48 protein-coding genes and 1 riboswitch (1 of these 49 running past the window's edge) are annotated in these 57671 nt (G+C 59.8%); of the genes, 35 read left to right on the forward strand and 13 right to left on the reverse strand.

Going from position 1 to position 57671, the window contains the following annotated elements; all coding sequences use genetic code 11:
• A partial coding sequence (locus F8N12_RS18805; RefSeq protein WP_318189652.1) for a biotin/lipoyl-containing protein occupies nt 1-271 on the reverse strand: 271 nt, incomplete at its 3' end.
• A gap of 11 nt (nt 272-282) precedes the next feature.
• Entirely contained in the window at nt 283-2928 is a 2646-nt protein-coding gene (gene aceE / locus F8N12_RS18810) for a pyruvate dehydrogenase (acetyl-transferring), homodimeric type (protein WP_150581816.1), read from the reverse strand.
• A gap of 383 nt (nt 2929-3311) precedes the next feature.
• Here aceE and glnE point away from each other — a divergent pair, with 383 nt between their 5' ends.
• The 15 genes from glnE (at nt 3312) to F8N12_RS18885 (ending at nt 21773) form a co-directional block, all read left to right on the forward strand.
• Nucleotides 3312-6251, forward strand: a complete 2940-nt coding sequence (gene glnE / locus F8N12_RS18815; protein ID WP_150581817.1) for a bifunctional [glutamate--ammonia ligase]-adenylyl-L-tyrosine phosphorylase/[glutamate--ammonia-ligase] adenylyltransferase — start codon at nt 3312-3314, stop codon at nt 6249-6251.
• A gap of 194 nt (nt 6252-6445) precedes the next feature.
• Nucleotides 6446-7480, forward strand: a complete 1035-nt coding sequence (gene waaF / locus F8N12_RS18820; RefSeq protein WP_150581818.1) for a lipopolysaccharide heptosyltransferase II — start codon at nt 6446-6448, stop codon at nt 7478-7480.
• A 1-nt stretch (nt 7481) separates the two neighbouring features.
• Nucleotides 7482-8543, forward strand: coding sequence for a lipopolysaccharide heptosyltransferase I (gene waaC, locus F8N12_RS18825; RefSeq protein ID WP_150581819.1), 1062 nt, complete (start codon nt 7482-7484; stop codon nt 8541-8543).
• Entirely contained in the window at nt 8543-9664 is a 1122-nt protein-coding gene (locus F8N12_RS18830; protein ID WP_150581820.1) for a glycosyltransferase family 4 protein, read from the forward strand. Before waaC ends, F8N12_RS18830 begins: the two co-directional genes overlap by 1 nt.
• The gene (gene rfaP, locus F8N12_RS18835; protein ID WP_150581821.1) at nt 9664-10470 is read left to right on the forward strand and encodes a lipopolysaccharide core heptose(I) kinase RfaP; all 807 of its coding nucleotides are present in this window, start codon (nt 9664-9666) and stop codon (nt 10468-10470) included. Before F8N12_RS18830 ends, rfaP begins: the two co-directional genes overlap by 1 nt.
• A complete protein-coding gene (locus F8N12_RS18840) occupies nt 10470-11204 on the forward strand; it encodes a lipopolysaccharide kinase InaA family protein (RefSeq protein WP_150581822.1) in 735 nt (244 codons plus the stop codon). Before rfaP ends, F8N12_RS18840 begins: the two co-directional genes overlap by 1 nt.
• Nucleotides 11201-11953, forward strand: coding sequence for a lipopolysaccharide kinase InaA family protein (locus F8N12_RS18845; RefSeq protein WP_150581823.1), 753 nt, complete (start codon nt 11201-11203; stop codon nt 11951-11953). Before F8N12_RS18840 ends, F8N12_RS18845 begins: the two co-directional genes overlap by 4 nt.
• Nucleotides 11953-13404 carry a lipopolysaccharide kinase InaA family protein gene (locus tag F8N12_RS18850; RefSeq protein WP_150581824.1) on the forward strand — a complete coding sequence of 484 codons (1452 nt, stop codon included), beginning with the start codon at nt 11953-11955 and terminating at the stop codon, nt 13402-13404. The genes F8N12_RS18845 and F8N12_RS18850 overlap by 1 nt, the downstream gene beginning before the upstream one ends.
• A gap of 190 nt (nt 13405-13594) precedes the next feature.
• Nucleotides 13595-15352 carry a carbamoyltransferase gene (locus F8N12_RS18855; RefSeq protein ID WP_150581825.1) on the forward strand — a complete coding sequence of 586 codons (1758 nt, stop codon included), beginning with the start codon at nt 13595-13597 and terminating at the stop codon, nt 15350-15352.
• The gene (locus F8N12_RS18860; protein ID WP_150581826.1) at nt 15336-16466 is read left to right on the forward strand and encodes a glycosyltransferase; all 1131 of its coding nucleotides are present in this window, start codon (nt 15336-15338) and stop codon (nt 16464-16466) included. The genes F8N12_RS18855 and F8N12_RS18860 overlap by 17 nt, the downstream gene beginning before the upstream one ends.
• Nucleotides 16466-17362, forward strand: a complete 897-nt coding sequence (locus F8N12_RS18865; protein WP_150581827.1) for an antimicrobial resistance protein Mig-14 — start codon at nt 16466-16468, stop codon at nt 17360-17362. Before F8N12_RS18860 ends, F8N12_RS18865 begins: the two co-directional genes overlap by 1 nt.
• Before the next feature lie 8 nt (nt 17363-17370).
• Complete coding sequence (locus F8N12_RS18870; RefSeq protein ID WP_150581828.1) at nt 17371-18804, forward strand: PIG-L deacetylase family protein; 1434 nt, start codon at nt 17371-17373, stop codon at nt 18802-18804.
• A 52-nt stretch (nt 18805-18856) separates the two neighbouring features.
• Nucleotides 18857-19741: a DUF6625 family protein gene (locus F8N12_RS18875; RefSeq protein ID WP_150581829.1), complete on the forward strand. Its 885-nt coding sequence runs from the start codon at nt 18857-18859 to the stop codon at nt 19739-19741.
• Nucleotides 19738-20892 carry a glycosyltransferase gene (locus F8N12_RS18880; RefSeq protein WP_150581830.1) on the forward strand — a complete coding sequence of 385 codons (1155 nt, stop codon included), beginning with the start codon at nt 19738-19740 and terminating at the stop codon, nt 20890-20892. Before F8N12_RS18875 ends, F8N12_RS18880 begins: the two co-directional genes overlap by 4 nt.
• Nucleotides 20889-21773: a glycosyltransferase gene (locus tag F8N12_RS18885; protein WP_150581831.1), complete on the forward strand. Its 885-nt coding sequence runs from the start codon at nt 20889-20891 to the stop codon at nt 21771-21773. The genes F8N12_RS18880 and F8N12_RS18885 overlap by 4 nt, the downstream gene beginning before the upstream one ends.
• Nucleotides 21774-21839: 66 nt before the next feature.
• On the opposite strand, the gene F8N12_RS18890 is transcribed toward F8N12_RS18885, so the two are convergent.
• Nucleotides 21840-23702: a bifunctional O-antigen ligase/aminoglycoside phosphotransferase family protein gene (locus F8N12_RS18890; protein ID WP_150581832.1), complete on the reverse strand. Its 1863-nt coding sequence runs from the start codon at nt 23700-23702 to the stop codon at nt 21840-21842.
• A 154-nt stretch (nt 23703-23856) separates the two neighbouring features.
• On the opposite strand from F8N12_RS18890, the gene msbA reads away from it, so the two are divergent.
• The 5 genes from msbA to F8N12_RS18915 all read left to right on the forward strand — a co-directional run bounded on the left by msbA (nt 23857) and on the right by F8N12_RS18915 (nt 29940).
• Nucleotides 23857-25659 (forward strand): lipid A export permease/ATP-binding protein MsbA, encoded by a 1803-nt coding sequence (gene msbA, locus F8N12_RS18895; RefSeq protein WP_150581833.1) that lies wholly within the window; start codon nt 23857-23859, stop codon nt 25657-25659.
• A 171-nt stretch (nt 25660-25830) separates the two neighbouring features.
• A complete protein-coding gene (hldE, locus tag F8N12_RS18900; RefSeq protein WP_150581834.1) occupies nt 25831-27252 on the forward strand; it encodes a bifunctional D-glycero-beta-D-manno-heptose-7-phosphate kinase/D-glycero-beta-D-manno-heptose 1-phosphate adenylyltransferase HldE in 1422 nt (473 codons plus the stop codon).
• Nucleotides 27253-27381: 129 nt separating this feature from the next.
• A complete protein-coding gene (locus tag F8N12_RS18905) occupies nt 27382-28356 on the forward strand; it encodes a glycosyltransferase (protein WP_150581835.1) in 975 nt (324 codons plus the stop codon).
• Nucleotides 28357-28358: 2 nt separating this feature from the next.
• On the forward strand, nt 28359-29063 hold the full coding sequence (locus F8N12_RS18910) for a hypothetical protein (RefSeq protein WP_150581836.1): 705 nt from the start codon (nt 28359-28361) through the stop codon (nt 29061-29063).
• Between the two features lie 70 nt (nt 29064-29133).
• Nucleotides 29134-29940 carry a hypothetical protein gene (locus F8N12_RS18915; protein WP_150581837.1) on the forward strand — a complete coding sequence of 269 codons (807 nt, stop codon included), beginning with the start codon at nt 29134-29136 and terminating at the stop codon, nt 29938-29940.
• Between the two features lies 1 nt (nt 29941).
• Here the strand turns inward: F8N12_RS18915 and F8N12_RS18920 are convergent, their stop codons facing one another.
• From F8N12_RS18920 to F8N12_RS18935, 4 genes are all read right to left on the reverse strand, one after another.
• The gene (locus tag F8N12_RS18920) at nt 29942-30910 is read right to left on the reverse strand and encodes a metal ABC transporter ATPase (protein ID WP_150581838.1); all 969 of its coding nucleotides are present in this window, start codon (nt 30908-30910) and stop codon (nt 29942-29944) included.
• A gap of 32 nt (nt 30911-30942) precedes the next feature.
• Nucleotides 30943-31755 (reverse strand): aldo/keto reductase, encoded by an 813-nt coding sequence (locus F8N12_RS18925; protein WP_150581839.1) that lies wholly within the window; start codon nt 31753-31755, stop codon nt 30943-30945.
• Entirely contained in the window at nt 31752-32927 is a 1176-nt protein-coding gene (locus F8N12_RS18930) for an NAD(P)/FAD-dependent oxidoreductase (RefSeq protein WP_150581840.1), read from the reverse strand. Before F8N12_RS18930 ends, F8N12_RS18925 begins: the two co-directional genes overlap by 4 nt.
• A 176-nt stretch (nt 32928-33103) precedes the next feature.
• Nucleotides 33104-33436 (reverse strand): DMT family transporter, encoded by a 333-nt coding sequence (locus tag F8N12_RS18935; RefSeq protein ID WP_150581841.1) that lies wholly within the window; start codon nt 33434-33436, stop codon nt 33104-33106.
• A gap of 103 nt (nt 33437-33539) precedes the next feature.
• Between F8N12_RS18935 and F8N12_RS18940 the strand changes: the two genes are divergently transcribed.
• The gene (locus F8N12_RS18940; RefSeq protein WP_150581842.1) at nt 33540-34436 is read left to right on the forward strand and encodes a LysR family transcriptional regulator; all 897 of its coding nucleotides are present in this window, start codon (nt 33540-33542) and stop codon (nt 34434-34436) included.
• 11 nt (nt 34437-34447) lie between these two features.
• Nucleotides 34448-35725, forward strand: a complete 1278-nt coding sequence (gene waaA, locus F8N12_RS18945) for a lipid IV(A) 3-deoxy-D-manno-octulosonic acid transferase (protein WP_150581843.1) — start codon at nt 34448-34450, stop codon at nt 35723-35725.
• A 141-nt stretch (nt 35726-35866) separates the two neighbouring features.
• On the opposite strand, the gene F8N12_RS18950 is transcribed toward waaA, so the two are convergent.
• Nucleotides 35867-37300 carry a TolC family outer membrane protein gene (locus tag F8N12_RS18950; protein ID WP_150581844.1) on the reverse strand — a complete coding sequence of 478 codons (1434 nt, stop codon included), beginning with the start codon at nt 37298-37300 and terminating at the stop codon, nt 35867-35869.
• Between the two features lie 65 nt (nt 37301-37365).
• Between F8N12_RS18950 and F8N12_RS28045 the strand changes: the two genes are divergently transcribed.
• From F8N12_RS28045 to cytX, 3 genes are all read left to right on the forward strand, one after another.
• Entirely contained in the window at nt 37366-37494 is a 129-nt protein-coding gene (locus tag F8N12_RS28045) for a hypothetical protein (protein WP_263596523.1), read from the forward strand.
• A 7-nt stretch (nt 37495-37501) separates the two neighbouring features.
• A riboswitch (TPP riboswitch) is annotated at nt 37502-37607 on the forward strand.
• Between the two features lie 184 nt (nt 37608-37791).
• Complete coding sequence (thiC, locus tag F8N12_RS18955) at nt 37792-39681, forward strand: phosphomethylpyrimidine synthase ThiC (RefSeq protein ID WP_150581845.1); 1890 nt, start codon at nt 37792-37794, stop codon at nt 39679-39681.
• A gap of 200 nt (nt 39682-39881) precedes the next feature.
• Nucleotides 39882-41174 (forward strand): putative hydroxymethylpyrimidine transporter CytX, encoded by a 1293-nt coding sequence (gene cytX / locus F8N12_RS18960; RefSeq protein ID WP_150581846.1) that lies wholly within the window; start codon nt 39882-39884, stop codon nt 41172-41174.
• Here the strand turns inward: cytX and F8N12_RS18965 are convergent.
• Nucleotides 41143-41889: an RsiV family protein gene (locus F8N12_RS18965; RefSeq protein WP_150581847.1), complete on the reverse strand. Its 747-nt coding sequence runs from the start codon at nt 41887-41889 to the stop codon at nt 41143-41145. The two genes, cytX and F8N12_RS18965, sit on opposite strands and share 32 nt — an antisense overlap.
• 214 nt (nt 41890-42103) lie before the next feature.
• Between F8N12_RS18965 and F8N12_RS18970 the strand changes: the two genes are divergently transcribed.
• The 9 genes from F8N12_RS18970 (at nt 42104) to F8N12_RS19010 (ending at nt 51532) form a co-directional block, all read left to right on the forward strand.
• Nucleotides 42104-42721 (forward strand): NUDIX domain-containing protein, encoded by a 618-nt coding sequence (locus tag F8N12_RS18970; protein ID WP_150581848.1) that lies wholly within the window; start codon nt 42104-42106, stop codon nt 42719-42721.
• Nucleotides 42712-43164, forward strand: coding sequence for a DUF1249 domain-containing protein (locus F8N12_RS18975; protein ID WP_028621977.1), 453 nt, complete (start codon nt 42712-42714; stop codon nt 43162-43164). Before F8N12_RS18970 ends, F8N12_RS18975 begins: the two co-directional genes overlap by 10 nt.
• A 96-nt stretch (nt 43165-43260) precedes the next feature.
• Nucleotides 43261-44076, forward strand: coding sequence for a 3',5'-cyclic-AMP phosphodiesterase (gene cpdA / locus F8N12_RS18980; protein ID WP_150581849.1), 816 nt, complete (start codon nt 43261-43263; stop codon nt 44074-44076).
• A gap of 205 nt (nt 44077-44281) precedes the next feature.
• Nucleotides 44282-44890 carry a YqiA/YcfP family alpha/beta fold hydrolase gene (locus F8N12_RS18985; protein WP_150581850.1) on the forward strand — a complete coding sequence of 203 codons (609 nt, stop codon included), beginning with the start codon at nt 44282-44284 and terminating at the stop codon, nt 44888-44890.
• A 53-nt stretch (nt 44891-44943) separates the two neighbouring features.
• On the forward strand, nt 44944-46851 hold the full coding sequence (gene parE, locus F8N12_RS18990; protein WP_150581851.1) for a DNA topoisomerase IV subunit B: 1908 nt from the start codon (nt 44944-44946) through the stop codon (nt 46849-46851).
• Nucleotides 46851-47840, forward strand: a complete 990-nt coding sequence (locus tag F8N12_RS18995) for an esterase-like activity of phytase family protein (protein WP_150581852.1) — start codon at nt 46851-46853, stop codon at nt 47838-47840. Before parE ends, F8N12_RS18995 begins: the two co-directional genes overlap by 1 nt.
• A complete protein-coding gene (locus F8N12_RS19000) occupies nt 47837-48361 on the forward strand; it encodes a TIGR02281 family clan AA aspartic protease (RefSeq protein WP_150581853.1) in 525 nt (174 codons plus the stop codon). The genes F8N12_RS18995 and F8N12_RS19000 overlap by 4 nt, the downstream gene beginning before the upstream one ends.
• Nucleotides 48362-48368: 7 nt before the next feature.
• The gene (gene parC, locus F8N12_RS19005; RefSeq protein WP_150581854.1) at nt 48369-50636 is read left to right on the forward strand and encodes a DNA topoisomerase IV subunit A; all 2268 of its coding nucleotides are present in this window, start codon (nt 48369-48371) and stop codon (nt 50634-50636) included.
• Between the two features lie 185 nt (nt 50637-50821).
• Nucleotides 50822-51532 carry a membrane integrity-associated transporter subunit PqiC gene (locus tag F8N12_RS19010; protein ID WP_150581855.1) on the forward strand — a complete coding sequence of 237 codons (711 nt, stop codon included), beginning with the start codon at nt 50822-50824 and terminating at the stop codon, nt 51530-51532.
• A gap of 246 nt (nt 51533-51778) precedes the next feature.
• On the opposite strand, the gene F8N12_RS19015 is transcribed toward F8N12_RS19010, so the two are convergent.
• Complete coding sequence (locus F8N12_RS19015) at nt 51779-53317, reverse strand: AhpA/YtjB family protein (RefSeq protein WP_150581856.1); 1539 nt, start codon at nt 53315-53317, stop codon at nt 51779-51781.
• A gap of 134 nt (nt 53318-53451) precedes the next feature.
• Between F8N12_RS19015 and serB the strand changes: the two genes are divergently transcribed.
• Nucleotides 53452-54666: a phosphoserine phosphatase SerB gene (gene serB / locus F8N12_RS19020; protein ID WP_150581857.1), complete on the forward strand. Its 1215-nt coding sequence runs from the start codon at nt 53452-53454 to the stop codon at nt 54664-54666.
• 157 nt (nt 54667-54823) lie between these two features.
• Here serB and F8N12_RS19025 read toward each other — a convergent pair whose 3' ends face one another.
• From F8N12_RS19025 to F8N12_RS19035, 3 genes are all read right to left on the reverse strand, one after another.
• Complete coding sequence (locus F8N12_RS19025; RefSeq protein WP_150581858.1) at nt 54824-56611, reverse strand: molecular chaperone; 1788 nt, start codon at nt 56609-56611, stop codon at nt 54824-54826.
• A gap of 90 nt (nt 56612-56701) precedes the next feature.
• On the reverse strand, nt 56702-57568 hold the full coding sequence (gene asd, locus F8N12_RS19030; protein ID WP_191623189.1) for an archaetidylserine decarboxylase: 867 nt from the start codon (nt 57566-57568) through the stop codon (nt 56702-56704).
• Between the two features lie 13 nt (nt 57569-57581).
• Nucleotides 57582-57671, reverse strand: partial view of a rhodanese-like domain-containing protein gene (locus tag F8N12_RS19035; protein WP_150581860.1) — the 3' portion only. It continues 726 nt past the right edge of the window; the window shows 90 of its 816 coding nt (coding positions 727-816); its start codon lies off the right edge, out of view; its stop codon occupies nt 57582-57584.

The following is a 57671-nucleotide window of genomic DNA, read 5'->3' on the forward strand; positions in this document are numbered from 1 at the left end:
GCGCAGCGGCAGCCGCAGGGGCCGCTTCAGCAGCGCCACCTTCGACTTCCAGCTCCAGCAATTCATCGCCCTCTTTCAGACGGTCGCCCAGTTTCACCTTCAGGCTTTTGACAATGCCGGCTTTCGGCGCCGGCACTTCCATGCTCGCCTTGTCCGACTCAAGCGTCAGGATGCTCTGTTCGGCTTCGATACGGTCGCCGACCTTCACAAACAGTTCAATTACTTCACCTTCACCGCTGCCGATGTCAGGTACGCGAATGAGTTCGCTCACAGAGTGTCTCCTCAGCAGTCCAGTGGGTTGCGTTTATCCGGGTCGATGCCGAACCTGGCGATGGCTTCAGCCACCACTTTAGGTTCGATGTCGCCACGGTCAGCCAAGGCTTCCAGGGCTGCCAACACCACGAAATGACGATCGACTTCGAAGAAGTGACGCAGCTTCTTGCGGCTGTCACTGCGGCCGAAACCGTCGGTGCCCAGGACTTTGAATTCCTTGGACGGGACCCACTGACGGATTTGCTCAGCGAACATCTTCATGTAGTCGGTAGATGCAATGACCGGACCTTTACGGCCGTTCAGGCACTCTTCGACGTAGCTCAGCTGCGGCTTCTGACCCGGGTGCAGGCGGTTGCTGCGCTCGACGGCCAGGCCATCGCGACGCAGTTCGTTGAAGCTGGTAACGCTCCACACGTCAGCGCCAATGTTGAACTCTTCACGCAGGATTTTCGCCGCCTCACGCACTTCACGCAGGATGGTGCCGGAGCCCATCAGCTGAACGTGGTGCGCCGCTTCGCGGGTGTCTTCCTCGAGCAGGTACATGCCTTTCTTGATGCCTTCTTCGGCTCCGGCCGGCATGGCTGGCTGCTGGTACGACTCGTTCATGACGGTGATGTAGTAGAAAACGTCCTGTTGCTCTTCGGTCATTTTCTTCATGCCGTCCTGAATGATCACCGCCAGCTCGTAGCCGTAGGTTGGATCATAGGTGCGGCAGTTCGGGATGGTCGCGGCCAGGATGTGGCTGTGTCCGTCTTCGTGCTGCAGGCCTTCACCGTTCAGCGTGGTCCGGCCGGCGGTGCCGCCGATCAGGAAGCCACGGGTGCGGCTGTCGCCAGCGGCCCAGGCGAGGTCGCCGATACGCTGGAAGCCGAACATCGAGTAGAAGATGTAGAACGGCAGCATGGGCTGGTTGTGGCTGGAGTACGAAGTACCGGCAGCGATGAACGAACTCATGGCGCCCGCTTCGTTGATGCCTTCTTCGAGAATCTGGCCCTTCTTGTCTTCCTTGTAGAACATCACCTGGTCTTTATCGACCGGATCGTAGAGCTGGCCGACGGAGGAGTAGATGCCCAACTGACGGAACATGCCTTCCATACCAAAGGTACGAGCTTCGTCCGGGATGATCGGGACGATGCGCGAGCCGATTTCCTTGTCCTTGACCAGCTGCGCGAGGATCCGCACGAAGGCCATGGTGGTGGAGATTTCACGGTCACCCGAGCCGTCCAGGATGGCTTTGAGGGTATCGAGTGGTGGCGTCGGGATGTCGAAGCTCTTGGCGCGGCGCTGTGGCACGAAACCGCCCAGTGCGGTGCGGCGCTCGCTCAGGTAGCGGGCTTCTGCGCTGTTTGGCTCCGGCTTGAAGAACGGCAGGTTTTCCAGCTCTTCGTCCTTGACCGGGATGTCGAAACGATCACGGAACAACTTCAGACTGTCGACATCGACTTTCTTGGTGTTGTGCGCCGTGTTTTTCGCTTCGCCGGCACCGGTGCCATAACCTTTGATGGTCTTGGCCAGGATGACAGTCGGTTGTTCTTTGTGGTTGACCGCTTCGTGGTACGCCGCGTAGACCTTGTACGGGTCGTGGCCGCCACGGTTGAGCTTCCAGATCTCGTCGTCGGACAGATCAGCAACCATCGCCTTGAGTTCTGGCGAGTTGAAGAAGTGTTCACGTACGAACGCGCCGTCTTTGGCTTTGTAGTTCTGGTACTCGCCGTCGATGACTTCGTCCATGCGACGTTGCAGGATGCCGTCGACGTCTTTGGCCAGCAGTGGGTCCCAGAAACGGCCCCAGATGACTTTGGTCACGTTCCACTGAGCACCGCGGAACACGCCTTCGAGTTCCTGGATGATCTTGCCGTTGCCGCGAACCGGGCCGTCGAGGCGCTGCAGGTTGCAGTTGATGACGAAGATCAGGTTGTCGAGCTTCTCGCGGCCAGCCAGCGAGATCGCGCCCAGGGATTCCGGCTCGTCGCACTCGCCGTCGCCCAGGAAGCACCAGACTTTCTGCTTGCCTTCAGGGATGAAGCCACGGGCTTCCAGGTACTTCATGAAGCGTGCCTGGTAGATCGCCTGGATCGGGCCCAGACCCATGGATACGGTCGGGAACTGCCAGAAGTCTGGCATCAGCCAAGGGTGCGGATAGGACGACAAGCCCTGGCCGTCGACTTCCTGACGGAAGTTGTTCATCTGGTCTTCGGTGATGCGGCCTTCCATGAACGCACGGGCGTAGACGCCTGGCGAGGTGTGGCCCTGGAAGTAGATCAGGTCGCCGCCGTGTTCTTCGGTCGGGGCCTGGAAGAAGTAGTTGAAGCCGATGTCATACAGGGTCGCACTGGAGGCGAAGCTGGAGATGTGACCGCCGAGGTCAGAATCTTTCAGGTTCGTACGCATTACCATGGCCATCGCGTTCCAGCGAACCAACGAGCGAATGCGGCGTTCCATGAACAGGTCGCCAGGCATGCGTGCTTCGTGGGTCACAGGAATCGTGTTGCGGTAAGGCGTGGTGATGGCGTATGGCAGCTGCGAGCCACTACGGGTCGCCAGTTCGCCCATACGGGTCATCAGATAGTGAGCGCGGTCTTCGCCTTCTTTGTCGAGAACCGATTCCAGGGCGTCCAGCCATTCCTGGGTTTCGACGGGATCGAGGTCTTGCATGGCTTGCTCCAGGGCGGAAAGGCTTCCAGAATCGGTTGCCTGAGTTTGCGACTGGCCTTGTGGGCAGACGATATAAATTCTTGGATTGCCGAGAGGTTGTTCCGGCGGCGTGTAGTTTTACTACAAATCTTCGGGCATTTCAGCCTTTCGAATGTATAGACGAGTAGTAAAACTACAGATGAGCGGCTTGTGGCCTCCAGCTGCGTTGTGAGAATAATCGTTAAGGTTGGTCTTTTGCCAACCAAAAAAGGTGAAAGCTTGATGCTGTCTGCCAAAATAGAAGAATTTTCAGCTATTTCTAACCTTTGTTCGACAGTCGATCAGGTAGTGCGTTTTGCAAATTCACTACAAGCAGCCCTCTACACGCCGATCAAGGATAGACCATGAGCCTCCCTGCGCTTGCCGAACTGCCTGGCATTCTCCTGCCGTTTGTCACCCGCGCCGAGCAGTCGTTCCGCACGGCCGTCGGTGAGCTGGATGACGATCATGGATTGTCCATGTGGACGCCCGAACGCTGGGCGCAGTTCTCCCGCGTCGTCGCCGCCAGTGATTTCGTCATTGAACAGAGTGTGCGTGACCCTTTGATGTTGCTGACGCTGGTGCAGTCCGGCGAACTGGATCGCAGCTTCGCTCCCGGCGAGTTGTGTGCGCAGATTGCCGCGGCGGTGACCGCCGCCGAGAGCGAAGACGAACTCGGCCGCGCCCTGCGTCGCCAGCGCGCGCGTCATCAGGTGCGGATCATCTGGCGTGACCTCAACCGGCAGGCCGATCTGATCCAGACCTGTCGCGATCTTTCGGACATGGCCGATGCCAGCATCGATCAGGCCTATCAGTGGCTGTACTCGCGCCATTGCCAGCAATTCGGCGTCCCCACCGGCCGCCGTAGTGGCGAGCCGCAGCAGATGGTCATCCTCGGCATGGGCAAGCTTGGCGCTGTCGAGCTGAACCTGTCGTCCGATATCGATTTGATCTTTGCTTACCCCGAGGGCGGCGAAACCGTCGGGGTGAAGCGCTCGCTGGATAACCAGGAATTTTTCATCCGCCTCGGCCAGCGCCTGATCAAGGCGCTGGATCCGATGACCGTCGACGGTTTTGTCTTTCGTGTCGACATGCGCCTGCGCCCGTACGGCTCATCCGGCTCGCTGGTGCTCAGCTTCAACGCACTGGAGCAGTACTATCAGGATCAGGGCCGCGACTGGGAACGTTACGCGATGATCAAGTCGCGGGTGGTCGCCGGCGATCAGGTCGCTGGTGCGCAACTTCAAGAGATGCTGCGTCCGTTCGTTTATCGGCGTTACCTGGATTTCTCCGCCATCGAAGCGCTGCGCACCATGAAGCAGCTGATCCAGCAGGAAGTGCGGCGCAAGGGCATGGCTGACAATATCAAACTCGGCTCGGGCGGCATTCGCGAGGTCGAGTTCATCGCCCAGGCGTTTCAGTTGATCCACGGTGGCCGCGACTTGAGCCTGCAGCAACGGCCTTTATTGAAAGTGTTGAGCACGCTGGAAGGTCAGGGTTATCTGCCGACCGCGGTGGTCGGCGAACTGCGTGAGGCCTACGAATTCCTGCGGTACACCGAGCATGCCATCCAGGCGATTGCCGATCGCCAGACGCAGATGCTGCCGGACAGTGAGCAGGACCAGGCACGTATTGCCTTCATGCTGGGCTTCGATGACTGGGCGGCTTTCCATGCGCAATTGATGCATTGGCGCGGACGGGTGGCCTGGCACTTCGGCCAGGTGATTGCCGACCCGGACGAAGAGCAGGGCAGCGAGAGCGAAGTGGTGGTCGGTGGCGAGTGGTTACCATTGTGGGAAGAAGCGCAGGATGAGGAAGCCGCGTGCCGCCAGTTAGGCGAGGGCGGTTTCGTCGATGCGACCAAAGCGTTGAAGGCTTTGGCCAGTCTGCGCGCCAGTCCGCAATTGCGTGCGATGCAACGCCTGGGACGCGAGCGTTTGGATGCCTTTATTCCACGCCTGCTGGCGCAGGCAGTTGAACACGCCAACCCTGACCTGGTACTGGAGCGGGTCTTGCCGCTGGTTGAAGCGGTCGCCCGGCGCTCCGCGTATCTGGTGTTGCTGACCGAGAACCCCGGCGCGCTGCGGCGCTTGCTGACCCTGTGCGCCGCGAGCCCGTGGATCGCCGAACAGATCACGCGTTTCCCGCTGCTGCTCGATGAATTGCTCAACGAGGGCCGGTTGTTCAAGCCGCCGCTGGCGCCGGAACTGGCGGCGGAATTGCGCGAGCGCCTGACGCGAATCCCCGAGGACGACCTGGAACAACAGATGGAAGCCCTGCGCCATTTCAAGCTGGCGCACCGTTTGCGGGTGGCCGCCTCGGAAATTGCCGGCAGTTTGCCGTTAATGAAAGTCAGCGATTACCTGACCTGGCTGGCCGAAGCGATTCTTGCCCAGGTGCTGGCGCTGGCCTGGCGGCAGACGGTGGCCAAGTACGGCACGCCGCTGCGCACCGACGGCACCTTGTGCGATCCGGGGTTCATCATCGTCGGTTATGGCAAAGTGGGTGGCCTGGAGCTGGGGCATGGTTCCGACCTGGACCTGGTATTCATCCACGATGGCGATCCGCAGGCGGAAACCGACGGACCGAAACCTATCGATGGTGCGCAATTTTTCACCCGGCTCGGACAGCGCATCATCCATCTGATCACGACCCAGACCAACTCCGGTCAGCTGTATGAAGTGGACATGCGCCTGCGGCCGTCCGGTGCGTCAGGATTGTTGGTGAGTTCGCTCGGAGCCTTCGCCCGCTACCAGGAAAATGAAGCCTGGACCTGGGAGCATCAGGCGCTGGTGCGCGCGCGGGTGCTGGTCGGCAGTCAGGATGTGGGGCAGGCGTTCGAGAATGTTCGCGCTCAGGTATTGGGCAATGCTCGCGACCTGGCAAAATTGCAGCAGGAAGTCAGCGAGATGCGCGCCAAGATGCGTGACAACCTCGGCAGCAGAAGCACCGCGGCCGGTACGGCGGCCAATGCTTTTGAAGCCACGGCGCCGTTCGACCTCAAGCAGGACGCCGGAGGTATCGTCGATATTGAATTTATGGTGCAATACGCGGCTTTGGCGTGGTCGCACAGCCATCCGCCGCTACTGCGCTGGACCGATAACATCCGCATTCTGGAAGAGCTGGAGCACGAAGGGCTGATGCCTGCCGAAGATGCCACCTTGTTGCGCGAGGCCTATAAAGCCTACCGCTCCGCAGCACACCGGCAGGCCCTGCAGAAGGACCCTGGGGTGATTACGGGTGACCAGTTTGCGCATGAGCGCCGGCAGGTCATGCGGGTTTGGCGTGAACTGGGACTGAGTTGAAACCGGATATTCTAAGCAATACATAATTGCTGTGGGAGCGGGTTTGCTCGCGATGAGGCCGTTACAGCCAGCATCTATACTGGTGGTCATGCCGCTTTCGCGAGCAGGCTCGCTCCCACAGTAGATTTGCAGTGTTTTGTAGAATTTTCGAGGCGGGGAGGCGTATGCCTCCCCGGTTCGTTTTTGGAAGCCACATGAAAATTCTGATCGTTGGGCCCAGTTGGGTCGGTGACATGGTGATGGCGCAGACACTGTTTCAGTGTCTCAAGCAGCGCCACCCGCAGTGCCAAATCGACGTGCTGGCGCCCGAGTGGAGCCGGCCGATTCTCGAGCGCATGCCTGAAGTGCGTCAGGCCTTGAGTTTTCCGCTCGGTCACGGCGTGCTGGAGCTGGCGACGCGTCGACGCATCGGCAAATCCCTGGCCGGTCAGTACGATCAGGCGATTCTGCTGCCCAATTCCTTGAAGTCGGCGCTGGTGCCGTTCTTCGCCGGCATCCCCAAGCGCACCGGTTGGCGTGGCGAGTTTCGCTACGGCCTGCTCAATGACGTGCGCACGCTGGATAAAGAACGTTACCCGCTGATGATCGAGCGCTTTATGGCGCTCGCTTACGAGCCCGGCTTCGAGCTGCCGAAACCTTACCCGCGCCCGACCTTGCAGATTGATTCGGTGACCCGCGAAGCGGCATTGGCGAAATTCGGCCTGAGTCTGGATCGTCCGGTCCTGGCCCTGTGCCCTGGCGCAGAATTTGGCGAGTCCAAACGCTGGCCGTCCGAGCACTACGCCAAGGTCGCCGAAGCGAAGATTCGCGAAGGCTGGCAAGTCTGGCTGTTCGGTTCAAAAAATGATCACGCTGTAGGTGAAGACATCCGTGCCCGGTTGATTCCGGGTCTGCGCGAAGAGTCGGTCAATCTTAGCGGTGGTACTGCGTTGGCCGAGGCGATCGATTTGCTGTCCTGCGCCGACTCGGTGGTCTCCAACGACTCCGGCCTGATGCACGTCGCCGCCGCATTGAACCGACCGTTGGTGGCGGTGTATGGCTCGACCTCGCCGGGGTTCACTCCACCGTTGGCCGAGCACGTCGAGATTGTCCGCCTGGGCATCGAATGCAGCCCGTGCTTCGACCGCACCTGCCGCTTCGGTCATTACAATTGCCTGCGCCAGCTCATGCCGGAGGCGGTGAACGACGCCCTGCAGCGGTTGCAAGGCTCTGTGGTCGAGGTCCAATAGTTTGCGGGTTCTGCTGATCAAGACCTCATCGCTGGGCGACGTGATTCACGCGTTGCCGGCGCTTACCGACGCGGCCCGGGCCATCCCCGGGATCAAATTCGACTGGGTCGTGGAGGAAGGTTTCGCCGAAATCCCGACCTGGCACCCCGCCGTGGACAAAGTGATTCCGGTGGCGATCCGGCGCTGGCGGAAAAATCTTTGGCAAACCCTCAAAAGCGGCGAATGGAAACGTTTCAAACAAAGCGTCCGCGCCAGTCGATATGACCTGGTGATCGACGCTCAGGGCCTGCTGAAAAGTGCCTGGCTGACCCGCTACGTCAAAGCGCCGGTTGCCGGCCTCGACAAGAGCTCGGCGCGGGAACCGATTGCTGCCCGCTTCTACAACAGGCGCCTGGCCGTGGCCCGGGGTCAGCACGCAGTCGAACGGGTCCGTCAGCTGTTCGCCATCGCATTGGGCTACGACTTGCCCAAAGGCCTCGGCGATTACGGTCTGAACGTCGAACGGCTGGTGGAATTGCCGCGCAAGAACCCGTATGTGTTGTTCCTGCACGGCACCACCTGGGACACCAAACACTGGCCGGAAGCCTATTGGCGCGAGTTGGCCGAGCGCGTCGGTTACTTGGGTGTCGGGGTGAAGCTGGCATGGGGCAACCCGGCGGAAAAGGCCCGCGCCGAGCGCATCGCCCAGGGCATGCGCCACGTCGAAGTGCTGCCGAAGCTGAACCTGGCCGGCGTTGGCAAAGTCCTCGCCGACGCGCAAGCCTGTGTGGCGGTCGATACCGGTCTCGGTCACCTGGCTGCGGCGCTCGACGTGCCGACCCTCTCACTGTTCGGCCCGACCAATCCGGGCCTGACCGGCGCTTACGGCAAGGCGCAGATCCATCTCGCCAGCGATTGGCCGTGTGCGCCCTGTCTGCAAAAGCAATGCACCTATCAACCGACGGCCGAAGATGCCCGCCGGTTTGACCTGAAACGCGAGTGGCCGCTGTGCTTCACGCGCCTGAATCCCGAGCGTGTCGCGACCCGACTGAGCACGATGTTACTGGCTGAGGAGCTGCGCTGATGCAATTGGCATTCGTCCTGTACAAATACTTTCCGTTCGGAGGCTTGCAGCGTGATTTCATGCGCATCGCCCTGGAGTGTCAGCAGCGCGGCCATCAAATTCGTGTCTACACCCTGATCTGGGAAGGTGAGGTGCCGCCCGGTTTCGAAGTGCTTGTGGCACCGGTCAAAGCCTTCTTCAACCACCGCCGCAACGAAAAACTCAGCAAGTGGATGGCGGCCGATCTGGCCAGGCGCCCGGTGGACCGCTTGATCGGTTTCAACAAGATGCCCGGCCTCGACGTTTACTACGCCGCCGATGGCTGCTTTGAGGACAAGGCGCAGAACCTGCGCAATTCGCTCTATCGGCGTTGGGGCCGTTACCGCCATTTCGCCGAGTATGAGCGCGCGGTCTTCGCCAGGGACGCCAGGACCGAAGTGCTGATGATTTCCGAAGTGCAACAGCCATTGTTCATCAAGCATTACGGCACGCCGCTGGAGCGTTTCCATCTGTTGCCGCCCGGGATCTCCCAGGATCGCCGCGCACCGGCGAATGCCGATGAAATTCGTGCCGATTTCCGTCGTGAATTCAACCTCAAGGACGATGACCTGCTGCTGGTGCAGATCGGCTCCGGTTTCAAGACCAAGGGCGTCGATCGCAGCCTCAAGGCGCTGGCCGCATTGCCCGCTGATCTGAAGAAACGCACCCGGCTGTTTGTAATTGGCCAGGATGACCCCAAATTGTTCCAGATGCAGAGCGCGACGTTGGGCCTGGGTGACAATGTGACGTTCCTCAAGGGCCGCAGCGACATCCCGCGTTTCCTGCTCGGTGCCGATCTGCTGATTCACCCGGCGTACAACGAAAACACCGGCACCGTTTTGCTTGAAGCTCTAGTGGCCGGACTGCCGGTGCTGGTCAGTGCGGTCTGCGGTTACGCTCATTACATCGCCGAGGCCGATGCCGGGCTGGTGCTGGATGAGCCTTTCGATCAGATGCAATTGACGCACTACCTGACCGGCATGTTGAACGACAAAACTGCACGCGCGGCCTGGCGCCGCAACGGTCTGGCCTATGCCGACACGGCCGATCTCTACAGCATGCCGCAACACGCGGCCGATGTGATTCTGGCGGAGCACGCTTAATGAAGTTGATGCTGGCTGAACCGTTCAAAAGCCTTTGGGCCGGACGCGATCCGTTCGCCGAAGTCGAAGGCCTGGAGGGCGAGGTTTACCGGGAACTGGAAGCGCGCCGCACCCTGCGTACTGAAGTGAACGGCGATGGTTACTTTGTGAAGATCCACCGCGGCATCGGCTGGGGCGAGATCTTCAAAAACCTGCTGACCGCCAAGTTGCCGGTGCTCGGTGCCGGCCAGGAGTGGAAAGCGATCCAGCGCCTGCAAGAAGTTGGCGTGCCGAGTATGACGGCGGTCGCTTATGGCGAAAAAGGCAGCAACCCGGCGGACCAGCATTCGTTCATCGTCACTGAAGAACTGGCGCCAACGGTCAGCCTCGAAGATTTCAGTATCGACTGGGTCAAGAACCCGCCCGAGCCAAAGCTCAAGCGCGCACTGATCGCCGAAGTGGCGCGCATGACCGGCATGATGCATCGCGCCGGCGTCAACCATCGCGACTGCTACATCTGCCACTTCCTGCTGCACACCGACAAACCGGTGACGGCCGCCGACTTCAAGCTTTCGGTCATTGACCTGCACCGCGCCCAGACACGCTCGACGATTACCAGGCGCTGGCGCAACAAGGATCTGGCGGCACTGTATTTTTCGGCGTTGGACATCGGCCTGACCAGACGCGACAAAATGCGTTTTCTCAAAGGTTATTTTCAGCGACCGCTGCGCCAGATTCTGGACGAGGAAGCGCGGTTGCTCGCCTGGCTCGACGGCAAGGCCAACAAGCTCTACGACCGCAAACAGCGATACGGAGACGCGCTCTGATGTCGGGCTGGAAACTGGAGCCGGCCTACGACCATCTGGCTGAAGATTTCGGTAGCCTGGACGCGGTGTTTGCCCTGCAGGGCGAGCGTTTGACGTGGGACCCTTTGTCAGAGGTCATTCGTGTCGAGCGCAACGGCGTCAACTTTTACGTCAAACGCTACGTCGGCGCCGGTAAAGGCCTGCGCCGCTATCTGGGCAAGCCGCGGGTCAAGGCCGAATGGCAGAACCTCAAGCGTTTCGCCAAGTGGGGAATCCCGACCGCCGAAGTGATCGCCTGGGGCCTGGAGCGTCGGGGTGCTGCCTATGATCGTGGGGCGTTGATCACCCGGGAACTGCCGCACACAGAAGACCTGTCCGCGCTGGCCGACCGGCATGACCCGAAGCTTGCGGATCGCGCCTGGGTCGATACCGTCAGTCGGCAGCTGGCCGGTTACACCCGGACCATGCACGACCATCGTTTCACCCACAACGATTTGAAGTGGCGCAACCTCTTGATCGACGATCAGGCGCGGCTGTTCCTGATCGACTGCCCGAATGGCGATTTCTGGCGCGGGTTCTGGCTCCGGTACCGCATCACCAAAGATCTGGCGTGCCTGGACAAGGTCGCCAAATATCAACTGTCGGCTACCCAGCGCCTGCGCTTTTACCTGCAATACAGCCAGCGACCACGGCTCGATGCCGCCGATAAAAAGCGGATCCGGCACGTGGTGAGATTTTTTGAGGGGCGCGAATGACTGATTTTCTGGCGGCTGAAGAACGTGCGCTACTGGAGCGTCACGGCCTCGGCACCTTTGACGCGCTGTGGGCCAAAGAGCTCGACGCCGTCGATGAGCCCAACACGTTGCACGATGGCTGGAGCAGTGTGTTTCGGCTGGACCTGGAAGGGCGTGGTTTTTACCTCAAGCGCCAAAGCAACTATCAGATGTACACCCTGCACGCACCGTTCGGCGAGCCGAGTTTCGCTCGCGAATTTCGCAATATCACGCGCTATGAAAAGCTCGGTATTCCAGCGCTTAAGGCGGTGTTCTTCGGCCAGCGCAAGGTCGCTGGCGAAGTGCGCGCCCTGCTGCTGACGCGCGCGCTGGACGGTTGGGATGACCTCGATTCATTGTTGCAATGCTGGTCGGATCTTAGTGCGGCGCAGCATTCGGCCATTCTGCAGGCCTGTGGGCAACTGGCCCGACGTCTGCACGCAGCGCGTCAGGTGCATGGCTGCTTCTATCCCAAACATATTTTTCTTCAGGCGAGCGGCGATGGCTACATTGCGCAATTGATCGACCTGGAAAAAACCCGGCCGCTGCTGTTCGGCCAGCGTGATCGGGTCAAGGATCTCGAACCGCTGACGCGCCGGGCGAAGGTGTGGAGCGAGGCGCAATTGCGTGAGTTGCTTGGCGCCTATCTGGACCAGCCGCAGAACAGTTCGCTGGTCGATAGCTGGCTGTCGCGTCTGACCGAGCGTCGCAGTTACAAGGGAGCCCGCTGATGCGTTTGTCCGAACTGAAAGGCGCAGGCCGCGATCCTGGCCTGCCACTGAGTATTTCCCTGGCCGATGCGGCGGGGCCTGCCGAACTGCAGCTGTTGAGCCTGTTGCGCGTGTTGCCAGGGCAGCGCTATGTCGGTGCCGGCGTCTGGCGCGGCCGGCCGGTGCTGGCCAAGCTGCTGGTGGGCAGCAAGTCGGCTCGGCATTTTCAGCGTGAACTGACCGGCGTGCGCCTGCTCGCTGCGCAGGGGCTGACCACGCCGCAGTTACTAGCCGACGGCCTGAAGGAAGGCGAGGGCGGCTGGCTGTTGTTCGATTTTCTTGAAGGCGCCGAGAGCCTTGGCGATGCCTGGCAGCATGTCGAGCATTTGCCGATGCTCGCCGATGAGCAATCGGCGGTGCTGGCTGATGCGCTGGGGGCAATCGGCCAATTGCACCGCAAAGGGTTGTGGCAGGAGGACCTGCACCTGGACAACCTGCTGCGCCAGCGTGGCCGCCTGTACCTGATCGATGGCGCTGGTATTTGCACCGAAACCCCGGGTCAACCGTTGTCGAGGCAGAAAGTCCTGGAAAACCTCGGGGTCTTTTTCGCCCAGTTGCCTAAATCGCTCGAACCTTTTGCTGAAGAACTGTTGGTGTATTACCTGCTGAGCAATGGCGAACACGCCTTGCCGATGGAGGCATTACAGAAACAGATCGACAAAGTCCGTACCTGGCGCCTCAAGGATTTTCTGATCAAGGTCGGTCGCGAATGTACGCTGTTCAGTGTGCAGCGCGGACCCTTCGCTTTGCGCGCGATGCGTCGCGAGGAAGCGCCGGCAATGCTGTCGGTGCTGGAGCAGGCCGACGAATTGCTTGATCGTGGCCACCTGTACAAAACCGGCGGTGCCGCCAGTGTCGGCAAAGTCGAGGTGGGCGGGCGCACGCTTGTGATCAAACGCTACAACATCAAAGGATTCGCTCACTGGCTCAAACGCTTCTGGCGCCCGAGCCGTGCCTGGCATTCCTGGCGCGAAGGCAATCGCCTGGCGTTTCTCGGCATCGCTACGCCAAAACCGCTGGCCGTGCTGGAAAAACGCTTTCTGTGGCTGCGCAGTCAGGCTTATCTGGTGACCGAGTATTTACCGGGGCCGGACATCATCGAGCGCTTCGCGCCGTATGTGGAGAGCGGCGAGGCGCCGGAGTCCGAGCTGGTCGCTCTGGATCATCTGTTTGCCGAGCTGATAAGCGAGCGGATCAGCCACGGCGATTTCAAGGGGCATAACCTGTTCTGGCAGGAGGGTCGCTGGGCACTGATTGATCTGGATTCGATGCGTCAGCACGGTTCTGTCGGCAGTTTTGCTCCGGCCTATGCGCGAGATCGCGCGCGATTCATGCGTAACTGGCCACGAGACAGTGCGTTGTATCAGCTGATAGATCAGCGGTTGCCCCGCGATATTGCCAGCGCAGGCTGAATGGCCATCGCTTCGTGCAGTTGGCGGCATGACAACAAATGACATCTATTGAGCGCTTATAACCTAGGGTCATTTTAGCCCCTATTAAGCTATAATCCCGCCCTTTAGCTGCCAGTCGCCCCTTCGCGAAGGCACATTAATTTTTTGAGGCGCGTTGCGCCTGTATGCAGACTTAAGAGGCTAGACCCCTGTGGCATTGACGATTCTTGGCCTGTCCGGCGCCCTTAGCCATGATCCTTCAGCAGCGTTGTACATCGACGGCAAGCTGGTCGCTGCAGCTGAAGAAGAGCGTTTCGTGCGCGATAAACATGCAAAGAACCGCATGCCATACGAATCAGCGAAGTTCTGCCTTGAGCAGGCCGGCATCAAACCGTCGGATGTGGACGTGGTGGCGATTCCGTTCGCACCGATCAGTCTGTTCGGCAAGGCGCGCTGGCACTATGCGAAGCGTTACTGGTATGCCCCGGACCGCGCGCTCGACGCGATCCTGATGGGCAACCGCCGCTACAAGCGCTATCGCAACAAGATCGTCTGGTGCCTCGAGCAACTGGGCTTCGATCCGAAGAAAATCAAGATCGAGCCGGTCGAACACCACCTGGCCCACGCTTCCAGCGCTTACCACTGCTCAGGTTTCAAGGAAAAAACCGCAATCCTGGGGATCGACGGCAAAGGTGAGTACGCCACGACGTTCTTCGGTTACGGCGAAAACGGCAAGATTCACAAGATCAAGGAATTCTTCGATCCGGATTCCCTTGGCGGCCTCTACGGCGCGATCACCGAGTTCCTCGGTTTCGAGATGCTCGACGGCGAGTTCAAGGTCATGGGCATGGCGCCGTACGGCGATGCTGGCAAATATGATTTCTCGCGCCTGGCCTCGTTTGAAAACGGCGAACTGGTGATCAACACCGACTACGCCAACGTGATCGGCCTGCGTCGCTATAAAGAGAAGGGCAAGGGTTTTTACTTCTCGCCGAAACTGATCGAGTGGCTGGGGCCAAAGCGCGAAGGCGACATCGCCGACGAGCCGTACATCCATTACGCCGCAAGCATGCAAGCGCTGTTCGAGAAACTGGCGTTGCAGATGATCGACCATTATCTGGGCGACGTGCTCAAGGAAACCGGCAAGCTCGCCTTCGCTGGCGGCTGCGCGCTGAACGTCAAGCTGAACCAGAAAATCATCGCCCGTGATGACGTCAAGGAGTTGTTCGTTCAGCCTGCCTCCGGCGACGCCGGCACGGCAGTCGGAGCGGCAGCTTACGTGTCTCACGCCCGTGGCGTGCCGGTCGAGAAGATGGAACACGTCTACCTCGGCCCCTCGTACAGCAACGAAGACGTACTCGCCGCTTGCGCTCGCCACCCGAGCAAACCTGTCTGGCGCAAGCTTGAGAACATGCCGGAAAACATCGCAAAAATCATGGTCGATGGCAACCCGGTCGCGTGGTTCCAGGGGCGCATGGAGTTTGGCCCGCGTGCGTTGGGCGGTCGTTCGATCATCGGTTGCCCGAGTGCAACCGGCGTTGCCGACCGCATTAACCACCAGATCAAGTTCCGCGAGCGTTGGAGGCCTTTCTGCCCGTCGATGCTCGACACCGTTGCTCCGCAGATGATCAAGATCGATCATCCGGCGCCCTTCATGACCTTTACCTTCGAAGTGGCTGAAGAGTGGAAGACCCGCGTGCCGGAAGTCGTTCACGAAGACGGCACTTCCCGGGCGCAGGTGCTCAAGCGCGAATACAACCCGCGCTACTACGACATGATGAAGGCGCTCGAAGTACTGACCGGCAACGGAGTGTCGCTTAACACTTCGCTGAACCGTCGTGGCGAGCCCATGATCTGTTCACCGACCGATGCCCTGAACATGTTCTTCGGATCCGACCTACAGTATCTGATTATGGAAGACATTCTGGTGGTCAAAGAGGGCGCAGACGCATATGACACGCTCGGCTGAACGCCATGTGCTGCAGTTCTGTCACGGCTATGACGGGCCGTTTCTGGACTGCGCGCGGCAGTACGCCAGCCTGTTCGCGGGGACCGGCTATCGCGTGACCACGGTGTTTCTGACCGGGGCCGCCGATGCCGAGGTCGCCGCAGCGTGCGCCTCTGACGAAGTGCTGTTCATGGAATACAGCTCCAAGGCCATTCGTGGCCTTAAGCTGGGCGCCATCATCGACTTGCGCAAGATCGTCGCTTCGCGCAATTTCAGTTTTTGCATCGCCCATCGTTTCAAGCCGATCTACATCGCCTTGCTCGGTACTTCGTTGCCGGTGATTGGAGTGCATCACGCCTTTGACGATTACAAGCGCAGCACTCGCAAGCTGTTCGCCAACGCATTCCGCAAACGATTGAGCCTGCTCGGCGTTTCCGACGCCGTGCGCGACGACCTGCGCAGTTGCCTGACGCAATGGCCAGCGGAGCGCATTCAGTCGCTGCACAACCGCGTCGATGTGCAGGCCTTGCGTGATAGCCAGGTTTCACCCCGCGAAGCTCGGGAAGCGTTGGGCCTGTCGATGGATGCATGGGTCATCGGCAACGTCGGGCGCCTGCATCCTGACAAGGATCAGGCGACGTTGCTGCAGGGCTTTGCCGCTGCGTCAGCCCATCTGCCAACGAACAGCCAGTTGGTGATTCTCGGCATCGGCAAGCTTGAATCGGACCTCAAGGCGCAGGCTCGCGAGCTTGGCATTGGCGACCGGGTATTTTTCCTCGGCCAGGTGCCGGAGGCTCGACGGTATTTCCGCGCATTCGATGTCTTTGCCTTGAGCTCCAATCGTGAACCGTTCGGCATGGTGCTGCTGGAAGCCATGGCGGCCGGCTTGCCCATCATCGCTACCGCCTGTGGCGGGGGGCGTGAAGTGGTTGAGGGTGTCGGAATACTCTTCCCCCTTGGCGATGTCGAGCACTTGGCACAAGGGCTGCAACATCTGGCGGCGATGGATGAAACACAGCGTGATCAGTGCGCCGAACTGATGCTTGACCGCTTGCATGAGCGCTTTTCCGATCAGGCCGTACGCGATGCGTTCTGGCGCTTGCCACAGGTTACCGACATGGCGTCGCGGAGTTGATGCTCAACCGATTTCAATCTTGGCGCGAACGTGGCTGGACGGTGGTCGACGCTGCTACCTATGCCGAGGCCTGGCATCTATACGGCGGCAGCGTCGCGACCCATCCTCTGGTTATTGAGCGGTTGGCCCAACTGGCTGACATCCCGGTGCGTTACCTGGCCTGGATGGAGGATGCACAGATGAGAGCGGCGATCCCCACCTGGGGGCGTGATCTTGCGTTGTCCAAAGACGTGCTGAAACGCAGTGGCAAAAAAGGGCTGTTCGACCTTGGCAATGCCGAGATCATTTTGCCCGCCGCCGCCGATGCCAGCGCGCCTCTGCGTCATCGTGGCCGATACCTGTCAGCGCTCAATGAAGGCCGTTTCTCCGGCCTGCGCCTGCAGACCGAGCAACTGGCCATGGCCCGCACGCCTGAAGAACTGTCGAAGAAATTTCGTTACAACCAGCGCCGCGAATTGCGCTTGCTGGAAGAGGCGGGCGGCGTGGTCCGCCCGGTCAGTGAGTTTTCCAGTGACGAACTGGCAGCCATCTATTGCGATCTGTTCCAGCGTCGCTGGGGCTTCGCCGCGACCGGTGCGGCGCGCATGGGCGAAGTCATCGGGCTGTTGCGTGAGCTGTTGATCGGCTCGGTCATTTTTCTTAACGATGCGCCCATCGCGATTCAGTTGGTGTATCGCGTCGAGGCGCCAGAGTGGATCAGTGTCGAATACATCAATGGCGGCGTAGACCCTGAAACCCGCGAGTTCAGCCCCGGCAGTGTGTTGAGTTTCATTAACACGCAAAGTGCCTGGGAGCACGCGCGGGCGTTGGACAAACCATTGCGCTTTTCTTTCGGGCGCGCCGACCGTGAATATAAGGACCGCTGGTGCAACCCGGTGCCAGTCTTCACCGTATGAGTCAGCCCATGAGTCGCAAACAGCAATTGCTCAAGCGCCACCGGCGCAACAAACGTATCGCCCTGTTGATTGCACTGCTGCTGTTGATCGCCGTCGGTGTGTTCATCGTATGGTGGCTGCCGCTGGTGCTGGCCGTCATCGGCTGGATCGTCCACGAGGCGTGGTTTGCCGATCATTTGTTCTATTCGCCTCAGGATGATTACGAATACAGCTTTCCGCCTTTCACCCAGCAGCCCAGGGTTCATCTGGACGGCGAGCGTTTGCGCCTGGATGAGGGCGTGATGCTGGACGGCGACGTGACGCTGGTATTAGCCCTGCGGATCAAAAGCACCTGGCTGGGACGCTTTTTCGATCCGGCAGTGGATGTGTCGGGGGGTGGTGATCCTGATCGGCAAACCTTCGAACGAGGCGTCAACGGGCTGCGCTATCTCAACCTCAGCGGTCAGACTGCGGCCTTGTCCGCGGGCGAATTGCGTTTGCATGGCCGATTTTGTCGGTTGCTGGGCGAGCCGGTTTTGTGGGCATTCGAGCAACCGGATTATCGCCGTCAGCGGGTCATGGTTATCGCGCCTCATGCAGACGATGCCGAACTGGCGGCTTACGGGCTTTACAGTCAGGCGGATGAAGCCTGGATCGTCACCCTGACTGCCGGTGAAATCGAAGCAGACCATTATCAGCAGATGGGCATCAACAGGGTTGAAGCCGCTCGCCTCAAGGGCCGATTGCGCGCATGGGACAGCATCGCCGTGCCACGCTGGGCCGGTGTGCCTGAAGCCCATTGCGTGCAGTTGGGTTATTTTTGCCTGCAACTGGCTACGATGCAGGCAGCGCCGACCCGAGCAGTCGGTTCGCGTGAGGCCGAGTTGGAGGACATCCGGGTATTCCGGCAAATGAACCCGTTTGCCTTGCCGGGTGATCTCGACGGCGCGCCGACCTGGAATAATCTGCTGGCTGATCTGCGTGCATTGCTGCTGCGTGCACGTCCCGAAGTCATCGTGCTGCCGCATCCGACGCTTGATCCTCATCCCGATCACATCTGTGCGCGGCAAGCGGTGATTGAGGCGTTGAACGGGCTGGAATGGCAGCCGAGCACCGTGCTCGGTTACGCTAATCACCTGCACGATAATGACCGCTGGCCCATGGGTGACACCGGGCATGGCATCGCGCTGCCGCCGGTTTTTGACTCGTCCATTGCGATGCACCCTTACTGCCTGTCGATACCGCCGGCGCTGCAGCGTGACAAAGCGATGGCGCTCGGAATGATGCACGATCTGCAACCCCTGATGCCTTTCAAGCGGCGCTTGCGCAGAACGATTCAGCGGCTGCTGGCCGGCAGAGCGCGTCCGCGCTACGGCGAAAACGAGTTCTTTCGCAAAGCGGTCAGACGCCAGGAACTGTTCTGGATTTTGAAGCAGGGTGAGAAATCTTCGCAGCACAGTTGAAGGTAACGTTGCCTGGTATGGCGGCGTATCAAGCATTTACAGTGAGTCGCCCGTGATCAATTCGTGTCCCCGTATCCTTTTTCTGATTCCATATTTCGGCCACTGGCCATTCTGGATGCCGTTTTTTCTAGAAAGTTGCCGACGCAACCCTGATATCGATTGGTTGCTGTTCAGCGACTGCGGAGTGCCCGAAAATCTACCGCCCAACGTAATCATCGAGAGCATGACTTTCAGCGACTACTGCGGGATCGTATCGAGCCGGCTGGATATCGATTTCGCCCCGCAGGCCGATTACAAACTGTGCGATATCAAACCGGCCCTGGGGCATATTCACGCTGATCGCTTGCGAGGTTATGATTTCTGGGGATTCGGCGACATCGATCTCGTCTATGGTGATCTGCGGCATTATTTCACCGCTGAACGACTCGCCGCCTATGACCTGTTCTCGACGCACGAGCGGCGGGTGGCCGGGCACCTGTGTCTGCTGCGCAACACGGCGCGCAAGCGGGAACTGTTCATGCAGATGAACGACTGGCGGTCACGTTTCACAGATCAGGTACATCACGCACTGGACGAAGGTGCCTTCAGCCGGATTTTCCTGTGGCGCAAGAATTTCCCCGAGCCCTTGTTCAAACTGGTGGGCAAGTTCAATCCGTGGCGACGCCGCAGCGAATTTACCGAGGCGTTCAGCACCCCTGGCGGCTGCATCAAGTGGCATGACGGCAGCGACGATTTTCCGCATCGCTGGAATTGGCGCAGCGGTGTTCTGACCAATGATCGAGACGGCGATCGTCAATTTCCGTATTTCCATTTCGTCTGCTGGAAACGCAACGAATGGCCCGATTTGCCGCAACCCGATCCGGCAGAGCTCAGGCGCATTGCCGCCAATCCTGATTGGTTCATCGATGCAACAGGTTTTCACCAGGGAGCGTTATGAGTCAGCGGACCAAGGTTCTGCAGCTGCAGCCTGACTACAATGTAAAAGCCCATGACTTTGCCGATCTTGCGGAACAGATCGTCAAGGCGCTGCCGCGTGATCGCTATGAAGTGACAGCTGCATTTTTGCGCGGCAAGCCTGGCCCGGGTGAGGCCGTGAGTCGTGCCGACCGCTCGGTGTATTTCGAGTTTTCCGACAAGTCGCTCAAGGGTATGCGTCTGCGGGCCATGTGGCAGCTGTACAAGTTCTGCCGCGCGGAAAAGTATGACGTGGTGGTCTGTAACCGTTTCAAACCGGTGAACATGATGTTGACGCTCAACCGCTGGTTGAAAGTGCCACTGTGCATCGGCATTTCCCACGGGTTTGGTGAGTACGACCGGTTCTACCGTCGCCGTCAGACCCAGGGTCTGATCGACCGGCACTGGCGCTTCGTCGGCGTTTCGCCCGCGGTCAAACAGTACTTGCTGGACTGCAAATGCGGTTTTACCGAGCAAAATACCTATGCCATTACCAATGCCATTGATATCGAGCAAGCCGAGGGATTGCAGCATGGCCGTGAGCGCGCTCGCGAGCTGCTGGGCATAGACCCATCGGTGCGTTTGATTGGTGCGTTGGGCCGGTTGGTTCCGATCAAGGGCCATACCTACTTGCTGCAGGCATTTGCCGCACTCAAGGACAAGTATCCGAACGCGCAGTTGGCGATCATCGGCGCCGGTCGCGAAGAATCGCGCCTGGCCACCGAGATCGAACGTTTGGGCCTGAAAGGCCGCGCCCACCTGCTGGGGTTTAAGGAGAACGCCCTGCAGTACGTGCGTGCGTTCGACGTCTGGACCATGCCCTCGCTGGCTGAGGGGCTGGGGTTGGCGCTGCTCGAAGGCATGAGCGGTCACCTTCCGGTGATTGCTTCCAATGTGCCGGCGATGCTGCCGCTGATCGAGGGCGCGGGCGGTCTGGCGGTGACGCCCAGGGACGTGCCCTCGCTGATCGCCGCGCTCGACTCGTATCTTGCGCTGGCAGACGACGCGCTCAAGGACAAGGGTGAGCAGGCCTATCGTTATCTGCAGGAAAAACACGACATCGAGGTGTTCCGCCAGGAATACCTGGACCTGATTGAATCCGGCTTGAACCAGGCACGAAAGGAACAACCATGAGCGACGCTCAACCACTCGTTACGGTCATCATCGCGTCGTACAACCATGGGCCCTACATCGAGGAGAGCATTCTCAGCGTCATTAACCAGACCTACCCGAATATCGAGTTGCTGGTAATCGACGATGGCTCCAAGGATGACAGCGTCGAACGGATCAAGGCTTTGCAGGCGCTGCACGGTTTCGACTTTCGGGTTCAGGAAAATCAGGGGCTGACCAACACGCTCAACGGTGCCATTGCCCGCGCCAAAGGCAGTTTGATCGCCCCGTTCGGCTCTGACGACGTCATGCTCCATGACCGGATCGCCATTCAGGTGGCGTACATGGACGGCAAACCTGAGGTCGGGATCTGCGCCGGCAATATCGAACTGATCGATGCCGATGGCAATTTGTACCCGGAATCGCGTCAACGCCGCGATGTGCCGTTCCGCCGGCTGGATTTCGACGACATGTTCCTGGAGCGCAAGCCTTACCCGCCAGCACCGACCCTGATGATTCGCCGCGAAGCGCTGGACAAGGTTGGAGGCTTCGATCCGAACATCCGCCTGGAAGACCTGCTGATCGAGTTGAAGATTACCCACGCCGGTTACTTCATCGATGGCCTGAGCGTGTTGATGGCGCGCTATCGCAAGCACGCCACCAACTCCTACAAGAATCATCGCTTCATGATCGATAACATCCTGCGCTCGTACGACCTGTTCAGCGACCATCCGCTGTACGAGCACGTACGTTACAAATTCCTCAGTTCGATGTTCCTCAAGACCGCCTCCCGCGACCGCAAGCTGGCGCGAGAACTGCTCGCGCAGATCCCGTTCAAGGCCTGGAACAAAAAGACCTGGCGTGGCCTGGGTCGGCTGTATTTTTCGCCCCTGGAAAAGCACTGAACCGGAGCAGCTGATGCATCGTCTGGCCGGGCTGTGTCCCGGCGACGATGCATGGTGAGCTGGCTGTCAGTGCACCCGTGCCGGGTGGCTGGACGCGAGGACCTGCCGGTGCAGCTTGTCGACGGCAGAAGGGGAGGCCGTCACAGCGTAGCCTCGCAGCAGTGCCTGCAGATGATCTTCGAACAACCAGCGACGGTCCTCGGTGTAGCGTTGCATATGGCGCAGATTGCGCTGGCGCAGCGACAGACACAGTGAGGATGGATAAATCCGCATATCGGCCACATCGATCAGGCCGAATTCGCCGTCCTGCAGCACCAGCACATTGCCCAGATGCAAGGAGCGGAAATACACGCCCTGCTCGTGCAGTTGCGCCATGAATTTGCCAAACCGTTGAACCAGCGCCTCACGCACATCCGGAGCAGTAATGCCCTGTAGCACCTGGCGCAGCGTACTGCCAGGCAATGGCGTGTAATGCACAGCGCTGCTGCCGTCTTTCAGGCGATACAGATTCAGTAAATGCGGCGTTGGAATACCCATTCGTCGCAGCTCCTCACTGTTCACGGCGAAGCGTTCCGAATAGGGATTGAAGGTGCCTGAGGTATACCAGCGACGGCGACGGAAGAGCTTCAGAAAGCTGCCATCAACCAGTCGCAGGACTTTAGGCCCCAAGCCATCTTCTTCGATGACATGCGCATTGTTCGTCAGCTTTTCCAGGGCAGTTTGCGCCAGCGTTCTGATCGGCATGGCCAGCAGACGCCCGGCGCGCTGGTTGATGACCAGCGCGGCGATCAGTGCCAGCGGAATCCACAGTAGAAACCAGTGCTCCTTGGGGCGCGAAATGATCCCGCCACCCTCGGTCAGGCCGGCACCAATGCCGAATACCAGCCAGGTTGACGCAATGATCAACAGCGGCTGCACGCGGTGGCGCCAGCTGCTGAACAGTCCCCAGCCCTGAAAAAACAGCCACGGCAAGAAGCCGAAGATACCGACATAGTAGAGGACGCCCAACGCGAAACTATGCGGTTCCGAAAGCAGATAGCCTACGCCGGGATCCACTGAAAATTCGGCACCGTAGCCGTGGCCGATCCATGGGTGTTCGGCAACCTTCTGCAGCACGATCCGCCAGATGTCAAAGCGATAGGAATCGCCTCGGGCGATGATCATGTCCGAGAAATAGGCGGTCATTGCACCGCCGCCCGCCAGCAGGATAACCAGCAGGGCGATGGAGCGACGGTTCCAGCAGATAAAACCCAGCCATAAAGCTGCGAGCGTCAACGCCACCAACGGGGTCCGCGAGCCGGTGGCGATGACCGCAGTGAACATCACTGCCACAGCCGGTACGCTCAGCCAGAGCAGGTGCGGACGTTTGCACATCATGCTTACGCTCAGCCAGTAGGCGCAGAAAAAGCCATACAGATGCGAACTCAGCAAAGGATTGTCGAAGGCCCCTGCGCCAATCAATCGCATGCCCGGTTCGTAGATGCGGGAAAACATGAAGAGGTTGTAGCACGTGGCAATCAGCCCGACGATGGCGGCGCTGAACAGCAGAGGCTGGATGATTTCGCTGCGATAACGCACCAGCAGGTAGCAGCCGGCGAACAGCATAAGCGTGTGGAGCGGCGGCTTGAGTTGCGCACCAAAGGGCTTCTCGCCCGGTCCCCAGGCCAGGCTGACCATCGCCCAGATGACGAACACCAGCATCGCGATGAACATCGGCTCGCAGAGCAGTTCTTTGAACGCGCGGGGTCGCAGCACAATGGCAATGAGTGCAGGGATACTGAACAAGCCGTAATAAAGCTTGTGATGCAGACTTCGTTCCGGCAGGAAGAACAGCGCGCACAGGAGCAGGAGGTAGCCCAGTGGAAGAATCCACAAGGCAATGAAATCGAACACTCGATTGGACGTACTGTTTAAACCGCTGAATTGCATGCTGAGAGATTCAATCCTGAAGTTGATCGGCCGATCGGGTGATGGCTATATGATGCTTTTTCTGGGGCCTAACAATACCAGCCTTTATGCGATTGCCAGAACCCTCAAGAAGCTGTGGTAAAGTCGGCGTCCTTTTTATCGACAATCGCGTGATATGACCGACTCCAGTCTCTCCGCAAGCCCCTCAAGCTTGAAAATCTACTTCCGCCTGCTCGGTTACGTCCGGCCCTACATCAGCCTGTTCCTGATCAGCATCGTCGGTTTTCTGATTTTCGCTTCGACGCAGCCAATGCTCGGCTACATCCTCAAATATTTTGTCGACGGCCTGTCCAATCCTGAGGCCGTGTTGTTCCCCAGCGTGCCCTATCTGCGTGACCTGCAGCTGCTGCAGGCAGTACCGCTGTTGATCATACTGATCGCCGCCTGGCAGGGGTTGGGATCTTATCTGGGCAATTACTTCCTGGCCAAGGTTTCTCTCGGCCTGGTGCATGACTTACGGGTTCAGTTGTTCAACAATTTGCTGGTATTGCCCAACCGCTACTTCGACAAGCATAACTCGGGACATCTGATTTCCCGCATCACCTTTAATGTAACAATGGTTACCGGGGCGGCCACAGATGCGATCAAGGTCGTTATCCGTGAAGGCATGACGGTGATTTTCCTGTTCGCGTCGCTGCTGTTCATGAACTGGAAACTGACCCTGGTCATGGTGGCGATCCTGCCGCTGATCGCAGTCATGGTCAGCACCGCCAGCAAGAAATTCCGCAAGCAGAGCAAGAAGATCCAGGCGGCCATGGGCGACGTCACGCATGTCGCTTCGGAAACCATCCAGGGTTACCGCGTGGTGCGCAGCTTTGGCGGTGAAGTCTACGAACAGAAGCGCTTCTTCAATGCCAGCCAGGGCAACACCGACAAACAATTGCGCATGACCCGCACCGGCGCGATCTACACGCCGTTGCTGCAGTTGGTGATCTACAGCGCCATGGCTGTGCTGATGTTCCTGGTGTTGTACCTGCGCGGCGATGCATCGGCAGGTGACATGGTTGCTTACATCACCCTGGCCGGTCTGTTGCCCAAGCCGATCCGCCAACTATCCGAAGTCAGTTCGACCATCCAGAAAGGTGTGGCCGGCGCAGAAAGCATCTTCGAGCAACTCGATGTCGAGCCGGAGGTCGATACTGGCACCGTCGAGCGTGATGCTGTCACCGGGCGTCTGGAAGTGCGCAATCTGAGCTTCACTTACCCGGGCACCGAGCGTCAGGTACTCGACGACATCAGCTTTTCGGTCGAGCCGGGCCAGATGGTGGCGTTGGTCGGGCGTTCAGGCAGCGGCAAATCGACCCTGGCCAACCTGATTCCGCGCTTCTACCATCACGACAAGGGCGAAATCCTCATCGATGGTGTCGAGGTCGAGCAATACAAATTGCTCAACCTGCGCAAGCACATCGCCCAGGTTACCCAGCATGTGACGTTGTTCAGCGACACCGTGGCCAACAACATTGCCTACGGCGACCTGGCTGGTGCACCGCGTGAAGACATCGAAAAAGCCGCAAGAGATGCCTACGCCATGGACTTCATCACCCAGTTGCCCGAAGGCCTGGACACCCAGGTCGGCGAGAACGGCGTGCTGCTTTCCGGTGGCCAGCGCCAGCGCCTGGCGATCGCGCGGGCGTTGCTGAAAAATGCGCCGGTGCTGATTCTCGACGAAGCGACCTCGGCGCTGGACACCGAATCGGAACGGCACATCCAGGCCGCCCTGGATCATGTCATGCAGGGGCGAACCACATTGGTCATCGCCCACCGCCTGTCCACCATCGAGAAGGCCGACCTGATTCTGGTCATGGATCAGGGCCGGATCGTCGAGCGTGGTACGCATGAAGCACTGTTGGCCCAAAACGGTTATTACGCCCGTTTGAACGCAATGGGTCTTGACGCCCCGGCTGAAGGCATCGCCTGAGCCTTCAAGGCCACGTTCAATAGATGTCGGAAAAAATCGCAGCCTGAGGTATTCGAACCTCCTCAGGTTGCGATTTTTTGCTTTTGCGGCCCTTGTTCACGCCATGCGCAAGTCCACGCCAATCCCTGTGCTAATATCCCGCCCTTGTTCATTTTGTATGTGGGATGCTCCATGAAGTTGTCCATGCCGCGTTTCGATCAAGCCCCTGTCTTGGTGGTCGGCGATGTCATGCTCGACCGTTACTGGCATGGTGGTACCTCACGGATTTCCCCTGAGGCGCCGGTGCCGGTGGTGAAGGTCGAGCAAATCGAGGACCGCCCGGGCGGTGCCGCCAACGTTGCCTTGAACATTGCTGCGCTCGGTGCACCGGCGTCGCTGATCGGCGTGACCGGCGACGATGAGGCCGCCGACAGCCTGGCCAACAGCCTTGAGGGCGCTGGTGTACGGGCAATGTTTCAGCGCATTGCGCACCAGCCGACTATCGTCAAGCTGCGGGTCATGAGCCGGCACCAGCAATTGCTGCGCATCGATTTCGAAGAACCGTTTGCCACTGACGCACTGGCGCTGGGTGAGCAGGTCGAAGAGTTGCTTGAAGGCATCAAGGTGCTGGTCCTGTCCGATTACGGCAAAGGCGCTCTGAAAAATCATCAGATGCTGATTCAGGCCGCTCGGGCCCGGGGCATTCCGGTGCTCGCTGATCCCAAAGGCAAGGATTTTTCGATCTACCGTGGCGCCAGCGTGATTACCCCCAACCTCAGTGAATTCGAAACCATCGTCGGCGGATGCGCAGATGAGCACGAGCTCGTGAGCAAAGGCGCGCAATTGATGCATGACCTCGACCTCGGGGCCTTGCTGGTCACGCGCGGTGAACACGGCATGACGCTGTTGCGTCCGGATCATCCGGCCCTGCACCTGCCAGCGCGGGCCCGGGAAGTGTTTGATGTGACCGGTGCCGGCGACACAGTGATTTCGACCCTGGCCGCCGCGATTGCGGCGGGTGAAGAATTGCCGCACGCAGTGGCTCTGGCCAATCTGGCGGCCGGTATCGTCGTCGGCAAACTTGGTACCGCAGCCATCAGCGCTCCGGAACTGCGTCGCGCCATTCAGCGTGAGGAAGGTTCCGAGCGCGGCGTGCTGGGCCTGGAACAACTACGCCTGGCAGTGGACGATGCGCGTGCGCACAAAGAGAAAATCGTCTTCACCAACGGTTGTTTCGACATTCTCCATGCTGGCCACGTAACTTACCTCGAGCAAGCGCGTGCTCAAGGCGATCGATTAATCGTTGCGGTCAATGACGACGCCTCGGTGAGTCGCCTGAAAGGTCCTGGCCGTCCGATCAACAGCGTCGACCGGCGCATGGCTGTGCTGGCCGGACTGGGCGCGGTGGACTGGGTGATCAGCTTCGCGGAAGGCACCCCGGAAAACCTGCTGCGCGAGGTCAAACCGGATGTGCTGGTCAAGGGCGGCGATTACGGGATTGATCAAGTGGTCGGCGCGGACATCGTTACTGCGTACGGCGGCACGGTGAAAGTGCTTGGTCTCGTGGAAAATAGCTCGACAACTGCGATTGTCGAAAAGATTCGCAGTCGTTGAAGAGATGAATCATGTCTGTTTTGTATCGCGCCTGGGTGCAACATGCCCTGAGGATAAAGCCGTTCCGTCCACAGCGGCGGGTGTGAACCCCATGCGCTTACTTGCTTTTGTCTCGTGGTAATTTGATTTATGAGAATCATGCTCCTGGTAATGGCCGAGCAGCGAGTCATTCTGGACCGACTTTATGAAATCGTGCAGCAGAACTGCGACGAGTGCGTGGTCTATCGCCTCAGCAAACGCCAGCAGATGAATCTGGGGCCGTTTCTTGCTTCGGTCAATTACCAGAACTTTGATCGGGTGGTGATTTTCTCCAGAGTCAAACGCCTTGCTCCTCAGTTGCGTGTCTTGCAGTGCATCCCCGGGCTGGTTTTTCTGGAGCACGATGCATACCAGAACTACATGTCCGACAGTAAATACATGCGGGTCTATTCACGCCTGTACAGTCGGTTGCCGAGTTCACGCGCACTGGTTTCCGGCGCGGTGGTGGCGCGGCGGATGCAGGCTGAAGACATTGATGCGGTATTCGTTTCCAAGGGTTATGACGAACAGATGCTGCGCAATACGGGTAGTGTCCGCGACATTCCGCTCGGCTTCCTTGGCAGCCTGAAAAGCACCGAATATGCGCAGCGTAAAGCGTTGCTGGAATCGCTCTCGCGGCGCACCGGTATGTTGGTGACTCGCACCCAGTCGGGCACCGAGTATCTGGAAACACTCAATCGCATCAAGATTTTCGTCAGTGCCGACATCGGCATGAACGAATTCATGATCAAGAACTTCGAAGCAATGGCCTGCGGTTGTGTGCTGCTGGCCTGGAGTCAGGGCGAAGAAGACGAGCTGCTGGGCTTCCAGGACATGCACAACACGGTCTTCTACCACTCCGAAGAAGAGGCAGTGGAGAAGATCAAGTTGCTGCAAAGTGACCCGGAACTGGCGCAACGTATCGCCAGTAACGGACAGGAGTTTGCCGAAAGTCGCTATTCTTTCGCTCGTGTAGGTCGCACCCTGGCCAGCGAAATTCAGCGGGAAATGCGCCCTTGGCAACCGCCTTCGATGTTCACTCGCCTGTGGGTGAAACTGCGTTATGGCATGAAGGTTCCAGAGTAAGCATGGACACTCGACAACCTCAGGCCAGTGAACATATGGCACTGGATGCTCTGCCAGGCGGGCATCAGTCTGTTCTGGAAGCACTGCCGCCGGCGCTGCAAGCATGCTTGCGAGAGGCCTCCCGGGTTGTGCTTGTTGCGAATAATCCGGCGATTACCCAGGCTGATTTTCAGGCGCTGGGTATCGGCGTCAATGACGTCGTGGTCAGTTTCAACAACTGCGTCAAAGCCGCTTTGCTGAACCCTGACAGCGTCAATGTATTCGTTCACGGTTTCAATGCGCCGGATGCCTACTTCTTTGGTCTGCCCTGCGGGCCTGAAGTGCAGCGATTGTTCAAGCAAACGGGCGCGCGCTGCTTTACCGTTCTTGTAGGTAACACGGCGCCCCTGTGCCCGTTGCCTCAAGTGGCATTGTATTGGGAACGCATTCCCTTGCCGGCGCTATGGAACTATCCGGTGGATCGGCCGGGTGGCAAGCGTTATGTCGGGCCTTCCACCGGCTTTAATGTAATGGTGTTGCTCGATTGGCTGCGCGGTCATCAGGGTTATGACTACCAGCTGATGACTCTGGGCTTCTCCAACGAGGCGGGCAAATTCTGGAGTGGTCATGCCTGGGATTACGAGCGCAACTGGCTGCAGCACTCAGACGTGATTGTTGTGCCCCTGCAGCCGCGCAGCTGGTGGCAGAAGGTGTTTCGCCGCACATGAATAAAGGTCTGTCACCGGAGGCCGCCCAGGCACCGAAGAATGGATTCGATCAATATCCCAGGGGTGTCGAGTGTTGAACATTGCGGTGGCTTTTTTTGGTATCCCGAGGAATTCGCAAATCTGCTTTCCGTCCATTCAGGCCAACGTGCTTGCGCAGTTGCCTGCCGACTCAAACGTGAAGTGTTTTTATCACCTGTATAAAATTGCCGAAGTGCAGAACTCGCGCTCAGGTGAGCAGGGTGAGTTGGCTGCGGACAACTATCTGCCCTTTGAATCGATGACGGGCGCACTTACCTCCACCGAGGGTGTGCTGGAGCGTTGGGACTTTGAGCGGATCAAGACGCTGGGCGATACCTGGGCCGATGACTACGCCTCGCTGCGCAACCTTATCTATCAACTGAATTCGTTGTACACCGTCACTGACATGATGGAGTCTTTCAACCCCGACTTCGTGGTCTTCGTGCGGCCAGACAACTTCTTTCATAGCGCACTGCCGGCGTATGTGTTCGAGCATGCCGAAGCCAGGCGGGACAACGCCTACATTCCGGACTGGCAGTGGTGGGGCGGCTTGAACGACCGGCTGGCCATCTGTGGCCGCGATACTTACGTCGCCTATGGCAAACGCATCGATCGGATCTTTGACTTCTGCACAGTCACCGGGCGCAAGTTGCACTCCGAGCGGCTACTCAAGTTTGCTCTGCAACAGGCCGGAGCGAAGATCTGCACAATTGATACTCAAGCCTCACGCGTTCGTATTACCGGCGCATTCGCCGAAGAGTCGTTCTCGCCCAAGCGCGGCATGGGCAAACGCGAGAATCGTTATTTTCATTTTTTTGCGCGCTTGCGCACCCTGCTGGACAAGCGCCGCTCGCGCTGAATCACGACTTGCGCAATGTCCCGCGCACCATCCGGACCAGACGCAACGCCTTCACGCTGAGTTTTTTCAGGCCCCGACGCGGGGCTTTTGGTGGCACCAGGCCCTGCTGGACGACCCAGTCCTTCCAGCGAATCCGCTCGTCGCGAACCACCCATCCTTCCTGCACGGCAAAACTTTCCGCCAGATACAGACCCCGTGTACTGGCGGGCACCAATTTGTCGCGCTTGAGGGTGTACAGCTCAGGGAGCGGAACGCCCTCCTCGAGAGGCATCAGATACAAGTCTGGCCGTTTGCGGTCGAGTCGGGTGACCAGTTGATCGCCTTCCAGTCGCTCATCAACATGGAACAGGCTCAGGGATTTGGCTTCCTTCGGCACTTCCAGGCGTAGGTCATAAATCAACTGCAGCGAAGCAGTCGGCAAATGCACGTACGCCCACGGACGCTCCAGCAGTTGCAGTTGGCCGCAGCGCACGGGCCTTGGCGCACCCGACAATGGCGTCAGTCGAAATGGCAAGGCCTCGCGATAGTGCAGCGCTGAAGCATATGGCGCGGGTAGCCAGGTATCGTTGAAGCGTCCGCCGAGCCAGCCTTCCGGAGTCTCCAGCATGCACTCTTCGGCAATTTCCTGAATCGCGGTGTGCAGCGGCAAGTTCAGTTCGTGGGCCGGCACGTATCCGGAGATCAGCTTGAGCACGACATCGCCGCGGTCTTGCCGGCGTTGACGAACCAGAATCCAGTAATCGCGGTTTTGCCAATGCAGGGTCAGTCGCACCGACACGCCAAGATTGGCCAGCTCCAGCGTGAATCTTTCAGGGTTGTCGACGGTGACCGGGCGTCGACGTTGCAGAGTCTGGGTGAAATTGAGCGGCATCCCCACGCTCTGATAGCTCAAGCCTTCGGGAGTCGCTTCGACGGATAACGGCAGGGTCTTGAAGTTGCTTGGATTCTTTCTGATGAGCGTGCGCGGCATGTCGGCTCCTGCTAAAGGCCGCGTCGGCGGCATCAGTTTCTACGAAGGACGTTGGCAACGGTCGCGACGTTGTGGGCGAGGTGCAGCGGATTGATGGTGCCGACAATAGCACTGGCGATACCCGGATGTTCAAACAACAGCTCGAAGCTGGCACGCACCGGATCGACCCCTGGGCTCAGGCAGACATGGCCGCTGGCGAGCGCTTTTTTCACCAGGACGGCTTTGCCGTGTGCAGCAGCATAGTCAATGACCGGTTTCTCGTTCTGTTCGTTCAGATTGTAGGTGACCATCGCGCAATCACCTTGCTCCAGAGCCTTGATGCCACCTTCGACAGTTTTTCCCGAGAAACCGAAACCGCGAATCTTGCCTTCGGCCTTGAGCGCAGCGAGGGTCGCGTAAACTTCGCTGCCTTGGAGAATCTCCAGATCGTTGCCGTCGGAGTGCACGAGAATCAGGTCGATGTAATCCGTTTCCAGACGTTGCAGACTACGCTCCACCGACAGCCGAGTGTGCGCGGCGCTGAAATCATGGCTTGATTGACCGTCGACAAATTCTTCGCCGACTTTGCTGACGATCACCCAGTCCTGACGCTGACCACGCAGCAACGGGCCGAGACGTTCTTCGCTCTGACCGTAGGCCGGTGCAGTGTCGATCAGGTTGATGCCCAGGTTGCGCGCAAACGTGAGCAGCATGCGTGCTTCGTCGTCGTCGGGAATCTTGAAACCGTTGGGGTATTTCACCCCTTGATCACGACCGAGTTTGACCGTGCCCAAACCCAGCGGTGACACCGAGAGGTCAGTGCTGCCCAATGGCCGATGAAGCTCGTGCAGTGTCGGTTGGCTCATGGCAGCAGTTGCTCCCAGGCGGGTACGCCCATTGGTGGTTTTGGCAAGTCGGGCAGGGGCGCTGCCTGACTCGGCTGGATGCCGTCGCGCTCGAGGCTTGCGATGACCCTGTCGGCAAAATCGGGAGCCAGTGCCAGTTTGGTTGGCCAGCCGACCAGCAGCCGGCCTTCTTCGGCCAGGAATGCGTTGTCCGGACGGGTCAGTCCGGTTTGCAGGGGCTCGGCGCGGTCCACACGCAACGTCGCCCACTGCGCCGTGCTGAGGTCGATCCAAGGCAATAATTGGCTGAGCTCGTTCTGCGCCGTTGCAATCTGCTCGGCCGGTTCGCGATTGACCCCGTCCGATTCCGCGATGTCACCCCCGAGATACCAGACCCATTGGCCATCAGCTGCCGGGTGCGTGGTAATGGTGATGCGCGGTTTGGTCCCGCCGCCCAGGCAGTGAGCATATAGCGGTTTGAGGCCCGGGCCTTTGGCGATGATCATGTGCAGCGGCCGGCGTTGCATGGCCGGGCGACTGATGCCGAGCGTTTCGAGCAAGGATGCCGTTCCGGCGCCAGCGCTGAGAACGATGCGTTGAGCGCGAATCTCGTGCTCATCGACGTTCAGCCCGACCAGTTTGCCGCCTTCGAGCAACGGCTCGATAGTTTGTCCCGCGAGCAAACCGTCGCCCGCCAGATCGGCCAGCCGTTGGATCAGGCTCGGCACGTCTACCACCAGTTCCGCCAGACGATAGACCTTGCCCTTGAAGCGCTTGTCTTGCAGGGCTGGCGGCAGTTGATCGCCCTTGACCTGGTCGACACGGCCACGCACGGCCTTGCTGGCGAAAAAGCTGGTGAGATTGCCGGCGAGGGTACCAGGCGACCACAGGTAATGGGCTTCGGACAACAAGCGCACGCCGGACAGGTCCAGCTCGCCGTTGCCAGCCAAAGCTTCGCGCCAGCGCCGCGGCATGTCGGCGATGGCTTCCGAGGCGCCGGTCAGCGCGCCGTGCAATGCGTATTTGGCGCCTCCGTGGATGATGCCCTGGGACTTCATACTCTGACCGCCACCGAGCGTGGCGCTTTCCACCAGCACGGTCGAGAACCCTTGGCGGCGCAGGCGCGCGTTCAGCCAGAGGCCGGCGACACCAGCGCCGACAATCAGAACGTCGGTGGAAATAACGGATGGCATGCAGCGACCTCAGTGTTCAAGACGAGGGCGCAGTATACAGATTCATGCCGGACGCCATATTTGTAGCAGCTGCCGCAGGCTGCGTTCGGGGACGAATTCCACGCCTGCGGTCACCCGCCGAATAGGACGACTGCTGCGCTGTCGGACGCAGCCTTCGGCAGCTGCTACAGAGGACGTCAATGGCCAGCGGTTTTCGAGAAAAGCTGGATGACGACAACGCCCAATACGATCAACGCCATCCCCAGCATCGCCGGCACGTCCAGCTTTTGCCCGTAAATGAACAACGCCGCGACGCTGACCATCACGATCCCCAGGCCGGCCCACACCGCGTAAGCCACGCCCACCGGTACAGTGCGGACCACCAGGGTGAGCATCCAGAAGGCAATGCTGTAACCGACAATGACCAGAATCAGCGGCAATGGCGTGCTCAATCCTTTGACGGCTTTCATTGAAACGGTGGCGATCACTTCGGCGCAGATGGCAATGGCCAGGTAGTAATAAGCGGTCATGGATGCGGCCTCATGTGGAGCATTGCTGATGAGCTCGGCATTTTAGAGTTTCTCTGGATGGGGTAAAGTCATTACCTATCTGTTTGGAAGATGGGTTGTGCGCATGCAGTGGAATCTTGAACAGCTCCGATTGTTCGTCAGCGTAGCGGAGCGCCGCTCATTCTCGGCGGTGGCACGCGATCAGCACAAAGCGCAATCGGCGGTCAGCAGTGCAATTGCGATGCTTGAGGCGGACTTGGGCGTGAGCCTGTTCGAGCGCAGCAGCGGCCGTCAGCCCAGACTGACCGAAGCTGGCACTGCCTTGCTCGACGAGGCGCGGGAAGTCCTGCGCCAGTGCGAACGCCTCAATGGTCGGGCGCTGGCGATGATGCGTGGCCAGGAGGCTCGCCTTCGGGTCGCGCAAGATGAAGCAATGCCGTATCAGCCGATCATCGAAAGCTTTGAGGCGCTGGCCGATAAATTCCCCAGCCTGGAGGTACAACTGACCAGTGCCGCGCAGGGCGATGTGGCGCGCAAACTGGTAGAGCGCAGGGCGGACCTGGGCTTGCTGTTCTATCACGATCAGATTTCCGAAGCGCTTGAGCGGCGGGTGCTCGGCAGCGTCGAGATGGTCACGGTGTGCGGCGTCGGTCATCCGCTGGCGCAACAACATCAAGTGGATCGTCAGCAACTGGCGCAACACCGGCAACTGCTGATGTCGACACAGTCCAGCGTCTACCCCGGCAGCGAGCCCGCCAGCCCGCGGGTATGGCGGGCTGACAGTTTTTACGTGATGGCCGAATGGCTGGTGCGTGGCCTCGGCTGGGCATGGCTGCCACGGCACGTCGTACAATACCCGGCGTATCAGGGGCAAATGGTCGAACTGGTCAGCGAATGGACACCGCCAGCCTTGATCGTCGAACTGGTGTGGCGCCGCGATGAGCCCTTGGGCCCGGCAGCGCGGTGGCTGGCGGAACGTTTTGCCGTGCACTTGCAGGCGATCGGTGAGAAAAGCCGATAAACTCCGCCGCCATGAATAGAATTCTCTACACCGCGCTGTTTTATCTGGGGCTGCCACTGGTAGCGATTCGGCTGTGGCTGCGGGCGCGTAAGGCGCCGGCGTACGCGAAACGGATCGGCGAGCGGTTCTCCCTCGGCTTGCCGACGATGAAACCTGGCGGCATCTGGGTGCACGCGGTGTCCGTGGGCGAGAGTATTGCGGCCGCGCCGATGATTCGGGCCTTGCTGCAGCGCTATCCTGCACTGCCGATCACCCTGACCTGCATGACCCCGACCGGCTCGGAGCGCATCCAGGCACTGTTCGCCAACGAGCCACGCATTCAGCATTGCTACCTGCCGTATGACTTGCCGTGCGCAGCAGCGCGGTTTCTGGATCGGGTCCAGCCGAAACTGGCAGTGATCATGGAAACGGAACTGTGGCCCAATCATATCCATCAGTGCGCCAAACGCGGTATTCCGGTGGCACTGGCCAATGCGCGATTGTCTGAGCGGTCGGCCCAAGGTTACGGACGATTCAGAAAACTGACCGGGCCGATGCTCGCCGAGATGAGCCTGTTTGCCGTGCAAACCGAGGCCGAGGCTCAGCGCTTCCGCGATCTGGGCGCCCGCGCGGAAACTGTCGAAGTCACCGGCTCGATCAAATTTGATCTGACCATCGACCCGCAATTGCTCGAACAGGCCGCCGCTTTGCGCGGGCAATGGCAGGCGCAAGAGCGCCCGGTCTGGATCGCCGCGAGTACCCACGACGGGGAAGATGAAGTGGTGTTGGCGGCTCATCGTAGGTTGTTGGCGGATCATCCCGATGCGTTGCTGATTCTGGTGCCGCGCCATCCCGAGCGTTTCAATGCCGTGTTCGAGTTGTGCCAGCAACAGGGTTTCGCCACGGTGCGTCGCTCGTCCAGCGAGGCCGTCACGGGCAGCACTTCGGTGATGCTTGGCGACACCATGGGCGAGTTACTGTTTCTCTACGCCTTGGCAGATAGCGCATTCGTCGGTGGCAGCCTGGTGGCCAATGGCGGGCATAACCTGCTTGAGCCGGCGGCGCTGGCCAAACCGGTGCTCAGTGGCCCGCACGTGTTCAACTTTCTGGAAATCGCCGCACAGTTGCGCAACGCCGGGGCGTTGCAGGAAGTGGACGATGCCCAAAGCCTGGCGCTGGCGGTGCAGCGGCTGTTCGAATTGCCGCGCGATGCGCAGCGGATGGCGGAGGCGGGGCTGCAGGTGATGCGGCGTAACCAAGGGGCGTTGCAGCGATTGCTGGATGGGTTGGGGCGTTTGATCACTCCATAGACCGCATTGCCTGCATTCGCGAGCAAGCCCGCTCCCACAGTGGATCCCCGTGAACACAAATTTTGTGTGCCACGCAGATCAAATGTGGGAGCGGGCTTGCTCGCGAAGCTGTTGCTGTTGCTGTTGCTGTTGCTGTTGCTGTCAGGGCCGGGCCTTGAGTTGCTCTGCCGCAGCCTTGGCCAGATCCGGCGGAAGGAAATCCTTGTCCGGGTTGTAGTCGGCCTTGAGATAACGTTTCAGGTCCAGCAGATCTCCCGGGTTCAGCGTGCCGGCCGCTTGCTTCAAACGCAGATTGTCGAGGATGTAGTCGTAACGGGTGTTGTTGTAATTGCGCACCGAGGTGTACAGCTGACGCTGGGCATCCAGCACGTCGACGATATTGCGCGTGCCCACCTGATAGCCGATTTCCGTCGCTTCCACGGCGCTCTGGTTAGAGATGATCGACTGCTTGCGCGCCTGCACCTGTTCCACATCGGTGTTCACCGCGCGGTGCAGGTTGCGGGTATTTTCCACCACTTGCCGACGCAAGCCTTCACGCTGTTGTTCGGTCTGATTCAAGCGCGCATAAGACTCGCGCACTTGTGAGCTGGTCAGGCCGCCACTGTAGATCGGAATATTCAACTGCAGCGCCAGCGTGCGCTGCTCGACCGGGCCACCGTAAGCCTGGCCGAATGCGTTGGGATTGCTGAAGCCGAAGGAATCGTTGTCGCCCTTTTCGTAGCGCGCTACCGCATCCACGGTCGGTGCATGCCCGGCCTTGCGCTGTCTGAGGGTTTCTTCAGCGGCGCTGACCGCGTAGTTGCTGGCCAGCAGATTGAGATTCTGTCGGGCGGCGGTGTCGACCCACGACTTGGCGTCATTCGGCGCTGGCGGCAGAATCGGCAAGGTGTGAACGATGCCTTGAATCGAGTTGTACTGACGGTTGGTCAGTGTGATCAATGCTTCGAAAGCGTCATCCACCTGGCGCTGCGCAACAATCCGGTTGGCCCGCGCGGTGTCGTAGCTGGCCTGGGATTGCAGCACATCGGTCTTGTCCGACAGACCGACGTCAAAACGCTCGTTGGACTGATCGAGCTGACGCTTGAACGCGGCTTCTTCGGCTTTGGTCGACGCCAGGTTGTCCTGACTGCGCAGCACGTTGAAATAGCTTTCCGCGCTTTGCAGAATCAGGTTTTGCTCGGTCGCCGACAGTTGCAGCGCGGCCTGCTCGTTGACGTCCTTGGCCGCCTGATACTGGAACCAGCGATCAGCGCGAAACAGTGGCTGGGAAAGCGTCGCCTGATAAGAGTTGGCGCTGCGGCTGGCCACGGCCGACGGCTGATTGATATCGGTGCGCACATCGGCGATCTGGCCACCGCCGGACAGGTTCGGCAGCAGCCCGGCACGGGCCTGGGGCACGACTTCTTTCTGCGCGCCGTATTGCGCGCGTGCAGCAGCGAGGTCGGCGTTGTTGTCTACCGCTTCCTGATAAACGCTGACCAGATCGGTATAGGTGGATAAGGGCGCTTCGGCAGCCCAGGCCATTCCATTGGAAGCACAAGACACGGCAAGGGCCAGTGAAAGTTTGCGCAGCATGCGGCCATCCCTAAAAATTACACTGAAGATTCGCGCCGTTTCACAGCGCAACGTGGGCGATTCTGATGCGCAGCGTCAATCTGCTGCGCGGCGTAGCGAGTGTAGTTGCGCACACGTTCGGCAACAATCCTGTAATTGCGCCATTCATCACGGTGTTTACCGCGGTGTTGGCGTTCTTTGTCAGTTGTGTCTAGACTGGCCGGGTTCTTGTCGGGGTGCCTTGCTATGAGGCTGAGATCGAATAATTTCGGATCCCGTTGAACCTGATCAGGTTAGCGCCTGCGTAGGGAACAAGATTTCTCGTCACCCGGCGAGTCCTCTTGTGCTTCGTCCGGGATGTTGTTCGACAATCGACAATCGACAATCGACAATCGACAGCCCTCGCGTACCGAGCACAGCACAGCTGGTTTCATCAGCGCCCGTGCGTCCATTCGTTTACAGGTTCGCTCCGACAAAAATCCACTGCCTGGATGCTGTCTGGAGAGCCCGTGATGACGATAAAACTAAAAAACGTAACCAACCTCAGTGACTCGGCGCAGGTCGATCAACAATCGGTTCAGCCCTTTTCCCGCTCGCAAAAGATCTATGTTCAGGGTTCTCGCCCGGACATCCTCGTTCCGATGCGCGAAATCAGCCTCGATGTGACCCCGACCGACATGGGCGGCGAAATCAACGCGCCGGTCATTGTGTACGACACCTCGGGCCCGTACACCGACCCCAACGTCATCATCGATGTGCGCAAAGGCCTCGCCGACGTGCGTTCGCCGTGGATCGAAGCCCGTGGCGACACCGAGCGTCTGGCCGGACTGAGTTCGAATTTTGGCCGCGAGCGTCTGGCCGATCCAGAGCTGACCAAGCTGCGCTTCGCCCACGTGAACAATCCGCGCCGTGCCAAGGCCGGGCGTAACGTCACTCAAATGCACTACGCGCGTCAGGGCATTATCACGCCCGAGATGGAATACGTCGCCATCCGCGAAAACATGAAGCTGGAAGTGGCCCGCGCCGCCGGTCTGCTGAACACGCAACACGGCGGCCACAGCTTCGGCGCCAGTGTGCCGAAAATCATCACACCCGAATTCGTCCGTGAAGAAATCGCCCGCGGTCGCGCGATCATCCCGGCCAACATCAACCACACCGAACTGGAACCGATGATCATCGGCCGTAACTTCCTGGTGAAGATCAACGGCAACATCGGCAACAGCGCCCTGGGCTCGTCAATCGAAGAAGAAGTGGCGAAGCTCACCTGGGGCATTCGTTGGGGCGCGGACAACATCATGGACTTGTCGACCGGCAAGCACATCCATGAAACCCGCGAGTGGATCATTCGCAACTCGCCCGTCCCGATCGGTACCGTGCCGATCTATCAGGCGCTGGAAAAAGTCGGTGGCGCTGCCGAAGATCTGACCTGGGAGCTGTTCCGCGACACCCTGATCGAACAGGCCGAACAAGGCGTCGACTACTTCACCATCCACGCGGGCGTATTGCTGCGCTACGTGCCGCTGACCGCCAAACGCGTGACCGGCATCGTCTCCCGTGGCGGTTCGATCATGGCCAAGTGGTGCCTGGCGCACCATAAAGAGAACTTCGCCTACACGCATTTCGAAGAGATCTGCGAAATCATGAAGGCTTACGACGTCAGCTTCTCGCTCGGCGATGGCCTGCGTCCTGGTTCGATTGCCGACGCCAACGATGCCGCGCAGTTCGGTGAACTGGAAACCCTTGGCGAGCTGACCAAGATCGCCTGGAAGCACGATGTGCAAACCATGATCGAAGGGCCTGGCCACGTGCCGATGCAGTTGATCAAAGAGAACATGGACAAGCAGCTCGAGTGCTGCGACGAGGCCCCGTTCTACACCCTCGGCCCGCTGACCACTGATATCGCCCCGGGTTACGACCACATCACGTCCGGTATCGGTGCGGCGATGATCGGTTGGTTCGGTTGCGCGATGCTGTGCTACGTCACGCCGAAAGAGCACTTGGGCCTGCCGAACAAGGATGACGTGAAGACCGGGATCATCACCTACAAGATTGCGGCGCATGCGGCCGACCTCGCCAAGGGTCATCCAGGCGCGCAGATTCGTGACGATGCCTTGAGCAAGGCGCGGTTCGAGTTCCGTTGGGAAGACCAGTTCAACCTTGGCCTGGATCCGGACACCGCGCGTTCGTATCACGATGAAACGTTGCCGAAGGATTCGGCCAAAGTCGCGCATTTCTGCTCGATGTGCGGGCCGAAATTCTGCTCAATGAAGATCACCCAGGAAGTCCGTGAATACGCGGCCAACCAGCAGGCCGAAAGCATCGACGCCGAAGTCGCCCAAGGCCTGGCGGACCAGGCCGAGCGGTTCAAGCAGGAAGGCAGTCAGCTTTACAAGAAGGTTTGATCCCGTACTGATCACCCTGTGGCGAGGGGGCTTGCCCCCGTTCGGCCGCGAAGCGGGCGTAAATCTGGTGATGAGTTCTGAGAGATAGAACTCGGTCGCCTGTTTTGGGGCTGCTGCGCAGCCCAACGGGGGCAAGCCCCCTCGCCACAAGGGATCGGGTAGGTCAACACAACAACAAATGTCCCTCTGAGATAACACCCTTGAGCATTCAACCCAGTACTTATTCCCCCGACCTGGCCGTGCCGGCCGCCAAGCGTGTGTTCGGCGGTCGCGATCTTTTTTCCCTGTGGTTCTCCCTCGGCATTGGCCTGATGGTGTTGCAGACCGGCGCACTGCTTGCGCCTGGTCTGGGCCTGTCCGGTTCATTGCTGGCGATTTTTCTCGGAACGCTGGTCGGCGTTCTGCTGCTGGCCGCCGTCGGCGTGATCGGCAGTGACACCGGCCTGTCGTCGATGGCCGCCCTCAAGCTCAGTCTTGGCAGGCATGGCGCGAGCCTGCCGGCGGTGCTGAACCTGCTGCAACTGATCGGCTGGGGGTCGTTTGAAATCATCGTCATGCGCGACGCCGCCAGCCTGTTGGGCGCCCGCGCGTTCAGCGAAGCCAGCCTGCTCTCGAATCCGCTGTTGTGGACCCTGTTCTTCGGCGGCCTGGCGACCTTGCTGGCTGTGAGCGGGCCGTTGACGTTCGTGCGGCAGATCCTGCGCAAGTGGGGCATCTGGCTGTTGCTGGCGGCGTGCATCTGGCTGACCTGGAACCTGTTTGCAAAGGCTGATCTGCCGGCATTGTGGGCCCAGGCCGGTGACGGTTCGATGCCGTTCGCGGTGGGTTTCGACATCGCGATCGCCATGCCGCTGTCGTGGTTGCCGCTGATCGCCGACTACTCGCGGTTCGGTAAGCGCGCGAAAAACGTGTTCGGCGGCACCGCGATCGGTTTCTTCATCGGCAATTTCTGGCTGATGAGCCTGGGCGTGGCTTACACCCTGGCGTTCGCGCCGAGCGGTGAAGTGAACGCCTTACTGTTGGCATTGGCAGGGGCCGGGTTGGGCATTCCACTGCTGCTGATTCTGCTGGATGAATCGGAAAACGCCTTTGCCGATATTCATTCGGCGGCGGTTTCCAGCAGCATGCTCTCGCGTTTGAAGGTCGAGCATCTGGCACTGGCCATCGGGGTGGTCTGCACCCTGATCGCCTTGCTGGCGCCACTGGCTCAATACCAGAACTTCCTGCTGTTGATCGGGTCGGTGTTCGCGCCGCTGTTCGGCGTGGTCCTGGTGGATCACTTCATTCTGCGCAAACGCAGTGCCCAGGTCGCGTCCGCCGCGTTGCGCTGGCCGGCGCTGCTCGCCTGGCTGGGCGGGGTGGGCACGTATCATCTGCTGGCGAACTTGTATCCGGACATCGGCGCAACCCTGCCCGCGTTGATCGTGGCAGGGCTGCTGCAGTTGGTGCTCGGTCGAGCCTTCAGCTACGGCCGGGAAACAGCTCGGGCTTGAGGATGCCGTTCAGGCGCGGATAAGGGATCTTCAATTCGACGTGTCCCAGCGCATACGGTGCGATGGTGCTTGTTTCGTACTTGAGGATCACGCCGCCGTAGGTCAGCGCCACGTTCTGGGTTTTCTGGAATTGCCACTGTTTGAGGAATTCCGGTTCCTGATCAAGCTTGGTGCTGATCAGCCAGCTGTTGTGCGCGACTTGCGCCGCTTTCCAGAATGCTTCTTCCTGGCCCGGCAGCAACATGTCCGACAGCGTCAGCACTTTATGCTGCTGGCGCGAATAGTTGATGAAACTGCGACCCGGCGTGCCATGCGCACCGCCGGTGTCCAGGTAGCTGGAAAACTCGATGATCACCAAGCCGTCATGCTGCTCGCGTACTTTCGCTTGCAGGTAGCTGCTATTGCGTGGGCCGGCGATGCGCAGGAACTCGTCGCGATACGCGGCCAGGGTAGGCGCCACCGGTGCGTCGGGGGCAGTGCGGGTCATTTGCAACAGGCGTTTTTCAACGATGCCGTCCAGTTGTGGTTCGCCGGGAAAACGCAGCGTGTCGATGTTCACCAGCGGACAATCCTGACTGGCGCAGCCGGGTTTCAGTTGTTCGGAAGCATCGCGGGTGGTCTCCAGCGGCGCCCGATAGTTGGGCTGGAACAAACTCTGGCAGGCGCCCAGGGTCAGGGCGATTGCAGCCACGGAGGCGATTTTAAAAAGCGACATGGGCGTCCTTCATAAAACAGGGAAAGGCGAAAAGTTACCCGCTTCGACTGCCAGCGAGGGAATCAGTTCGCCACTAAGCTCATTAGAGTTGCTTTCGCCCTCACCGTCTATCCCGCTGGCTGGAAAGGGGCTGCATCAAATGTCGCGAGCGCGTTAGGATGGCGCGAAGTCGAGGCTGGAGCTTCGCAACGGATTTGTTTAAACGAGGATTGTCATGACTGATTTTGCCAACGCCATTCCGTCTGCCGTCGAGATCGTTCGGCGCGAAAAGTGCTACGAGGGTTTTTACAAGCTCGATCGCGTGCACTTGCGCCACGAATTGTTCGCTGGCGGCATGAGCCGCGAAATCAATCGGGAAGTGTTTGTCCGCCATGACGCCGTGTGTGTGCTGCCGTATGACCCGCAGCGTGACGAAGTGGTGCTGATCGAGCAGTTTCGCGTGGGCGCCATGGGCAAGACGGATAACCCGTGGCTGATTGAACTGGTTGCCGGTCTGATCGACAAGGATGAAGAACCGGAAGCAGTTGCTCACCGCGAGGCGCAGGAGGAAGCTGGGCTGGTATTCGGAGCGCTCTGGCCGATGACCAAATATTTTCCATCGCCGGGCGGCAGCAATGAGTTCGTGCATTTGTACCTGGGCCGTTGCGAGACAACCGGGGCTGGCGGCCTGCATGGGCTGGAGGAAGAAGCGGAAGATATTCGCGTGACGGTGTGGGCTTTCGAAGATGCCCTGCAAGCCGTACGTGACGGACGTATTGCCAACGCGGCCAGCATCATTGCCTTGCAATGGTTGGCGTTGAACCGCGCTGAAGTGAGGGGGTTATGGTCGTAAACAAGCTGCGCGATCGCTATCGGGTTGACCTTGTAAGCCTGCAAGCCTCCTGCGAGGCCAATTACGCGCGCCTCATGCGACTGCTGCCAGACATGCGCAGCGAGCCGGCGGCACGGCGCATTGCCGTGACCCACGGCGACCAGATGCTGGGTGTGCTTGCTCTCGAAGTGCTGCAAGTCTGCCCGTACACCACGACCCTGCAAGTGCGCCAGGAACACAGCCTGCCGTGGCTGCCGGTGCCGCAACTGGAAGTTCAGGTCTATCACGACGCCTGCATGGCCGAAGTGGTCAGTGCCGAACATGCACGACGCTTCCGCGGCATCTATCCTTACCCGAACGCCGCGATGCACCAGCCGGACGAAAAAGCCCAACTGAACCTGTTCCTCGGCGAGTGGTTGAGCCATTGTCTTGCGCTGGGACATGAGTACGAAGTCGTACGCTAAGTGTGAACTGCGTCAGGTTCACGCGTTCCTCTTTCGGTCATCCCCCAGCATAATCGCGGCATTCATCCATCCCGTGACCAGCCCTGGGAGAACGCCTTGCCGAGCGTATCGACATTGACCACCGCCGATTCGGCGCTGCTGGTGCAGCTCTCCGACAGCCATTTGTTTGCCGAAGCGCAGGGTACGCTGCTGGGCATGAACACCCGCGACAGCCTGCAGCGGGTGATCGAACTGGTCCGGCAGCAACAGCCGCAGATCGACCTGATCATTGCCAGCGGCGATATTTCCCAGGACGGCACGCTGGAGTCCTATCAGCAGTTTCGCGACCTGACCCGCCAGCTCGACGCGCCGGCGCGCTGGATTCCGGGCAACCATGATGAGCCGCAGCTCATGGCTGAAGCGGCGGTCCAGAGTGCGTTGCTGGAGTCGGTGGTGGACGTCGGCAACTGGCGCGTGACCTTGCTCGATTCGGCGGTGCCGGGTTCGGTGCCGGGGTTTCTGCAGGACGAGCAGTTGCAACGGCTGGCCTGCTCGCTCAGCGAAACGCCAGAGCGTCATCATCTGGTGTGTTTTCACCATCATCCGGTCTCCATCGGGTGTGCGTGGATGGAGCCGATTGGCTTGCGCAATCCCGATGCGTTGTTTGCTGTGCTCGACCGTTTCCCGCAGGTGCGCGCGGTGCTCTGGGGGCATGTGCATCAGCAGTTCGACGAGATGCGTAACGGCGTGCGTCTGATGGCGTCGCCGTCAACCTGCATTCAGTTCGAACCGGGCAGCGAAGATTTCAAGGTGGGTATGCAGGCACCGGGGTATCGCTGGTTGCGGCTCTTGCCTGATGGCCAGCTCGAAACCGGGGTTGAGCGGGTGACCGGGTTTGAGTTCGAGGTTGATTACGGCTCAAACGGTTACTGACACCACGAACTCCACCTGTAGGAGCTGTCGAGTGCAACGAGGCTGCGATCATTTGATCCTGCTTCAAAAAATAAATCAAAAGATCGCAGCCTCGTTGCACTCGACAGCTCCTACAGGGATCACATTCATTTCCGCGCGTGCTGGCCCAACACCCCCCAACACCCTGTAAACTCCGCCTTCTTTACCCAAGGCACAGGGAGCTCAGATGTCCGGTTCGATCCTTTATATCCACGGTTTCAATAGCGCACCTTCGTCGAAGAAGGCCTGCCAGTTGATCGATGTGATGGGCCGTCTGGGCTTGAGTGATCATTTGCGTGTGCCGGCGCTGCATCATCACCCGCGCGAGGCCATCGGTCAGCTCGAAGAGGCGATTTCGCAGCTGGGGCGGCCATTGCTGGTCGGCAGCTCACTCGGCGGCTACTATGCGACTCACCTGGCCGAGCGCCATGGCCTCAAGGCCCTGTTGATCAATCCTGCCGTCAGCCCGCACCGGATGTTCGACGGGTACCTGGGGACGCAGAAAAACCTGTACACCGAAGAAACCTGGGAATTGACCCACGATCACGTCACGGCCCTGGCCGCGCTGGAAGTGCCGGCACCTAAGGATCCGCAGCTGTTTCAGGTATGGTTGCAGACCGGCGATGAAACGCTGGATTATCGCCTCGCCCAGCAGTATTACCGAGCCTGTGCCTTGCGCATCCAGGCCGGTGGCGACCACAGTTTTCAGGGCTTTGCCGCGCAACTGCCGGCGATGCTGAGTTTCGCCGGCATCGGCGCAGACGTTTACCAAGCGATCGATTTCACCGCACTGTGAGTCCCGCTTCTTTGACTGACCCTATTTTTTACAGACACTGACGACGAGACCTTATGGCCACTCCCAGCGCTAGCTCTTATAACGCCGACGCCATCGAAGTCCTCTCGGGCCTCGACCCGGTGCGTAAACGTCCCGGCATGTACACCGACACCAGTCGGCCTAATCACCTCGCTCAGGAAGTCATCGACAACAGCGTCGACGAAGCCCTGGCCGGCCACGCCTCCTCGGTTCAGGTCATCCTGCATGCCGATCATTCCCTCGAAGTCAGCGACGACGGCCGCGGCATGCCGGTGGACATTCACGCGGAAGAGGGCGTTTCCGGGGTCGAGTTGATCCTCACCAAACTCCATGCGGGCGGCAAGTTTTCCAACAAGAACTACCAGTTCTCCGGCGGTCTGCACGGCGTGGGTATTTCGGTGGTCAATGCCTTGTCGACCGAAGTCCGGGTACGCGTCAAGCGTGACGGCAACGAATACCAGATGACGTTCGCCGATGGTTACAAGAAAACCGAACTGGAAGTGGTCGGGACCGTTGGCAAGCGCAACACCGGCACCAGCGTGTTCTTCGCCCCGGACCCGAAATATTTCGACTCGCCGAAATTTTCCATCAGCCGTCTCAAGCACGTGCTCAAGGCCAAGGCCGTTCTGTGCCCGGGCCTGTTGGTCAGCTTTGAAGACAAAGGCACCGGCGAGAAAGTCGAATGGCATTACGAAGACGGCCTGCGCTCGTACCTGGTTGACGCCGTCAGCGAATTCGAACGACTGCCAAATGAGCCTTTCTGCGGCAGCCTCGCCGGTAACAAGGAAGCAGTCGATTGGGCGCTGCTGTGGTTGCCGGAAGGTGGCGACAGCGTGCAGGAAAGTTACGTCAACCTCATCCCGACGGCGCAGGGCGGGACTCACGTCAACGGCTTGCGTCAGGGCCTGCTCGACGCCATGCGTGAGTTCTGCGAGTTCCGCAGCCTGCTGCCGCGCGGCGTGAAGCTGGCCCCGGAAGACGTCTGGGAACGCATCGCCTTCGTCCTCTCGATGAAAATGCAGGAACCGCAGTTCTCCGGTCAGACCAAAGAACGCTTGTCGTCCCGCGAAGCGGCGGCGTTTGTCTCCGGCGTGGTCAAGGACGCATTCAGCCTGTGGCTCAATGCTCACCCGGAAACCGGCATGCTCCTGGCCGAACTGGCGATCAACAACGCCGGCCGCCGTCTGAAGGCGAGCAAAAAGGTCGAGCGCAAACGCATCACTGCGGGCCCGGCATTGCCGGGCAAACTCGCCGATTGCGCCGGGCAGGATCCGATGCGATCCGAACTGTTCCTGGTGGAAGGTGATTCCGCCGGCGGTTCCGCCAAGCAAGCGCGGGACAAAGAGTTTCAAGCCATCCTGCCCTTGCGCGGCAAGATTCTGAACACTTGGGAAGTCGACGGCAGCGAAGTGCTGGCGAGCCAGGAAGTGCACAACATCGCCGTGGCCATTGGCGTAGATCCAGGCGCGGCAGACTTGAGCCAGCTGCGCTACGGCAAGATCTGCATCCTCGCCGACGCCGACTCCGACGGCCTGCACATTGCGACGCTGCTTTGCGCCTTGTTCGTCCAGCATTTCCGCCCGTTGGTGGATGCCGGTCACGTCTACGTGGCCATGCCGCCGCTGTACCGGATCGACCTCGGCAAGGAAATTTACTACGCCCTGGATGAAGCCGAGCGCGATGGCATCCTCGATCGTCTGGTCGCCGAGAAAAAACGCGGCAAGGTGCAAGTGACCCGATTCAAGGGCTTGGGTGAAATGAACCCGCCGCAGCTGCGCGAAACCACCATGGACCCGAACACCCGGCGCCTGGTCCAGCTGACGCTGGGCGACACCTACGAGGCCACGGCGGAAATGATGGACATGCTGCTGGCGAAAAAGCGCGCCGGCGACCGCAAGACCTGGCTCGAGTCCAAGGGCAATCTGGCCGAGGTTCTTGGCTGATGCGGGTTGGCTTCGCCTTGGCCTGTGCGTTGCTTGTGAGTTCGCTGTCGGCGTTGGCCGCACCGACTCCACAGTTGCGCCTGTTAGCCGAGCACGCGGTGGACGGCATGCACGGCGGCAACCTGTCCGGGTTGGCGCAGTGTGGCAAGGATTTGTGGACGGTGTCGGACCGCGACGACGGGCAGATCTACCGCCTCGACACCCGCCAAAGCACCTGGCAAGCGCAAACCGTGCACATCGATGCACCGCCGGTCCCCGACAGCGGTTTGCCTTGGGGTTTGCGCTCGCGCACCTGGGTCGCGTCTTTCGTTCGCGGGGGGGACCTGGATTTCGAAGGCATCACCTGCGACAGCATTGGCACCCGTTACATCGTCAGTGAGTCGCACGCCGCTGTTTTGCAAGTGCCGCTGTTCGGCCCGGCGTCATGGCTGAAGATTTCGCCGATGCTGGTTCGCGAAGCGCGTGCCAGTGGCTTGCTGTTGAACTTCAACTCGTTGTTCGAGGGCCTGGCGATCAATCCAGACGGCGATCATTTGTGGCTCGCAGCCGAGCGCGAGCGGCGCGGTCTGCTGTTGCTCAAGCGCAAGCAAACTGTCTGGGATTGCGACGGCGGCTGCGTGCTGCTCAGCGAAGCCGGCAAGGAAATGCAGCCGCCGCAATTCAGCAAAACCAAGGCCGTCTCGCGGGATTTCGCTGATCTGTCCTTGTTCGACGGAAAGTTGTTCACCCTTGAACGCTTCGACCTGGAGATCTGCCGTCGTGATGCGCACACCGCCAAGGTCGAACGCTGCTGGTCATTTGCCGATGAAGCAATGCTGCCGAACCGGCGCTATCCGCAACCCTACGGGCTGACTGAAGCGTTGGTGATCGACGCGGAGGGCGCCTGGGTCGGCATCGACAACAATTTCACTGCTCGCGCCGATGGCGAGCAGCGCCCGGTTGTCTGGCGTTTTGCCGCGCCGGAAGGTGGCTGGAGCGCCACGCCATGAGCCAGCAGACGCCGGGCAAACGCATCGGCCGCGTGCTGATGGTGCTGGCCTGGTGCGCGGCGCTGTTTCTGGCCACGCGCTTTTTCGGCCAGTGGGAGCAGCGCCAGCAGAATCCCAATGCAGTGGTCAGCTCGGAGCAGGGCGAAGGTTTCATCGAAGTGAAACTGGTCGGCAACAGTCAGGGACACTTCGTCGCCAGTGGCCAGATCAACGGTCAGCCGGTGGATTTCATGCTGGATACCGGGGCGACTGATGTCGCCATTCCCGGCGGCCTGGCGCAACGGCTGAAGCTTGAGAAAGGTTTCGCCGTGACGTTGAGCACCGCCAGTGGCCGAACCGAAGGCTATCGAACCCGCATCCAGCGTTTGCAACTGGGCGAAATTGTCCTGCGCGATATTCGCGGACTGGTCGTGCCAGGCCTTGAAGGCAACCAGGTGCTGCTCGGCATGAGCGCCCTGAACCAACTTGAATTTACCCAGCGCGGTGGCACCATGCTGCTGCGCCAGACAACGAACCGATGAGGCCCGCATGAGCGACATCCTTGCAGACAGCTTAGACGGCATTGAACGCCGATCGCTGGCTGACTTCACCGAAAGTGCCTACCTCAACTATTCCATGTACGTGATCATGGACCGTGCCTTGCCGCATATCGGCGACGGCCTGAAACCGGTACAGCGACGCATTATCTACGCCATGAGCGAGCTGGGCCTGGATGCCGACTCCAAGCACAAGAAATCGGCGCGAACCGTCGGTGACGTGCTCGGCAAGTTTCACCCGCACGGCGACTCGGCGTGCTACGAAGCCATGGTCCTGATGGCCCAACCGTTCAGCTATCGCTATACGCTGGTCGACGGTCAGGGCAACTGGGGTGCGCCGGATGATCCGAAGTCCTTCGCCGCCATGCGTTACACCGAAGCGCGGCTGTCGCGCTATTCCGAAGTGCTGCTCAGCGAACTGGGCCAGGGCACGGCGGACTGGGGCCCGAACTTCGACGGCACCCTCGATGAGCCCTTGGTGTTGCCGGCGCGTCTGCCGAATATCCTGCTCAATGGCACCACCGGCATTGCCGTCGGCATGGCCACCGATGTACCGCCGCACAACCTGCGCGAGGTGGCGACCGCTTGCGTTCGCTTGCTCGACGAGCCCAAAGCCACGGTTGAACAACTCTGCGAGCATATCCAGGGCCCGGATTATCCGACCGAAGCAGAAATCATCACGCCGCGCGCCGACCTGCTGAAAATGTACGAAACCGGCAAGGGCTCAGTGCGCATGCGCGCTGTTTACCACATTGAAGACGGCGACATCATCGTCACCGCGTTGCCGCATCAGGTTTCCGGCGCCAAGGTACTGGAACAGATCGCGGCCATGATGCAAGCCAAGCCGTCCAAGGCGCCGCAGATTGCCGATTTGCGTGATGAGTCCGATCACGAAAACCCGTGCCGCATCGTGATCATCCCGGGCGCACGGAAAAACTTCGACCACGATGCGCTGATGCAGCACTTGTTCGCCAGCACCGAGCTTGAATCGAGCTACCGGGTCAACATCAATATCATTGGTCTGGATGGCAAGCCGCAGTTGAAAAACCTGCGCGCGCTGTTGGTGGAGTGGCTGGAGTTCCGCGTGCGGACAGTGCGCAGGCGTTTGCAATTCCGCCTCGACAAGGTCGAGCGTCGCCTGCACCTGTTGGATGGTTTGCTGATTGCGTACCTCAATCTGGATGAAGTGATCCACATCATCCGCACCGAGGAGCACCCCAAAGCAGCATTAATCGCACGTTTCGCCCTGAGCGAAATCCAGGCCGACTACATTCTCGACACCCGTTTGCGTCAGTTGGCGCGACTGGAAGAAATGAAGTTGCGTGCCGAGCAGGATGAACTGCTCAAGGAACAAGCCAAGCTGCAAGCCTTGCTGGGCAGCGAAGCCAAACTGAAGAAACTGGTACGCACCGAGCTGATCAAGGACGCCGAAACGTACGGTGATGACCGTCGTTCGCCAATCGTCGAGCGCGCTGAAGCCAAGGCACTGACTGAGCACGACCTGTTGCCGAACGAGAAAGTGACTGTGGTCCTGTCGGAAAAAGGCTGGGTTCGCTCCGCCAAAGGGCATGACATTGATGCTACAGGTCTTTCCTACAAAGCCGGGGACGGTTTCAAAGCGTTGGCGCCGGGGCGTTCCAACCAGTTTGCGGTATTTATCGACTCCACAGGGCGCAGCTATTCGGTGCCGTCGCACACCTTGCCATCAGCACGGGGCCAGGGCGAACCCTTGACCGGCCGCCTGACGCCGCCGCCGGGCGCGAGTTTCGAGTGCGTGCTGATGCCGGAAGACGATTCACTTTATGTGATCGCCTCCGACGCCGGTTACGGGTTTGTGGTCAAGGGCGAAGACTTCCAGGCGAAGAACAAGGCCGGCAAGGCCCTGCTGAGTCTGCCGAACAATTCCAAAGTCATTCTGCCGCGTCCGGTCTCCGATCGCGAAAATAACTGGCTGGCCTCGGTCACGACCGAAGGTCGCCTGTTGATCTTCAAGATCAGCGATCTGCCACAATTAGGTAAGGGCAAGGGTAACAAGATCATCGGGATTTCCGGTGAGCGTGTGGCCAGCCGCGAAGAATACGTCACCGACATCGCGGTTTTACCGGAAGGTGCCACCCTGGTGCTACAGGCCGGAAAACGTACCTTGTCACTTAAAGCGGACGACCTTGAACATTACAAAGGCGAGCGGGGACGTCGCGGTAACAAATTGCCACGTGGCTTCCAGCGAGTGGATGCACTGCTCGTCGAAAACCTCAATTAGCCGAGAATGCCATCCTAGAGCGCTCTATCTGCGAAATAACGCGTAGATCGGTGCTTTGGCGCTGGAGTCGGAAGGCATATTCACGGATGATATGGCCTTTCCAGCGCCGGCGTGGCCGAGCGTTCTTCATATTTATTGAGTATTTTCACTGTGGTCAGCCTTGTGGCGGCCACCGGGATGGGACGATGACTGCTCTGCGCCTTCCTTTTATTTTAATGCTCGCTGGCGTTCTTGGCCTGGCGGGTTGCAGCGTACACCAGCCAGTGTCGTTGTATCAGCTGGACAGCGGCAGTCCGGCGCCGCCTGCGCAAAGCACAGGCATGGCCGTTTTACTGGGACCGGTAACCGTGGCGGATTACCTGCAGCGCGAAACGCTGCTGCAGCGTCAGGCGGATGGCAGTTTGCAGGCATCCACCGACGGCCGCTGGGCCGGTAGCCTGTCTTCCGACATCGATCAGCTGTTGCTGCGCCAGGTCGCAGGGCATCTGGACAGCCAGCGCGTTGTGCTGTCGCCGGCGACCGCTGGCTTTACACCGGATGTTCAGGTCCTGTTGAGCATCACCCGTCTGGACTCTGGTGAATCGCAACCGGCGATCCTCGATGCGCAGTGGCGCCTGATCGACCGTCGCGGCAAGGTGCGCGACAACCGCATCGTTCATCTGCAGGAAGAGCATGGGGGCGGTACGGCTGCTCAAGTCCAGGCACAAGGTCTTTTGCTGCAGCGTCTGGCCGAGCAGTTGGCGATAGCGCTCAAGCCACTGGCCAATCAGCCGCCAATCGCCGAAGCCCGCAAGCCCGCTGCCAAACCAGCGGCGCCAGCGGCGGAAAAAGATAAGCAGCCGAAGATTCCGATGGCCTCGCCGATTCGTACGGACATGGAAGTGTTCAGGTTCTGATGTTGCCGGGTTCAAGACAAAGCCTGCAGTGATGCGGGCTTTGTTGTATCTGCGGGGTGGGTTTTCATCGTGTCTGCTGGCCTTATCGCTGACCAGCCAGTTCCACAGATGTTGGCTGTTCACGCGATACTGGGTTCACCACCGGTGCGGTAGGTGCTGGCTTGCCAGCGATTGCGGCGGTACAGGCAACAAAAAAGCCCGCAGACAATCACTCGTCTGCGGGCTTCTTTGCATCAGGGCTACTGCTTAAGCCTGACGCTCATGCATCCGCGCCAGTTGCCGTTCCAGCATTGAGGGGTACGGCTCCATCAATCGTTCTACGCAGCAAGCTCCCTCAGGGCTGGCTATCGGACGGATCCGCGCACGCTGGCGGATCAGCGGGTCGTCATTGATCTTGCGTTCCACCAGCAGCAGATTGCGGCTATGTTGCGACAAGGCCAGGGCATCCTGGGCAGTCTCGGTCAGCAGCAGGTCGATCTGGCTCAGGCCGAACAACTCGTCACCTAAGGTCAGACCCAGCTGCAATTGCAGGGTAATGCCGCTGTCCGCGACTTCGATCTGCAACTGATGACCCAGCGCTCGCAGCAATTCACCACAGCAAATTGCATTGGTCAGGTAATCGTCACCGCTGGTTTCACTGTGGAACAGCATCAGCGTGCTGCCATCATTAAGCGTGTGCAATTCGCTCTCGTACAGCGAAGCGGCCTGATTGAGGCAATCACGATAACGTTTGAGCAATTCTTCCAGGCGAGCGCGCGGCAAGCGGCGCAGTTGATCCTGAGCGCCCAGTTGCACGGCGAGCACTGCACTGTGTTGCGGGACGTTCGATGGTTGCGGCTTCACCAGTGGTTTTGGCGCAGTGCCTACGGAGACATCACGCAGGTCGGCGAACGGGTCTTCGTCGTCCTCGTCATCTTCAACAGTGCTGACAACGCGCTTCGGCGCGGGCTTCAGCGCCGCTACCGGGCGACTCTCATCAAAGCTCGGATCGCGCAGGTTACGCACTTCGAAGGCTGGATCGGCATCTTCGTCGTCCTCGACGTCCTCGACGTCTGCAAACTCTGGCTCTGGCTCGGGTTCCGGCTCGACCGGTTCCGGCGCGTAGCTGGCGTGCAGTTGGCGAGCCAGGTCGCCGATTTCGTCCTGGCGGCCGGTGCCCGGCGTATATTCGTCTATGTTGCGCAGCCAGACACGTAGTTGCATCAGCGGTGTGGTCAGGTTGCGACCAAGGCGCAAGCTCAAGGCCAGCGCCAGTGCCAGCAGAATGGCGCTGAGGATACCCATGCTCTGCAGGCTGATGGTCATCGGCTGCTGGAACTGATCCATGTCCAGACTGATGCGCAACTGCCCGGCAGTTACATCCTGGAAAGTGATCTTGCTCTGATACATGCCCTCGGCTTCGCCCAGCAGGCTGTGCTTGGGGCGCTGACCGGCTTCGGCGAGGATGCGGTTATCCGGGCTGTAGATGGCCGCATGGGCCACCAGCTTGTTCTTGGTCAGGTTGTTGAGCAGCACGTTGAGGCTGAGGATGTCGTTGGACACCAATAGCTCGGTTGCCGAAGTGGCGGTCTGCGTGGTCAGGCTTTCACCCAGCGCATCGGCCTGTTCGTGCATGGCCTGCTTGAACTGCAAACCCATCACACAGGCGTAGATCACCAGGGCCAGAGCGACCAGGATCACGTTATGGCTGGCGATGCGAAGTGCAATCGGTACACGGCGATGACGCAGTGCACGGAAGATCAGCAGAAAGAAGTTGTCGGTTTTTACTGGCGTAGGCCGGTTCACTTGAGCTCGGCTCTTTGTCCGTGAAGTTGACGCGCAGTATAGCGACAGGCCCAGTACCGGCAAAGCGTTGACGGTGCCCGATGGTCACTGAAAGTGGGTAGAATGCGGTTTTTTTCCACCTGCGGGGGTGCGCCTTGCGCGAAATCGTCCTGATAAACATCACGGGGGTCGACCGTCCGGGTCTGACTGCGGCCATTACCGGTGTTCTGGCCCAGGGTGGTGTGAACATTCTCGACATCGGTCAGGCAGTGATCCACGACACCCTGTCCTTCGGCATCCTGGTTGAAATTCCCGACACTGATCAGGGCAAGTCGGTACTCAAGGACATTCTGTTCAAAGGCTACGAGCTCGATCAGCAGGTGCGCTTCACGCCGGTGTCCGAAGAGGATTACCAGCAGTGGGTCGGCAATCAGGGCAAAAAGCGTCACATTGTCACCCTGTTGACGCGCAAAGTGACGGCAGAGCAATTGCAGCGCGTGAGTTCCATCACCGCCAAATATGGCCTGAACATCGATCACATCGATCGTTTGTCCGGGCGTATGCCGCTGGACACCCCGGCCGACAAGGGCAAGGGTTGCATCGAGTTCTCCGTGCGTGGAGAAGCGGCTGATTCCCAGGCATTGCGCGCCGAATTCCTCAGTGTCGCGCAGGAACTGAACGTCGATATCGCGTTTCAGGAGGATTCGCTGTTTCGCCGCAACCGCCGTCTGGCGGTGTTCGACATGGACTCGACGCTGATCGAGGCCGAGGTCATCGACGAACTGGCGAAAGCGGCCGGCGTGGGTGAGCAGGTGTCGGCCATCACCGAGCGGGCCATGGCGGGTGAGCTGGATTTCCGTGCCAGCTTCAAGGAGCGTCTGGCTCTTTTACAAGGGCTGGATGTCAGCGTGCTCGACTCCATCGGCGCGTCGCTGCGCCTGACTGAAGGTGCCGAAACCTTGTTCGCCGAGCTCAAGCGGCTGGGCTACAAGACTGCAATTCTGTCAGGTGGCTTTACCTATTTCGCCAAGCAACTGCAGGCCAAACTGGGCATCGATTATGTGTTCGCCAATGAGTTGGAAGTGGTCGACGGCAAGGTCACCGGTGTCGCGGTCGAGCCGATTGTAGATGCGCAGCGCAAGGCTGATTTGTTGAAACAGCTGGCGCACAAGGAAGGCTTGCGGCTGGAGCAGACTATTGCGGTCGGCGACGGTGCCAACGATTTGCCGATGCTGGCGATTGCCGGGCTGGGCGTGGCCTTCCGCGCCAAGCCACTGGTAAAGCAGTCGGCGAAGCAGGCGATTTCCACGTTGGGGCTGGATGGGGTGTTGTATTTGCTGGGCTTTCGCGATCGGGACGGGCAGCTCTGAATTCTTAATCGCTTGATTCGGCCTCTTCGTCGGAACGCCGCCCGGAGCAAGCTCGCTCCCACAGGGTTCTGGTGTGTGAGTCAGATAGTCTGCACACCAGGGATCCTGTGGGAGCGAGCCTGCTCGCGAATGGCATCACCGCAGGCTCGGGCTCACCTCAGAGCGTCTTCCACAACGAATCAAAATCTTCTTCCGCGCTGACCGCGCCGCCCCCTGCCGCGTTGTCGTTTCTGGCGGTCTCCAGCGAGCGATAAGCGAACTGGTTGAAGCTGTTGGTGCTCGCCACCCGTCTATCCAGCCCGGCGCGGCGTTCCTCTCCGTTGGTGTTGATAACGACCTTGTTGCCTTCCTGAAACGGCAGTCGCGGCGTGAGCAGCGTAGCGGGCAGGTCAATTGCGCTGATCGCTGGCAACAGCAATCCACGAAGATAATGACTGTGATCGTCGCGCGTGCGCACCAATTGCAGTCCGCAGGGTTCGGCATAGGGCGCAACTTGCTCGATGCCCATTTGCGTGCCACCGCCGCGGACCTGACGAATCCAGCGCACCACGGCAATGCTCCAGCCTTGCCCGGCGGAATCCTCGATGCCGACCATTTCCCCGGCCTGCAATTCAGCAGGTACCGCGCCGGGCCAGGCCAGGCAATAACCGCCTGGGCTGTGATTGACTACCGGAAGCAGATAGGTCGGGAATTGCCGGTTGCGATCCGCCGCATCGTGGTTGTCATCAGTTTGCAGCTGCGCATATTCGATTTCTTCGTAAGGCAACATGGCATCCGCGGTGCCGTGGGGCGCGGCATCGAATGCATGACTCCATTGATCCTTGTCCCGACTGATCGGCGATGTCGCAGCGAAGTGCGCAGGACGGGATACCGGGTTTTTCAGGATGTCGCTGAAAGAGCGTTGCCCGCCCAGATAAAAATGCAGCGCGCTCATGCCCACGCACACATTCAACGTTCCCTGGCTGGGGGTGCGCTGAAAACTACGTTCGGCCGCCTGGCCCCAAGCCGCATGCAAGTGTTGCAACGTATCCTGGGTCAAGCCTGCCGGCACCGGCAGAGGTAAGTCGCTGTCGGTTTTTTGCAGATGGGCGTCGATGGCCGCGACCAGCGGCTGCGGATCGATGCCCAGTAGGGTCTCCTGCTGCTCGGCGCGAAATTTCGTCCGGTAGCGCGGCCCGATATCGAGGTCCGCCGCGACAGCGAACAGGCCGGTGGGCGGTTTTTCCGGCTGCAGCTTGAGCCACTGACTCCACGGTTCCAGCACTTCGGCAAGCCGCGCGATCTGGTTCTGGCGCAATTGATTACAGCGCGCGGCGCCCAGCAGCATTGCTGCCACGTAAGTCTGTTCGACGCTCAGTTGATGCGTCTGGCTGGCCAGCTCATCCCGCACGCTGACCTGCTGAAGTCGATAGGTGCAGGCAATTCGATAGAGCTGATGCAGATCCAGCCAGAGGCCTTCAGGCACCGGGCTGTACAGTTGCGAGGCGCGGATCAGCGGTCCGTTGAGGCAGTGAATCGCCCGCTGCAGCGCCTGCGTGAGCAAGGGTGCACGGTCCTTGCTGAAGCGCGGTGCGATGCGCACGACGATCTGTTTGTAGCCAATCGCCAGATGGCCTTGCAGCGCCTGACACAGGTTGGCGATCTTGCGCGATCGTTCGTCGAGGACAATCGCCTGATGCAGGAAATGCCGTTCCAGATGCTTGCAGACGTAATACACCTCGGGCCGCAGCAGTTCGAGCATTTGCAAGCGGTTGTCGCTGGGCGTCAGCAACTGATTAAGCTCGCTCAAGCCTTGATAGAGCTGGCGAGCGGTCTCTCCGATGTTGGCTTTGGGCAAGTTAGCGATCCAGCGTTTCAGATCGCGCGGCGTGGCCTCGCAGAACGACAGACGCGTTTGCGTCGGAGTCGGGGCGCGTAATAAGAGTGGGGGACTGGTGTCATTCATGCCCAAAACCATAGCAGAATCGGAACGGTAGGAGCTACCGCAGGCTCGGGCCTGCGGCAGTTCCTATGAGGATGGCCTAAAGACGCTGATTCAGGCGTGCGGCAGGCCCATGCCCTGGCCCATCTGTACCGGCGAACCGGCTGCCAGCTCTTGCGCCCATTTCACCTGATCCGGGCCGAACAGCACGACCGCCGTGGATCCAAGTTTGAAGCGACCCAACTCTGCACCTTTTTCCAGGTGGATCGGCGCACGGGCAGCTTCGTCATAGCGCCAGGTTTTCAATTCGCGTTTTGGTGGCGTAACCAGACCCGCCCACACGGTCTCGATCGACGCCACAATCATCGCGCCGACCAGCACGACGGCCATCGGTCCACGCTCGGTATCGAAGATGCATGCAACGCGCTCGTTGCGGGCGAACAGTTCCGGCACGTTTTCGGCGGTGGTCTGGTTGACCGAGAAGATCCGGCCCGGAATGTAGACCATTTCGCGCAGGGTGCCGGCCAGCGGCATGTGCACGCGGTGATAGTCCTTCGGCGACAGGTAGATCGTCGCAAAGTCGCCGCCCATGAACGGCGCCGCGTTGGCCGTGTCGCCTCCGAGCAATTCCAGCACGCTGAAACTGTGACCTTTGGCCTGGAATACGCGACCGTGTTCGATCGGGCCGAGCTGGCTGACCGCGCCGTCGGCCGGGCTGAGTATCGCGCCTGGCGTTGGGTCCAGCGGACGTGCACCGTCTTTCAGGGCACGGGTGAAAAAAGCGTTGAAGTGTTCGTAGGCGGTCAGGTCCTCGACCAGGGCCTGCGACATGTCCACCTGATAACGCTTGGCGAACCACGCGGTGAAGGCATTCTTGAACCAGCGCACGCGACATTCGGCAATGCAGCCGGCCAATCGCGAAAGCAGGTGATGGGGCAGCAGGTATTGGCTGAGGATAAACAAACGCTTCTTCATGAACAGTCCTTTAAAAACCTTAAATCTCTACAGGGGTGTCGGGATGGTTGCCCCATTCGCCCCAGGAGCCGGCGTAGCCTTTGACCCGCGGATACCCGAGGGATTTGGC

The sequence above is a fragment of the Pseudomonas fluorescens genome (genome assembly GCF_902497625.1).
Taxonomy (GTDB): domain Bacteria; phylum Pseudomonadota; class Gammaproteobacteria; order Pseudomonadales; family Pseudomonadaceae; genus Aquipseudomonas; species Aquipseudomonas fluorescens_BQ.

Coding starts and splice junctions, on each gene's coding strand:
- aceE (WP_150581816.1), bottom strand. CDS start 2,928: ATGCAAGACCTCGATCCCGTCGAAACCCAGGAATGGCTGGACGCCCTG.
- glnE (WP_150581817.1), top strand. CDS start 3,312: ATGAGCCTCCCTGCGCTTGCCGAACTGCCTGGCATTCTCCTGCCGTTT.
- waaF (WP_150581818.1), top strand. CDS start 6,446: ATGAAAATTCTGATCGTTGGGCCCAGTTGGGTCGGTGACATGGTGATG.
- F8N12_RS18830 (WP_150581820.1), top strand. CDS start 8,543: ATGCAATTGGCATTCGTCCTGTACAAATACTTTCCGTTCGGAGGCTTG.
- rfaP (WP_150581821.1), top strand. CDS start 9,664: ATGAAGTTGATGCTGGCTGAACCGTTCAAAAGCCTTTGGGCCGGACGC.
- F8N12_RS18840 (WP_150581822.1), top strand. CDS start 10,470: ATGTCGGGCTGGAAACTGGAGCCGGCCTACGACCATCTGGCTGAAGAT.
- F8N12_RS18845 (WP_150581823.1), top strand. CDS start 11,201: ATGACTGATTTTCTGGCGGCTGAAGAACGTGCGCTACTGGAGCGTCAC.
- F8N12_RS18850 (WP_150581824.1), top strand. CDS start 11,953: ATGCGTTTGTCCGAACTGAAAGGCGCAGGCCGCGATCCTGGCCTGCCA.
- F8N12_RS18860 (WP_150581826.1), top strand. CDS start 15,336: ATGACACGCTCGGCTGAACGCCATGTGCTGCAGTTCTGTCACGGCTAT.
- F8N12_RS18865 (WP_150581827.1), top strand. CDS start 16,466: ATGCTCAACCGATTTCAATCTTGGCGCGAACGTGGCTGGACGGTGGTC.
- F8N12_RS18870 (WP_150581828.1), top strand. CDS start 17,371: ATGAGTCGCAAACAGCAATTGCTCAAGCGCCACCGGCGCAACAAACGT.
- F8N12_RS18880 (WP_150581830.1), top strand. CDS start 19,738: ATGAGTCAGCGGACCAAGGTTCTGCAGCTGCAGCCTGACTACAATGTA.
- F8N12_RS18885 (WP_150581831.1), top strand. CDS start 20,889: ATGAGCGACGCTCAACCACTCGTTACGGTCATCATCGCGTCGTACAAC.
- F8N12_RS18890 (WP_150581832.1), bottom strand. CDS start 23,702: ATGCAATTCAGCGGTTTAAACAGTACGTCCAATCGAGTGTTCGATTTC.
- msbA (WP_150581833.1), top strand. CDS start 23,857: ATGACCGACTCCAGTCTCTCCGCAAGCCCCTCAAGCTTGAAAATCTAC.
- hldE (WP_150581834.1), top strand. CDS start 25,831: ATGAAGTTGTCCATGCCGCGTTTCGATCAAGCCCCTGTCTTGGTGGTC.
- F8N12_RS18905 (WP_150581835.1), top strand. CDS start 27,382: ATGAGAATCATGCTCCTGGTAATGGCCGAGCAGCGAGTCATTCTGGAC.
- F8N12_RS18910 (WP_150581836.1), top strand. CDS start 28,359: ATGGACACTCGACAACCTCAGGCCAGTGAACATATGGCACTGGATGCT.
- F8N12_RS18920 (WP_150581838.1), bottom strand. CDS start 30,910: ATGCCGCGCACGCTCATCAGAAAGAATCCAAGCAACTTCAAGACCCTG.
- F8N12_RS18925 (WP_150581839.1), bottom strand. CDS start 31,755: ATGAGCCAACCGACACTGCACGAGCTTCATCGGCCATTGGGCAGCACT.
- F8N12_RS18930 (WP_150581840.1), bottom strand. CDS start 32,927: ATGCCATCCGTTATTTCCACCGACGTTCTGATTGTCGGCGCTGGTGTC.
- F8N12_RS18935 (WP_150581841.1), bottom strand. CDS start 33,436: ATGACCGCTTATTACTACCTGGCCATTGCCATCTGCGCCGAAGTGATC.
- F8N12_RS18940 (WP_150581842.1), top strand. CDS start 33,540: ATGCAGTGGAATCTTGAACAGCTCCGATTGTTCGTCAGCGTAGCGGAG.
- waaA (WP_150581843.1), top strand. CDS start 34,448: ATGAATAGAATTCTCTACACCGCGCTGTTTTATCTGGGGCTGCCACTG.
- F8N12_RS18950 (WP_150581844.1), bottom strand. CDS start 37,300: ATGCTGCGCAAACTTTCACTGGCCCTTGCCGTGTCTTGTGCTTCCAAT.
- F8N12_RS28045 (WP_263596523.1), top strand. CDS start 37,366: ATGCGCAGCGTCAATCTGCTGCGCGGCGTAGCGAGTGTAGTTGCGCAC.
- thiC (WP_150581845.1), top strand. CDS start 37,792: ATGACGATAAAACTAAAAAACGTAACCAACCTCAGTGACTCGGCGCAG.
- F8N12_RS18965 (WP_150581847.1), bottom strand. CDS start 41,889: ATGTCGCTTTTTAAAATCGCCTCCGTGGCTGCAATCGCCCTGACCCTG.
- F8N12_RS18970 (WP_150581848.1), top strand. CDS start 42,104: ATGACTGATTTTGCCAACGCCATTCCGTCTGCCGTCGAGATCGTTCGG.
- F8N12_RS18975 (WP_028621977.1), top strand. CDS start 42,712: ATGGTCGTAAACAAGCTGCGCGATCGCTATCGGGTTGACCTTGTAAGC.
- F8N12_RS18985 (WP_150581850.1), top strand. CDS start 44,282: ATGTCCGGTTCGATCCTTTATATCCACGGTTTCAATAGCGCACCTTCG.
- parE (WP_150581851.1), top strand. CDS start 44,944: ATGGCCACTCCCAGCGCTAGCTCTTATAACGCCGACGCCATCGAAGTC.
- F8N12_RS18995 (WP_150581852.1), top strand. CDS start 46,851: ATGCGGGTTGGCTTCGCCTTGGCCTGTGCGTTGCTTGTGAGTTCGCTG.
- F8N12_RS19000 (WP_150581853.1), top strand. CDS start 47,837: ATGAGCCAGCAGACGCCGGGCAAACGCATCGGCCGCGTGCTGATGGTG.
- parC (WP_150581854.1), top strand. CDS start 48,369: ATGAGCGACATCCTTGCAGACAGCTTAGACGGCATTGAACGCCGATCG.
- F8N12_RS19010 (WP_150581855.1), top strand. CDS start 50,822: ATGACTGCTCTGCGCCTTCCTTTTATTTTAATGCTCGCTGGCGTTCTT.
- F8N12_RS19025 (WP_150581858.1), bottom strand. CDS start 56,611: ATGAATGACACCAGTCCCCCACTCTTATTACGCGCCCCGACTCCGACG.